This window comes from Amycolatopsis sp. QT-25, assembly GCF_029369745.1.
Classification (GTDB): Bacteria; Actinomycetota; Actinomycetes; order Mycobacteriales; family Pseudonocardiaceae; genus Amycolatopsis.
Map to the genome: position 1 here is coordinate 1367930 of NZ_CP120210.1, position 57671 is coordinate 1425600.

Annotated in this window: 43 protein-coding genes (1 of these 43 cut by a window edge); 28 read left to right on the forward strand and 15 right to left on the reverse strand. The window is 69.1% G+C overall.

Going from position 1 to position 57671, the window contains the following annotated elements; all coding sequences use genetic code 11:
* The first annotated feature begins 152 nt into the window (after window positions 1–152).
* Window positions 153–716, forward strand: coding sequence for a TetR/AcrR family transcriptional regulator (locus tag P3102_RS06665; protein ID WP_276367409.1), 564 nt, complete (start codon window positions 153–155; stop codon window positions 714–716).
* A gap of 20 nt (window positions 717–736) precedes the next feature.
* On the forward strand, window positions 737–1933 hold the full coding sequence (locus tag P3102_RS06670; RefSeq protein ID WP_276367410.1) for an FAD-dependent monooxygenase: 1197 nt from the start codon (window positions 737–739) through the stop codon (window positions 1931–1933).
* 286 nt (window positions 1934–2219) lie between these two features.
* Here the strand turns inward: P3102_RS06670 and P3102_RS06675 are convergent, their stop codons facing one another.
* The 3 genes from P3102_RS06675 to P3102_RS06685 form a co-directional block, all read right to left on the reverse strand.
* Entirely contained in the window at window positions 2220–3293 is a 1074-nt protein-coding gene (locus P3102_RS06675) for an IS30 family transposase (protein ID WP_276371022.1), read from the reverse strand.
* 538 nt (window positions 3294–3831) lie between these two features.
* Complete coding sequence (locus P3102_RS06680; protein ID WP_276367411.1) at window positions 3832–4581, reverse strand: SDR family NAD(P)-dependent oxidoreductase; 750 nt, start codon at window positions 4579–4581, stop codon at window positions 3832–3834.
* Window positions 4569–5744, reverse strand: a complete 1176-nt coding sequence (locus P3102_RS06685) for a glycosyltransferase 87 family protein (RefSeq protein ID WP_276367412.1) — start codon at window positions 5742–5744, stop codon at window positions 4569–4571. The genes P3102_RS06680 and P3102_RS06685 overlap by 13 nt, the downstream gene beginning before the upstream one ends.
* A gap of 135 nt (window positions 5745–5879) precedes the next feature.
* On the opposite strand from P3102_RS06685, the gene P3102_RS06690 reads away from it, so the two are divergent.
* The 4 genes from P3102_RS06690 (at window position 5880) to P3102_RS06705 (ending at window position 10318) form a co-directional block, all read left to right on the forward strand.
* Complete coding sequence (locus P3102_RS06690; RefSeq protein ID WP_276367413.1) at window positions 5880–6785, forward strand: AraC family transcriptional regulator; 906 nt, start codon at window positions 5880–5882, stop codon at window positions 6783–6785.
* Between the two features lie 77 nt (window positions 6786–6862).
* On the forward strand, window positions 6863–7708 hold the full coding sequence (locus P3102_RS06695) for a carbohydrate-binding protein (protein WP_276367414.1): 846 nt from the start codon (window positions 6863–6865) through the stop codon (window positions 7706–7708).
* Window positions 7709–7902: 194 nt separating this feature from the next.
* On the forward strand, window positions 7903–9240 hold the full coding sequence (locus tag P3102_RS06700; protein ID WP_276367415.1) for an erythromycin esterase family protein: 1338 nt from the start codon (window positions 7903–7905) through the stop codon (window positions 9238–9240).
* Between the two features lie 121 nt (window positions 9241–9361).
* Window positions 9362–10318, forward strand: coding sequence for a sporulation protein (locus P3102_RS06705; RefSeq protein ID WP_276367416.1), 957 nt, complete (start codon window positions 9362–9364; stop codon window positions 10316–10318).
* A 541-nt stretch (window positions 10319–10859) separates the two neighbouring features.
* On the opposite strand, the gene P3102_RS06710 is transcribed toward P3102_RS06705, so the two are convergent.
* A complete protein-coding gene (locus tag P3102_RS06710; protein WP_276367417.1) occupies window positions 10860–12065 on the reverse strand; it encodes an acyl-CoA dehydrogenase family protein in 1206 nt (401 codons plus the stop codon).
* Window positions 12066–12250: 185 nt separating this feature from the next.
* Between P3102_RS06710 and P3102_RS06715 the strand changes: the two genes are divergently transcribed.
* Both P3102_RS06715 and P3102_RS06720 read left to right on the forward strand, forming a co-directional pair.
* Window positions 12251–12745, forward strand: coding sequence for a MarR family transcriptional regulator (locus P3102_RS06715; protein ID WP_276367418.1), 495 nt, complete (start codon window positions 12251–12253; stop codon window positions 12743–12745).
* 176 nt (window positions 12746–12921) lie between these two features.
* Complete coding sequence (locus P3102_RS06720; protein WP_276367419.1) at window positions 12922–14094, forward strand: MFS transporter; 1173 nt, start codon at window positions 12922–12924, stop codon at window positions 14092–14094.
* Here P3102_RS06720 and P3102_RS06725 read toward each other — a convergent pair whose 3' ends face one another.
* Window positions 14095–14559: a sterol carrier protein domain-containing protein gene (locus P3102_RS06725; protein WP_276367420.1), complete on the reverse strand. Its 465-nt coding sequence runs from the start codon at window positions 14557–14559 to the stop codon at window positions 14095–14097.
* 230 nt (window positions 14560–14789) lie between these two features.
* On the opposite strand from P3102_RS06725, the gene P3102_RS06730 reads away from it, so the two are divergent.
* On the forward strand, window positions 14790–15503 hold the full coding sequence (locus tag P3102_RS06730) for a trypsin-like serine protease (protein ID WP_276367421.1): 714 nt from the start codon (window positions 14790–14792) through the stop codon (window positions 15501–15503).
* A gap of 98 nt (window positions 15504–15601) precedes the next feature.
* Window positions 15602–15811 (forward strand): hypothetical protein, encoded by a 210-nt coding sequence (locus P3102_RS06735; protein ID WP_276367422.1) that lies wholly within the window; start codon window positions 15602–15604, stop codon window positions 15809–15811.
* Between the two features lie 627 nt (window positions 15812–16438).
* On the opposite strand, the gene P3102_RS06740 is transcribed toward P3102_RS06735, so the two are convergent.
* Both P3102_RS06740 and P3102_RS06745 read right to left on the reverse strand, forming a co-directional pair.
* Window positions 16439–16654, reverse strand: coding sequence for a hypothetical protein (locus P3102_RS06740; RefSeq protein WP_276367423.1), 216 nt, complete (start codon window positions 16652–16654; stop codon window positions 16439–16441).
* A gap of 60 nt (window positions 16655–16714) precedes the next feature.
* Window positions 16715–17428 carry a Crp/Fnr family transcriptional regulator gene (locus P3102_RS06745; RefSeq protein WP_276367426.1) on the reverse strand — a complete coding sequence of 238 codons (714 nt, stop codon included), beginning with the start codon at window positions 17426–17428 and terminating at the stop codon, window positions 16715–16717.
* 215 nt (window positions 17429–17643) lie between these two features.
* Here P3102_RS06745 and P3102_RS06750 point away from each other — a divergent pair, with 215 nt between their 5' ends.
* Complete coding sequence (locus P3102_RS06750; protein WP_276367429.1) at window positions 17644–18057, forward strand: hypothetical protein; 414 nt, start codon at window positions 17644–17646, stop codon at window positions 18055–18057.
* 195 nt (window positions 18058–18252) lie between these two features.
* On the opposite strand, the gene P3102_RS06755 is transcribed toward P3102_RS06750, so the two are convergent.
* A complete protein-coding gene (locus tag P3102_RS06755; RefSeq protein WP_276367433.1) occupies window positions 18253–18759 on the reverse strand; it encodes a MarR family transcriptional regulator in 507 nt (168 codons plus the stop codon).
* Between the two features lie 95 nt (window positions 18760–18854).
* Between P3102_RS06755 and P3102_RS06760 the strand changes: the two genes are divergently transcribed.
* Both P3102_RS06760 and P3102_RS06765 read left to right on the forward strand, forming a co-directional pair.
* Window positions 18855–19793, forward strand: a complete 939-nt coding sequence (locus P3102_RS06760; RefSeq protein WP_276367434.1) for an EamA family transporter — start codon at window positions 18855–18857, stop codon at window positions 19791–19793.
* Window positions 19794–19926: 133 nt separating this feature from the next.
* Window positions 19927–20676, forward strand: a complete 750-nt coding sequence (locus P3102_RS06765; RefSeq protein ID WP_276367436.1) for a PE-PGRS family protein — start codon at window positions 19927–19929, stop codon at window positions 20674–20676.
* A 53-nt stretch (window positions 20677–20729) separates the two neighbouring features.
* Here the strand turns inward: P3102_RS06765 and P3102_RS06770 are convergent, their stop codons facing one another.
* Window positions 20730–21947: a cytochrome P450 gene (locus tag P3102_RS06770; protein ID WP_276367437.1), complete on the reverse strand. Its 1218-nt coding sequence runs from the start codon at window positions 21945–21947 to the stop codon at window positions 20730–20732.
* Window positions 21948–22080: 133 nt separating this feature from the next.
* Here P3102_RS06770 and P3102_RS06775 point away from each other — a divergent pair, with 133 nt between their 5' ends.
* Together P3102_RS06775 and P3102_RS06780 are read left to right on the forward strand one after the other, a co-directional pair.
* Window positions 22081–23013: an ATP-binding cassette domain-containing protein gene (locus P3102_RS06775; RefSeq protein WP_276367439.1), complete on the forward strand. Its 933-nt coding sequence runs from the start codon at window positions 22081–22083 to the stop codon at window positions 23011–23013.
* Window positions 23010–23753, forward strand: a complete 744-nt coding sequence (locus P3102_RS06780; RefSeq protein ID WP_276367440.1) for an ABC transporter permease — start codon at window positions 23010–23012, stop codon at window positions 23751–23753. The genes P3102_RS06775 and P3102_RS06780 overlap by 4 nt, the downstream gene beginning before the upstream one ends.
* Here P3102_RS06780 and P3102_RS06785 read toward each other — a convergent pair.
* The 3 genes from P3102_RS06785 to P3102_RS06795 form a co-directional block, all read right to left on the reverse strand.
* Complete coding sequence (locus tag P3102_RS06785; RefSeq protein WP_276367441.1) at window positions 23737–26862, reverse strand: BTAD domain-containing putative transcriptional regulator; 3126 nt, start codon at window positions 26860–26862, stop codon at window positions 23737–23739. The two genes, P3102_RS06780 and P3102_RS06785, sit on opposite strands and share 17 nt — an antisense overlap.
* 32 nt (window positions 26863–26894) lie before the next feature.
* On the reverse strand, window positions 26895–27485 hold the full coding sequence (locus P3102_RS06790) for a YbhB/YbcL family Raf kinase inhibitor-like protein (RefSeq protein ID WP_276367442.1): 591 nt from the start codon (window positions 27483–27485) through the stop codon (window positions 26895–26897).
* 294 nt (window positions 27486–27779) lie between these two features.
* Window positions 27780–28001: a hypothetical protein gene (locus tag P3102_RS06795; RefSeq protein ID WP_276367443.1), complete on the reverse strand. Its 222-nt coding sequence runs from the start codon at window positions 27999–28001 to the stop codon at window positions 27780–27782.
* Window positions 28002–28425: 424 nt separating this feature from the next.
* On the opposite strand from P3102_RS06795, the gene P3102_RS06800 reads away from it, so the two are divergent.
* Both P3102_RS06800 and P3102_RS06805 read left to right on the forward strand, forming a co-directional pair.
* Window positions 28426–29121 (forward strand): alpha/beta hydrolase fold domain-containing protein, encoded by a 696-nt coding sequence (locus P3102_RS06800; protein ID WP_276367447.1) that lies wholly within the window; start codon window positions 28426–28428, stop codon window positions 29119–29121.
* A 103-nt stretch (window positions 29122–29224) separates the two neighbouring features.
* A complete protein-coding gene (locus tag P3102_RS06805; RefSeq protein WP_276367448.1) occupies window positions 29225–29527 on the forward strand; it encodes a DUF1540 domain-containing protein in 303 nt (100 codons plus the stop codon).
* A gap of 270 nt (window positions 29528–29797) precedes the next feature.
* Here P3102_RS06805 and P3102_RS06810 read toward each other — a convergent pair whose 3' ends face one another.
* On the reverse strand, window positions 29798–30487 hold the full coding sequence (locus tag P3102_RS06810) for a VCBS repeat-containing protein (protein ID WP_276367450.1): 690 nt from the start codon (window positions 30485–30487) through the stop codon (window positions 29798–29800).
* Window positions 30488–30638: 151 nt separating this feature from the next.
* A complete protein-coding gene (locus P3102_RS06815; RefSeq protein ID WP_276367451.1) occupies window positions 30639–30764 on the reverse strand; it encodes a hypothetical protein in 126 nt (41 codons plus the stop codon).
* A 266-nt stretch (window positions 30765–31030) separates the two neighbouring features.
* On the opposite strand from P3102_RS06815, the gene P3102_RS06820 reads away from it, so the two are divergent.
* Window positions 31031–32383 (forward strand): hypothetical protein, encoded by a 1353-nt coding sequence (locus P3102_RS06820; protein ID WP_276367453.1) that lies wholly within the window; start codon window positions 31031–31033, stop codon window positions 32381–32383.
* A 150-nt stretch (window positions 32384–32533) separates the two neighbouring features.
* Here P3102_RS06820 and P3102_RS06825 read toward each other — a convergent pair whose 3' ends face one another.
* Window positions 32534–33175 carry a TetR/AcrR family transcriptional regulator gene (locus tag P3102_RS06825; RefSeq protein ID WP_276367454.1) on the reverse strand — a complete coding sequence of 214 codons (642 nt, stop codon included), beginning with the start codon at window positions 33173–33175 and terminating at the stop codon, window positions 32534–32536.
* Window positions 33176–33248: 73 nt separating this feature from the next.
* Between P3102_RS06825 and P3102_RS06830 the strand changes: the two genes are divergently transcribed.
* The 10 genes from P3102_RS06830 to P3102_RS06875 form a co-directional block, all read left to right on the forward strand.
* A complete protein-coding gene (locus P3102_RS06830) occupies window positions 33249–33986 on the forward strand; it encodes an alpha/beta hydrolase (RefSeq protein WP_276367456.1) in 738 nt (245 codons plus the stop codon).
* 121 nt (window positions 33987–34107) lie between these two features.
* Window positions 34108–35139, forward strand: a complete 1032-nt coding sequence (gene vanH, locus P3102_RS06835) for a VanH-AOV family D-lactate dehydrogenase (RefSeq protein ID WP_346660161.1) — start codon at window positions 34108–34110, stop codon at window positions 35137–35139.
* 1 nt (window position 35140) lies between these two features.
* A complete protein-coding gene (gene vanA-Ao2 / locus P3102_RS06840) occupies window positions 35141–36181 on the forward strand; it encodes a D-alanine--(R)-lactate ligase VanA-Ao2 (RefSeq protein WP_276367457.1) in 1041 nt (346 codons plus the stop codon).
* A complete protein-coding gene (gene vanX, locus P3102_RS06845; protein ID WP_276367459.1) occupies window positions 36178–36786 on the forward strand; it encodes a D-Ala-D-Ala dipeptidase VanX in 609 nt (202 codons plus the stop codon). Before vanA-Ao2 ends, vanX begins: the two co-directional genes overlap by 4 nt.
* A gap of 1666 nt (window positions 36787–38452) precedes the next feature.
* Window positions 38453–39250, forward strand: coding sequence for a helix-turn-helix domain-containing protein (locus P3102_RS06850; protein ID WP_346660162.1), 798 nt, complete (start codon window positions 38453–38455; stop codon window positions 39248–39250).
* A 58-nt stretch (window positions 39251–39308) separates the two neighbouring features.
* Window positions 39309–40385, forward strand: coding sequence for a prephenate dehydrogenase (locus P3102_RS06855; RefSeq protein ID WP_276367462.1), 1077 nt, complete (start codon window positions 39309–39311; stop codon window positions 40383–40385).
* Window positions 40386–40570: 185 nt separating this feature from the next.
* Entirely contained in the window at window positions 40571–42511 is a 1941-nt protein-coding gene (locus P3102_RS06860) for an ABC transporter ATP-binding protein (protein WP_276367464.1), read from the forward strand.
* Window positions 42508–48780, forward strand: a complete 6273-nt coding sequence (locus tag P3102_RS06865; RefSeq protein WP_276367466.1) for a non-ribosomal peptide synthetase — start codon at window positions 42508–42510, stop codon at window positions 48778–48780. Before P3102_RS06860 ends, P3102_RS06865 begins: the two co-directional genes overlap by 4 nt.
* A complete protein-coding gene (locus tag P3102_RS06870; protein ID WP_276367467.1) occupies window positions 48777–51962 on the forward strand; it encodes an amino acid adenylation domain-containing protein in 3186 nt (1061 codons plus the stop codon). The genes P3102_RS06865 and P3102_RS06870 overlap by 4 nt, the downstream gene beginning before the upstream one ends.
* A gap of 239 nt (window positions 51963–52201) precedes the next feature.
* Window positions 52202–57671: the start of a non-ribosomal peptide synthetase gene (locus tag P3102_RS06875; RefSeq protein ID WP_276367469.1), read on the forward strand. 6740 nt of this gene lie beyond the right edge of the window; 5470 of the gene's 12210 nt are visible here — the first part of the coding sequence; it begins with the start codon at window positions 52202–52204; its stop codon lies off the right edge, out of view.

The following is a 57671-nucleotide window of genomic DNA, read 5'->3' on the forward strand; positions in this document are numbered from 1 at the left end:
CTCTGCCACGGACGCGCCGCGCGTCGCGACGATGGCTCGATGACCGCGTGGTGGAGCCGCCGAACGTGGCGTGACCACCGAGTTTGCGCCGTGGACAAATCCGGGCATACGATCAGGGCAGTCGTACAGGACGAATGCCCTAGGAGGCGAAGGTGGCAGGATTCCCGGCGGCGGAACGTGGTCAGGCCGTGCGGCGGCGGTTGCTCGAGGCGGCCGTCGCGCTGGTGCCCGAACTCGGCTGGTCCGCGGTCAGCACGCGAATCCTGGCCGACCGCGCCGGTGTCGCGCCGAGTGTCGTGCACTACCACTTCCCCTCCTTGCCGGCTTTGGTGATCGAGGCCGTGCTGGGGGCGATGCGAGAGGTCGCCGTCGCCTTCGAACCGGCGCTGGAAACGGCCGAGACACCTGCCGACGCGGTGGACGCGCTGCTGACGTCCGTCGGCGAGTATTCCGGCGCCGACCCGACGTCGTTGCTGTTCGCCGAGGCCTACCTCGCCGCGACCCGTGATGACACCTTGCGTGAGGGCATCCGCGAAATCCTCGCCGGTATGCGCACCCGATTCGGTGGCTGGTTGGCGCACCGTGGCGTGGCCGAAGCCGAAGACACGGCCGCGGTGCTTTTCGCGGCGGTGGACGGGCTTCTGCTGCACCGGGCGCTCGGCCCGGAGTCCGGCCGCGATGTCTCCCCGGCCGTCCTGCGCAGGCTGGTCGGCTGAACCGAGAGGGAGGAAACCCGATGAAGGTGGCGATCTGCGGTGCCGGGATCACCGGACTGGCGCTGGCGCACCGGCTCGCGGCGTCGGACGTCGAAGTCGTCGTGCTGGAACGCGCCACGGGGCCGCGGGAGCAGGGCTACATGATCGACTTCTTCGGCCCCGGCTTCGACGCGGTCGAGGAGATGGGCTTGCGGCCCCAGGTCGAAGACGTGGCACATCAAGTGAACGAAGCGACTTTGCTGGACGAACGTGGCCGCCGCCGGGCGGCGATCGACTACGTCCGGTTCGCCAAGTCGTTGCGGGGCAGGCTCCGCAGCATCATGCGGCCCGATCTGGAACGCGTCCTGCGCACCGGACTTCCGTCCACGGTGGACGTCCGGTTCGGCGCAGGCGTCACGGGTGTCGAGGACCTCGGTGACCGCGTGCGGATCACGCCGGCGAACGGCGAGACACTCGATGCCGACGTGCTGGTCGGGGCCGATGGAATCCACTCGACCGTGCGAAGGCTGGTCTTCGGTGACGAGAGCCGGTATTTCCGCTACCTCGGTTTCCACACGGCGGCCTTCGTCTTCGAGGACGAAGAGATCCGTGCGCAAGTGGGGGAGCGGTTCTGCCTGACCGACACCATCGGGAGGCAGATGGGTTTCTACGGTCTCCGCGACGGCAAGCTCGCGGCGTTCGCCGTACACCGTACGACCGAGCCGGCCCTGCCTGACGACGCGCGAGCGGCACTGCGCGCGAAGTACGGTTCGCTCGGTTGGGCGGTCCCCCAAGCCCTCGATCTCTGCCCGCCCTCCCGCGAGGTGTACTACGACCAGGTCGCGCAGATCGAGATGCCGTCCTGGAGCCGCGGTCGCGTCGTCCTCGTCGGCGATTCCTGTTACGCCGTCTCGCTTCTCGCCGGCCAAGGCGCTTCGATCGGAATCGCGGGCGCGTTCGTCCTGGCCGAACAGCTCACCCGATCGGCCTCGATCGAGGCCGCGTTCGCGGCGTACGAAAAGCTGGTCCGCCCGGTGGTGACCGAGAAGCAACAGGTCGCCCGCCGGGGTGCGCGATGGTTCCTGCCCGCCAACCGGCTCCTGCTCCAGGCACGCCGCGGTTTCCTTCGGATGGCACGGCTTCCGGGTCTCGAACGACCACTCGCGGCCGCCGTCACGGGAAAGTCGTCGGCGCTGGTGACGAAGCTGGGGCGAGGGGCCGAGATCCGAAGCCGGTGATGGCGCTGTCGGGGTCGATTCCGGCAGCTGCACGCTCTAGGATCTCGGCGTCGTTGGGTCGCGCGGGTGGCTGAGGTCTTGCGGCTCGTTGGCGCGCTCGACGCGACCTGGGCGGCGTGCCTTCGCTGGGTGCCCCGTGGCGGCGCAGCATGACTGATGTGACTGCCGTTCTGGGCTGTTGCACTGCGTTGTCGAGAGGAAAGTCGACCTGTCGTGTAAGGCGTGTGGTCTTGAAGTCCGTGAAGGCCTCCTTGAGGGACCCAGGGTCCCTCAAGGAGGGGCGGATTCACATGGTGGTTGCAACACGCATTGTTTGTTGGTTGGAGAGTAGTGCTTCGAGGGCTTCGGCGGGTGTGTGCCAGTCGAGGGTTTCGCGGGGGCGGCCGTTGAGTTCGGCGGCGACTCGTGCGAGGTCTGCGGCGGTGTGCTGGGACAGGTCGGTGCTTGTGGGGAAGTATTGGCGGAGTAGGCCGTTGGTGTTCTCGTTGGTTCCGCGTTGCCAGGGTGCGTGTGGGTCGCAGAAGTAGATGTCGATCCCGGTGGCCAGGGTGATCTTTTTGTGGTGGGCCATTTCCTTGCCCTGGTCCCAGGTCAAGGATTTCAGCAGCAGCGGCGGCAGCGTCTGGATGGTCTCGGTCATGGCGTGAGCGACGGTGGCGGCGTCGCGTCCGTGGGGCAGGTGCAGCAGCATCACGAACCGGGTCGATCGTTCGACCAGGGTCCCGATCGCGGATTTGTTGTTCTTGCCCAGGATCAGGTCGCCTTCCCAATGCCCGGGGACGGCGCGGTCGGCGGCCTCGGCGGGCCGTTCGGAGATGTTGACCATGTCGGGGATCCTGCCCGCGGGCCGGGCCCGGCGGGCCTGGGCCTGCCGGCGGGGCATCCGCAGTGCCCGCCCGGTCCGCAACGCCTGGGTGAGTTCGCGGCGCAGCGCGCCTTTTCCCTGGACATACAGTGCTTGGTAGATCGTTTCGTGGGACACCCGCATCTCCGGCTGGTCGGGGAACTCCAGCACCAGTCTCCGCGCGATCTGACGCGGGGACCATTTACGGTTCAGCCTGTCCTGCACCACGTCCCGCAACACGGTGTCCGCGGCCAGTTTCGCGGCCTTCGGGCGTTTCGCACGGTTCTCGGCCGTGTGCTGCGCGCTGACAGCCCGATAGCGGCCGGAGGAACCGGTGTTGCGGGCCAGCTCGCGGGACACGGTCGAGGCCGGCCGGGCGATCGCCCGCCCGATCGCCCGGGGCCCCTGGCCCGCGGCTTTCAGGCAGGCGATCTCTTCCCGCTCGGCCAGGCTCAACCGGAGGGGACCAGGCCGAGCAGGTGCGTTACCGATCACCCCGCCAGCCTGCCGGAACAACCGCACCCCCGTCGTCGGGGACAGCCCCACCGCCCGGGCCGCCGGCTTCGCCGCCAGCCCGGCCCGGACCCGCTCCCAAAACTCCACCCGCACCGACCGCGGCAACCACCGATGAACCCGCACCACAACCCCACCCCCCATCAGACGGTGTTGCAACAACCCCATGACTCCGAGAGGCCTTCACGGACTTGCCACCCATACGGGCACGTTTGCCCTACCCTTTTGCCATCGAGACCTCCGCCGCGAAAACTCGCGAATAGTGAATCCGTCCTGCAAGTATCCTCTGTGGACAGTGTTGGAGATGCTGGAACTCTTCGGCGAGTTCGCTCTCGTGTCCAGAGCACCACCTTCGTTTCGCGTCTCGGTTCCCCAGTCGGGTCGAGGGCGGTGAAAGCAGGTGCCCGTCTTGGGCTTCATGGACTTTGCTCCCGGCGGGCACAGGCGAGTGCCCGTGCTCAAGCCGGTGAACACGCGAGTCGCGGCCAAGAAGAACCTGCCTGTGGGGGCGGGTTCTGCGTCAGTCGACACAGAGTCCCGGTCACCACGTGGGACGGGCCGACACGCCCCCGTCCACGGTCAGGTCGTGCCCCGTGATCCAGGCCGCGAGCGGCGAGGCGAGGAACAGGCAAGCGTTCGCGACGTCGTCGGGTGTGCCGAGTCTGCCCAGGGGCGCGGCCTGCTGCCAGCGTCGGACGCCCTCGGGCCAGGCGGCGCCGAGGCCGGGGCGGTCGATCAGGCCGGGGGAGACGGCGTTGACGCGGATGCCCCGCGAGCCGTACTCGAGTGCGGCGGCGCGGGCGTGCATGACCAAAGCGGCCTTCGCGCTGCTGTAGTGCGCGTGGCCTGGCGCGGGCTGGGCCGCTTCGATCGAGGCGATGTGGACGACACTGCCGCCGGTCATCGACTCGGCCGCGGCTTGCGTGCACGAGAACGCGCTGGTGAGGTTCGCGTCGAGGACGGCGCGCCAGCTTTCGGCCGACATCCCCGGCAGGGGTTCGACAGGCTGCACGCCGGCGTTGTTGACCAGGGTGTCCAGTCGCCCGGTCCAGGCCGCCGCGGCGGCCACGAGCCGTCGGCATTCGCCGTCGTCGGTGAGGTCGGCGCCGAACGCCTTGGCGGTGCCGCCCGCCTCCTGAATTCGCTCGACGACGGCGAGCGCCGAGGCCTCGTCGCGGTGGTAGTGCACGGCGACGGCGCTGCCGGCTTCCGCGAAACGCCGGGCGATGCCGCGGCCGATACCGCCGCCGGCCCCGGTGACGAGCGTGGTGGTGCCGGTCAGGTCGAGCATCGAGATCCTTCCCGTAGCGCGAACACGGCCGCGACGACGACGAACACCAGGCCCGCGAGGACGTAGCAGTTTCCCAGCCATTGCTGGGCGGTCGTCCACGTCTGGCCGGGTCGGTCGAAGGCGGGGAAGTACCGGAAAGGCGCGGCGACGAAGATCGTGGCGACGACGCCGGTGAGGGCGAGCCAAGCCACCTTCCGGCGCCCGAGCACCACATAGGCGGCAGTGGTGAACAGCGCCGGAGCGATCCACACCCAGTGATGCGACCACGACGTCGGCGAGATGAGCAGGGCGAACGTCGCGTTCAGCAGCAGCGCGGGCACGATCGCCGAGCGGTACATGGTCAGCGTCACCAAAACCAGGAGCACGCAGGTGAGAACGATCCACAGCGGCTTCGCGGGGTCGGCACCGAACCGGGCCAGCACGGCCTGCAGGGTCTGGTTGGTGTGGAACGAGGTGCCGCTGATGCCGGACGCCCCGGCGAGCCCGCCGAACCAGTACCGCGCGGAGGCCTCCGGCGCGACCGCGAACGCGACGGCCGAGGCGGCCACGAACGTGCCCATCGCGGTCAGCGCGCCGCGGAAGTCCTTGCGTACCAGAAAGAACAGCAGGAACGCCATCGGCGTCAGCTTGACGGCGGCGGCGAGGCCGACGCCGATGCCCCGGTAGCGGCCCCGTGCCAGCAGGCAGTCGGCCGCGACGAGGCCCATCAGCGGCAGGTTGATCTGGCCGAAGCCGAGCGTTTGGCGGACCGGTTCGAGGAACAGCGCCGGAGTGATCGCCAGCGCCGCGACGAGCATCGCCTTCCGCCGGTCCCCGGACGGCCACAGCGTGCGGGTGATCGCGTAGAACGTGATCCCCAGCGCCCCCAGGCCGAGTGCGAACAGCAGGAGCACCGCGCCGGTCCAAGGCATCAGCGCCAGCGGTGTGAGCACCAGCGCGGCGAACGGCGGATAGATGAACAGCAGCGGGATACCGGCATCGGAAAGCGGCAGGGCGCCGTAGAGGTCGCCACCGGCCCAGAGGGTGTCGACGCCGAACCGGTAGATCTCGAGGTCGCTGTGGGAATCGCCCGCCGTCGCCCACACCACGGCGGCCGCCGGCACCAAGGCGGCGAACGCGCCGAGCGACCACCGGGCCCGACCGCGCGACTGGGCAGGAGACATCGCGTGGTGACCCTTCGGACGTGCGTCGATGATCGCGACTGTACCGCTCGGGTGAGAAGCGACTTCCGTCGGCAGTCAGCACACCACATATTGGTCTAGACTTTTCCTTCCCAGTGTGGTGAAAGGGACCGGACCATGCGCGGAACGACGGTGTTGCCCAGGACGCCCTGCCTGAAACCGAAGGCGGGGGAATTGCCCTTGCATCGGCTGGAGGTCCGGGCGCCGGACGCCCTGCCGTTCACGGTCGGGACCTTCGACACGATCGGGCCGATGTCGCGGGCGGCGTTCCCGCATCGGCACACGTTCTACGAAATCGTCCATGTCACCGGCGGCACCGGTGACCACGTCATCGATTTCACGCGCTGGGAATTGGGGCCACCGCAGCTCGCGGTCATAACGCCGGGGCAGGTGCATCATTGGGATGCCCGCGATCTCAACGGATTCGTCGTGTTGTTCACCGACGATTTCCTGCTCGAACATCCGGCCGACCGCGAAACCCTCCGGCGGCTGAGTCAGCAGCCGTGGCGGCTCGACGAACGCGCGGCCGAGGAGACGGCCCGGCTGGTCGCGGAATTGGACGAGGAATTCCGTTGTGGCGGGCAGGGGACCGATTCGGTGCTGCGAGCCCTGATGCACGTGTTGATCGTGCGCGCGGGACGGCTTCCGGGGCTGGCGGATCCACGTCCGCCTGCCAGGGCTCAGGCGGTGGGAACGGAGTTCGCCCGGCTGCTCGGGCGGCCCGACCTGGGACTCTGGTCGGTCGGCGCGCTCGCGGAACGCATCGGCGTCACACCGGGATATCTGACCGACGCGGTGAAAACGGCGACCGGCCGGACGGCGGCACAACTGATGCGCGAAGCGAGGACACGGGAGGCGAAACGGTTTCTGCTCGGCACGGATCTCACCGTCCGGCAGGTCGCCAGCCGGGTCGGTTTCTCGGATCCCGCCTATTTCTGCCGGTTCTTCCGACGAGAAACGGGACTGAGCCCCGGCGATTATCGCCGGACCGGTGACGCGGCCCCGGAGATTCACCACGACTGACCAAGTCAGTCCATCGTCCGGAGCTGATCTTCTCCATACCGTCGAGGGTGATTCCCGAAGCCCCACGAGGAGCAGGTATGGACGAAGAGAACAAGCTCAGCCGAAAGACTGTGCTGAAGGCGGCACTGGCCGCCGGGGTCGCCGCACCGGTCGCGTTGATCGGCGGCCCCGCGCTCGCGCGCACCACCGTCGCGAGCGGCCAGGCACCCGAGCTGACCCCGGCCTGTGACGACGGAGACGACCCGACCCCGCCGCAGACCGAAGGTCCTTACTTCAAGCCGAACTCTCCGCAGCGCACCTCGCTGGTCACGTCGGGTACACCGGGCACGAGGCTCACCGTGTCCGGCTACGTGTTCGGGCTCGGCTGCCTGCCGATCTCGCGAGTGCTGCTGGACTTCTGGCAGGCCGACGTCAACGGCGCCTATGACAACGTGGGGTACACCTTCCGCGGTCACCAGTTCACCAACGACCAGGGCGCGTTCTCGCTGAGCACCATCGTGCCCGGCCTCTACCCCGGTCGTACGCGGCACATCCACGTCAAGGTCCAGGCCCCCGGCAGGCCGGTGCTGACCACGCAGCTCTACTTCCCCAACGAGCCGCGCAACAACACCGACTCGATCTTCGACCCGCGGTTGCTGATGACCGTGCGGGACTCGGGTTCGGACAAGCAGGCGGCGTTCGACTTCGTGCTGAACGTGCCGCAGACGTCGACCACCCGGCCGACCAGTACGACACCGACGACGCCGACGACACCGACTTCGACCTCCAACCCGCCCGGCGGGACGACCTGGGCCGTGGGAACCGGCTATTCCTCGGGTACCCGGGTCACCTACAGCGGTCGCGGTTATGTGTGCTTGCAGGCGCACACGGCCCAGCCCGGCTGGGAGCCGCCGTCCACACCCGCGTTGTGGCGCGCGGAGTGACGGACAACCGCTGCGGAGGGAGATAAACGCGGGTGGACTCCCGCCGCCGGGACCCACACCCCCGGCGGCGGGGTCCACCCGCTTTTTCACGGGGTGGGGTTTTCCTCACCCCGAATGGGAGCTTTACTACAGCGCGCCCGCCCCGGTCCGTGGACGAGGATCGTCCTCGACATCGGAGTGAAGGGGCGAACAAGATGAAAGAGCACCGGAAACGGCTCGGAAGACGGGCTTTGACGGCCGCCGTGGTGGTGACGACGAGTGCGGTGCTCGCTCCCGTGGCGAGTCCCGCTTTCGCGGCCGAGACAACCTGGCGGGACCCGGTGCGGTCGCTGCAACGGGCGGCGTATCCGTTGCGCTCGACGGAGCCCGGCCGGAACACGGCCGATCTGCGGGCCTTGGGCGGGATGATCGGTGGCGCGAAGGTGGTCGGCCTCGGCGAGGCCACGCACGGCTCCCACGAGTTCTTCACCATGAAGGAGCGGGTGTTCCGCTACCTCGTCGAAGAGAAGGGGTTCCGGGCGTTCGCGTTGGAGCTGAGCTGGTCCGCCGGCCTGGAGATCGACGAATACGTCCAGACCGGCAAGGGCGACGTCCGGGAGCTCGCGAAGCGGACGCTGGCCGGTTCCCCCTGGGATCGCGAGGAGTTCGTCGACCTGATCCGGTGGATGCGCGACCACAACCGCGCGCACCCCGGCCGCACCGTGCACTTCGTCGGTGACGATCTCGGCGCGCCTTCGGTGAACGACGCGTTCTTCGCGAGGATCACCGGCTATGTGCGGCAGCATCATCCCGCGCACTCCTCGCGGCTGGACGGGCTCTACACCGGTTTACGCCCGATCGACGACGCGTTCGCCTACCTCCGCAAACCCCTCGACGAACGGCAGCGGCTCGCCACCCGTGCGGAGCAGGCCTACGAGCTGGTCAAGCGCCTGACCGGTGCGCCCGCACACGACTGGGCCGAGCAGCACGCCCGGTTCGTCGCGCAGACCGCCCGGTTCCTCGCCGTCGACCTCGCGGACCCGGCCTCCCTGCCCACCGCGCAGATCCTGCGCGACCGGGCGATGGCGGAGAACGTCGCCTGGTGGCACCGGAAGACCGGGCACAAGATCCTGCTCTCCGCGCACAACGGCCACGTCTCCTACGTCACCGACAACCCGAAGCTGTATCCGAAGACCCAAGGCGCGTTCCTGCGCGAAACGCTGGGCCGGGCCTACCTGCCGATCGGGTTCAGCTTCGACCGGGGATCGTTCCTGTCCAAGGACACCGCGGTCGGCGGTGAGTGGAAGCGGTTCTCCGTCCCCGCCGCGCCGTCCGGATCGAACGAACACGCCCTCGACCAGGTCCGGTTCGAGGACTTCTACCTCGACGTGCGCACCGCTCAGCCGCCCGCGCGTGCCTGGCTGGACGCCGCCCGGCCCACCCGTACCATCGGCACCCAGTTCCCCGTCGATCCGGCCGACATCTCGCTCAGGCGTTCCTACGACGTCGTCATCCACCTGCACGACGTCCGTCAGGCCGAGCTGAGAAGATAGTGACGCCGCGCCCGTTCAGGGGTTTTCAAGCCGGTTCACCTGGCGCGCGACGGCGGATCTCGGTAGTAGTCGAAGTGTTCCGGCACTCCTGTTCCAGTTACCCAGCGGAGGAAAATCCCCGATGTTCAAACGGATGCTCAGCGCCTTCGGGGTCGGCGGCCCGTCCGTCGACACCGTGCTCGACTCACCGCACGCCGTGCCCGGCGAGGTGCTCACCGGCCAGGTCCGCATCCAGGGCGGTTCGAGCGACGCCCAGATCGAGGAGATCCTCCTTTCGCTGGTCACCAGGGTCGAGGTGGAGCGAGGCGACCACGAGCGTGCCGGGACCGCGGAGTTCCTGCGGGTCAGCGCGGGCCGCAAGGTGAAGGTGACGGCGGGACAGCTGACCACCGTTCCGTTCCGGATCGCTCTGCCGTGGGAGACGCCGATCAGCGCCGTCGGCGGACGTGAGCTGCCGGGCATGGTCGTCGGCGTGCGGACCGAGCTCGTCATCGCCGGCGCGCCGGACAAGGGCGACCTCGACCCGGTGCTGGTCGGCCCGCTGGAATCGCAGGATCGGGTGCTGGAGGCGTTCGGCGAGCTGGGCTTTTCCTTCCGCAGCGCCGACGTCGAAGCCGGCCAGCTGCACGGCGTCCGGCAGGAGCTCGGGTTCTTCCAGGAGATCGAGTTCTTCCCGCCGTCGCGCTACGCCGGCCGCGTCAGCCAGGTGGAGCTGACCTTCGTCGCCGGCCCCGACGACCTCGTCGTGGTGCTGGAAGCCGACCGGCGAGGCGGCATGTTCCGCTCCGGCGGGGATTCCTTCGGCCGCTTCCACGTCTCGCACGAGGAGGCCTTGCGCACCGACTGGACCGCGGCCATCGACGGCTGGCTGGCCAAGGTCGCCGAGTCCGGTGGCGGGCACGCCCTGTTCGGCGGGCACCAGGAGCACTACGGCCACGACTACCACGGTCACCACGGCAGGCGTGGTCCCGGCATGGGCGGCATGGTCGCCGGTGCCGCGGCCGGGGTGGTCGGCGGCATGATCCTCGGCGAGGTGATGGAGGACGCCTTCGACGGCGGCGAAGGCTTCGAGGAATGATCCGTCGTGAGCGGCGAGGAGCGTTATAACGCTCCTCGCCACGTCGCTTGAGTTGATCGACCCGCTGACCTGCGCACTTCAGCTCATGGTTTCCATAGGGACTGTTGCCGGTGTGGCGTCAAGGGGCATCGGTACGGGGATCGTGAGTGGCGCTTCGGGTTCTATTGCAGGGCAGGGCAAAGGTGTCGTGTGAGTGGCAAGTCCGTGAAGGCCTCCTTGAGGGACCCAGGGTCCCTCAAGGAGGCCTTCACGGACTTCAAGACCCGCGCTGGTGTCACAGCCGTCCCACTGTCACCAGGGAGCACATCCGAAGGTAGCGAAAGCCTCGACTGAAGCTATGTGGCAAGGGGTGCTGACGCTCCTTGCCCCTCACGACCTCGTACGGAACCGTGCATATAGCCCTCAGCCTGGAATCCAAGGGCAGAAATCGTCCCTTGTGGACACTTACGAGCGCGATCGGCCTCGTCGGCTGCCCCTGAGGCACGCCATCTTCGACTTACCTCTCGATGGAACACGAATCGCCACTCACGACCGGCAGGGCTCAGGTGTACCAGGTGGGTTCCGGAAGCTCGTTCAGCAGCGCGTAAGCACCGACTTCGCGGCGTTTGTAGGCCACAGGGTCGTGGAGCGAGTGGGTGCGCAGATTCCGCCAGAAGCGGTCCAGGCCGAACTTCGTGGTACTCGCGCGGGCGCCGGTCAGTTCGAAGACCTTCGTACCGACCTCCAGTCCGGTGTCGATCACGCGTTGTTTGGCGGCGGCGACGAGCACCGCGATCTCGCCTCGTGCCTCGGCGGTCAGCTCTTCACGCGGCGCGTGCAACAGGTCCGAAATCGCTGCTCCGGCCTTGTCCACCAACGCTTCGGCCGCCCACAGCTTCGACTGGAGATCGCCGTAGCCTTCGAGGATGTACCACTCCTCGCCGGCGGAGCCCTTGTTGTCGCCGCCGTACGGCCACGCGCGGGTGTGCTCGCGCGTGTACGCCAGCGCGGTCTCCAGCGCTCCCTGCGCGATGCCGAGGTAGAAGTTCGCGAACACGAGCTGGATCGCCGGGACGTTGAGCGTGTTGTAGGTCAGGGGCCGGAACGTCTTGTGGACGTAGCCCGCCGCGCTGGCCCACGGGACGCGCACGCCGGTGATGGTCACGCTGCCCGATTCGGTGAGCCGCTGGCCGATGTTGTCCCAGTCGTCGTGGAAGACGATACCGTCCTGTTCGGACGGAACGATGGCGAAAATGTGGTCTTCGGTGCCCTCGAGGACGCCTTCGAGAACAGTCAGGTCGGAGACCTTGCTGCCGGTGGAGAACGACTTGCGTCCGTTGTAGACGATGTCGTCGCCGTCCTCGCTGATCTTCAGATCGGAGTCACGGGGGTTGACCGCGCCGCCGAAGAAGAAGTTGTTCCGCGTGTACAGCTCTTCCACCGCGGCGATCTGTTCGTCGGTCGCCACCAGCCGGGCGGCCCACGCCCAGAGGTAGTGATAGCCGAGCAGCTGGCCGATGGAGCCGTCGCCGCGCGCGATCTCGCGGGTCACGCGATAGGCGGTCTCCCAGCGTTGTCCGCCACCGCCGTGCTCGGCCGGGCCGAGCAACGTCACCAAGCCGGATTCTTTGAGCAGCCGGACTTCCGCGTACGGTGTCTCGTTCTTCCGGTCGCGCTCGGCCGCGTTCACCGCGAGCTCGTCGGCGACGTCTTTCGCGGTCGTCAGCCATTCACCGGCCGATCGGATCCGGTTCTCGGTCGTGGTCATACTGGATTCCGTTCTGTGCGAGGGCGAACGGGAATTCCGGACAGGGCGGAGCGTCCGGAATTCCCGGATGTTCTCGAAGGTAGCGACACCGATTCAGGCCGTACAGAGCATGCGCCCGAGTAGAGCAGCGGTGCTACGGGGTGTCAACGAACGTCCGCGCGCTGAGACCGGGGTAATCTCCGGGTGTGCCGGATCACGTTGATCACATTCTGCGTCAGTGGGCCGAAGCCCGTCCCGACCTGGACGTCTCCCCGATGGGTGTCATCGGGCGGCTGACCAGGCTGACCCGGGTGCTGGAAGGCGAGCTGCGCAAGACGTTCGCCCGGCACGACCTCGACCGGTCGTCGTTCGACGTCCTGGCGACCCTGCGCCGCGCCGGTACGCTGACCCCCGCCGACCTGATGCGTTCGGCGATGGTCACCTCCGGCGCGGTCACCCAGCGGCTCGACCGGCTCGAAGAACGCGGCCTGGTGGTCCGCGCGCCCGACGAGACGAACGGCCGCCGGGTGCTGGTCGACCTCACGGAGAAGGGGCGTGAGCTCATCGACCGCGCGCTGCCCGATCACGTCGACACCGAGCATCGGCTCTTGAGCACGGTCAGCCCCGAGGACCGGGACGAACTGGCCACGTTGCTGCGAAACCTGTTGCAGTCGCTGGGAGATGTCGCCCTCGACGACTGACGCCCGTGCCCCCGGTGAACCGTTTGACTTAGCGCTAAGCATCGAATAGCTTAGCGCTAAGAGGTACGCGGGTCGTTCCGTGTGCCGTCGATCCTTCTGGAGCGGAGTACCCCAGGGGCGGATTCGCCGTGCCCGCAGGGGTTTCTTCGTCATGCTCGTGAATCGAGAGAGAAGAAATGGTCACCCGAACCGAAAACGCGCACTCGACCCGGAAGGGCTGGGCAGGGGTCGCCGCCATCACCACCAGCCTGTTCGTCTTCCTCACCACCGAACTGATGCCCGTCGGCCTGCTCACACCGGTGAGTTCCAGCCTGGACATCTCGGTGGGCGCCGCCGGCCTGATGGTCACGCTCTACGGCGTGTCGGCCGGGCTCGGCGTGCCGTTCGTCGTCGCGTGGACGCGGCGGATCGACCGGCGCGTCCTGCTCTCCACGTTGCTCGCGATCCTGACCCTCGGCAACCTGATCATCGCGCTGGCACCGAGTTATCCGCTGGTGCTGGCGACCAGGCTCGTCATGGGCTTCGCCAACGGCGCGTTCTGGGCCATCGGCGTGGGGATGGCGATGCGGATCGTCCCGGAGCGCCACGCGAACCGGGCGGCGGCGGTCGTGATGTCCGGGATCTCCGTCGCCACGGTGCTGGGTATGCCGCTGGGCACCATCCTGGAGCGCCTTGTCGGCTGGCAGAGCACGTTCCTGATCTGGAGCGGGCTCAGTGTCCTGGTGTTCCTCGCCGTCGTCGTCCTCGTCCCCTCCCTGCCGTCGGCGAACGCGGTATCGGTTCGCGAGGTCTTCGGCCTGCCGCGCCTGAACGCACGGTTGCGGTCGGTCCTGATCACCGTGGTCCTGTTCGTACTCGGGCACTTCGGCGTCTACACCTTCATCCGTCCCTTCCTGGAAGGCACTACCTCGGCGTCGCCTGCCTTCGTCACGGTGTGCCTGATCGTCTTCGGCGTCGGGGGAGCGGCAGGGAACTTCGTCGCCGGCCATTTCGTGGCGAAGAACGTGCTCGCGAGTTTCACGGTCGGAGCTGCCGGACTCGTGGCGTCACTGCTGTTGCTGCTCTTCGTCGGCCACGGTCAAGCGGGAGCGATGATCGCGCTGGTGCTGTGGGGGCTGTCCTACGGTGTCGTGCAACTGAGCCAGCTCACCATGACGCAGCGGTCCGCGCCCGACACGTTCGAGGCCGCCATGTCCCTCAACACCCTGGCGTACAACACTTCCATCGCCCTCGGCGCGTTGTTCGCGGGACTGCTCGCGGACCACGCCGGGATCACCAGCGTGGTGTGGTTCGGCGTGGTGCTGACCGCGGCGTCGCTGCTGTTCACGGCCGGCACCCGCCGGACCTGATCAGAACCAGTGCAGGCAGTGCGGGGCACGCTCGGTGCGGAAGAGCGCGTCGGCGAGGGCCGCCGCCTCCGGGTGGTGCGCCCGGATGCGCCCGGCCCGCACGAGCGTGCTCGGGACCGTGCCGCCGAGGTAGCTCGAGCCCAGGTCGCTCACGTCCAGGGACAGGCCGGGCTCGGCGTCGGTCGGGACGCAGTCCGTCTCGCCGCCCCGGACGGCGAGCAGGTAGCGGCCGTGCTCGCCGAGTGCCGGGTCCCCGACGTCGAGGACGAGTTCCCCGTCCGCCGTCTCGGCGAGCAGGCCGCGGTCCATCTCGAGAGCGGACCAGGTCTCGGCCGAGGTGTCCGGGAACCGGGCGAACGCGGTGAACATGGTGTCGACGAAGACGTCGCGGTCCGCGGCGGTCGTGGAGCGGATCTTCAAGGACCCGATCTTCAAGGGCCCGACCTTCATGGGCCCGATCTTCATGGGCACAGTGCATTGCCGTTCCCCGGGTGACGTCAAGCGCTTTGCCGTGCCGCGCGGACTACCTAATGATCTTCGACGCATACTCAAAGATCGGCTCCGGCCGTCATGGAAATAGATAGGTAGCCCGCGCGAACTTTCGTCGGTTCCCGGCTTCCCTTGACGCGACACAGAATCAGCGCGTTCGTCCCCACTGACGCGGCCGGGATCCGGCCGCAGAAACGAGTCGGAACATGCGACTGCGCTCCCTCGTCCTGCTGGCAAGCACCGCCTTCATGGCCCTGCTCGGCTCGACCCCCGCCGCGACCGCCGCCGAACCCTCGGGTGTGCAGCCGATGATCATCGGCGGCCAGTACGCGCAGAGCGGCCCCTGGGCGGCCCGGCTGTTCGTGAACGGCCAGCAGAACTGCAGTGCGACGATCATCGCGCCGCAGTACATCCTCACCGCCAAGCACTGTGTCGCCGGCAGCGGCAGCTACACTTTCCGGATCGGCAGCCTCGACCAGCAGAGCGGCGGCACCATGGCCACCGCGGCGAGCATCACCCGTCACTCGGGCGCGGACCTCGCCATCGTCCGGCTGACCAGCTCGGTGAACGCCACCTACGCGCCGCTCGGCACCACGAGCAACGTCGCGGTCGGCCAGAACGTCCAGGTCTACGGCTGGGGCGCGACCAGCCAGTGCGGTTCGGAGATCAACTGCCAGTCCCGTTACCTGAAGGTCGCCACCGTCCGGGTCAACTCGGTCAACTGCGGTGACTACAACGGTGGTGTCGCGGTCTGCGCGAACCGTGTCGACGGCATCACCGCCGGCGGCGACTCGGGCGGTCCGATGTTCTCCGGCGGCCGCCAGGTCGGCGTCGCCTCGACCAGCGACCGGTCGAACAACACCGCCTACACCAACATCACCCGGTACCGCAGCTGGATCCAGCAGGTCGCCGGCGTCTGACCGAGTCTCGTGAGTGGTGAGGACGGTTCCGGCCGTCCTCACCATTCGTGAGCCGAACACCCTCCCGTTCCTCGCGCTTTGTCACTTGACACGTGCGGATGCGCAACGCGCCCTCCGAACGCGGAGAAATCCCGGAACTTCCCGAGCGGGAACCGTCACGGATCACCGACGTCCCGGTGCCGGACGAGGACGTCGCCCCCTTGGCCGGGATCGAGGCCGTACCCGGTGCGCTGCCCGAACCCGCGGTGGACGGCACGGGCCCGGCGGAGTCTTGGTCCTCGAATCATTGGCGTACTTCCGCGCGCTGAGAACCCTGAAACGGGAGAAGGCCTCGCGGCGACACGACAATGTGGTCCTGGACGAAGTGGCGACCGCCGTCCGGGCCGCCGAGACCGGACGGTGGTGGCCGGTCACCCGGTCGAGGCGAGAACGCTGGCTGGATCTGACCCTCGTCCTCGACAACGGTCCGTCGATGGCGTTGTGGCGGCCGCAGGTATCCGCCTTTGTCGAAGTACTCCGGCAAGTGGGTGCTTTCCGTACCATTCAGGTCCGTCTGTTGGAAACCGCGAAAGACAACGAAGAGGATTTCGTTCTTCGTGGTGGCACGCCGGGCGCACCCGCCAGAGACCCGAACGAGATTCTGGATTCGTCGGGACGGCGAGCGGTATTGCTGCTGACCGATGGGGTCGGGGACGCCTGGCAGAAGAAAGACGCCCTGCACCCGATCTTGGCGCGGTGGGGCCGGACGATGCCGGTGAGCGTCGTGCATCTGCTCCCGCGGTGGTTGTGGGGCCGATGCGGGATGAACCCCCGCAAGGCCAGGTTGCGCGTCCCGAACACCTTGGCGTCCTCGTCGCCGTCCAGGCGCGCGAATGCGTCGAAGTCTCGCCAGGACAAGCGGTGGAACGCGAGGCCAGACCCTGCCGATGGCGGCATCAGTCGATCCGCTCGCCGCCCGCACTACCGGCGCTTCTGTAGCGGGCGCGGACATGGGTCGTGCGTTCGACGACATGACGCGCTGATCGGCGGAAGGCTTCACCGTCCAGCTCTCGTAACGCGGTGAAAGAGACCGCGTCGAGATCGATCAACGCCGATTCGATGTCCGGTTCGGTGTTTGCCGAGAAAGAACTCATCGTGCCGATTCCCTCCACCCCGTGAAACGGTTGCGAGAGTTGAACCTCGGCCAAGGATAGCCGAGATTTCGGGTTCGCTCAGGCTCCGTCCGCAGGTGGTGGCCGCCCGGCGGCCAATTCGCGGAGTGCGCGAGGGCGGGTGATGGTGACGCGCTGGCGTGCGGTGCGTACCACCCCCAGCCGCCGGAGTTCTTCGAGACCCCGGATCAGGGTGCTGCGGGAGACCCGCGCGAAACCCGCCAATTCCCCTTGGTTGAAGCGAAGATCGACCTGTTTCCCGTCCGCCCAGTCGGCGGAGTGCTGCAATGCCAGCTCCAGGAGGACCGCGGCGAGGCGTTGCGGGAAGTCCGGCCCGCCGGACTCGAGACGAAGCCTGTCGGACTGGTGCAGCCGGATCGCCGCGTTACGGAACATCTCCTCCGCGATCCGCGGCCGCGCGCGCAGCACGGCGAGGAATTTCTCCCTCGGCACGACGAGCGTGTGCACCTCGTCCATCGCCGACATCGTGGCGGATCGGGGAAGTCCGCTGATCGGGGCCAGTTCGCCGACGATTTCCGCCGGTCCGCGGGCGGCGAGCGGGGCGTCCTCCCCGCGATAGTTGGTGGCGCTGATCTTCACCCAGCCGTGCAGGACGACGAACATACTGGTGGGCGGGCTGCCCTGGAGGGCGAGGATCTGGCCCGGCCGCCACACCTTCAGGTGGCCCGCGCGCCGGAGAGCGGACCGCTCCGCCGGGGTCAGCCGATGCCAGGTGCCGAGACCCTCGTGCTCATCCGCGGCGGCACCGGTCATCCCGGCCCTCCGGTTCCCCGGGAGCCGGACTCGCGCCGTGTTCTTTCACGCGGTGTTCTTTCGCGCTGTGTTCCATTTGACGCATCAACCGCTCCCCCGACTCGCCAACATGGTCAGTGGGCAGAAAAACCCGGAAGTTTCGCACCGCAACCGGTAATTGTGCCAGGCAAGGGGTCTGTTCACCAGGCCTCGGGCCGGCGACGGGGGAGGACGACATGCGCAGTGCCGAAAGTGTCATGGGACGGCCGAAGGATCACCGCCACGTGCCTGCCGAGGAGAATCCGCGGACGCCCAAGGCGTTCGGCCGAAGACCGGTCTTCTTCGCACCGCACCCGCCGTTGCTGTCCGGTGGGTGGTATCAGGGCGCCGAGCACGAGGTACTCGGGCCGGGGCGGTGTCCGGTCCGCCGTCCGGCGGCCAAATCGGTGAAGGCGGCGTTGTGGTGGGTTCTCTTCTTGGGGCCGTTGGGGTTCTGTTACGTGTCGCCCGTCGGCGGGCTGATCGCGACGGCGGTTTCGGTCACGGCGATCACTTTCGGGGGCGCCCCGTCGGTGGCCGTGATCTGGCCGGTCGTCATGGTGCTTTCGCTGGTGACCTTGTCGCGATGGCCGGGTGACGACCCGAGATGACGTCCGGCCGGATCCGGCCGGGTGAACCGGGTGGGGGCCACTCAAGGGGGGTGGCCCCCACCACGGGTCGTTCGCGAGTGGGCGGTTCCGCCGGAGGTACCTGAAGGTCCCCTTCCTTGCGCCTAGGTACAGGAAGGGGACCTTCAGGTACTTGAGCACGTACTTGAGCCGGCGAGCCGCGTAGCGGCCGGCGAATCACTCCAGTGACGTGTCGCCGAAGTGCTCGAGCAGCAGCCGCAGGCCGCCGATCAGTTCGGCCCACCGCGCCGGTTCCAGTTCGGGTAGCAGGCGGGCTTCGTTCTCCAGGTGAAGCTCGAAAACCTCGTCCACGACCTGACGGCCCTTGCCGGTCAGCCGGATCTTGACCGAGCGGCGGTCTTCGCTGTCGCGTATCCGCTCGACCAGGCCCTTGGTCTCCATGCGATCGATGCGGTTCGTGATCGCTCCTGAGGTGACCATCGCGGCTTTGAGCAGGGCGCCCGGCGTCAGGCCCTCGGCGTCCCCGGAGCGGCGCAGCGTGGTGAGCACGTCGAACTCCCACGACTCCAGGTCGTGTTCGGCGTTGAACTCCTTGAGCTTCCGGTCGAGGATCCGGGAAAGCCGCTGGACGCGCCCGATCACCTCGGCAGGCCAGAGCTTGTCCTCGAGGTCCGGCCGCTCGTGTCGCCAAAGCCCGATCACCGCGTCCACCGCGTCGGCCATCCTGCGCCCTCCAGTCGTCTCAACATTAAGATACTTGACATTGACAGAACTCACTGGTGTTATCTCAACGTTGAGATTATCAGTGAGGAGACATCATGGTGAACACCCTGGAGCGACCCGGGACGGCTACCGCGGAACCGACGCTCCGTGACGTCGGGCTCGCCGCGCTGGCACCGGCCAGCTGGGGCACCGTCTACGTCGTCACCGCGACCCTGCTGCCCCCGGATCGGCCGCTGCTGGCCGCCGCGCTGCGGGCGCTCCCGGCGGGGCTGCTCCTCCTCGCCCTGACCAGACGGCTCCCGCACGGGTCGTGGTGGTGGAAGACGGCGGTGCTCGGGATGCTCAACTTCGGCGCCTTCCTGCCGTTGATGTTCCTCGCCGCGTACCGTCTTCCCGGCGGTGTCGCCGCGACCCTCGGTGCCCTGCAACCGCTGCTGGTGGCGTTGCTCGCGCTGCCGATGCTCCGGGTCCGGACATCGGCGCCGACCCTGCTCGCCGCGATCGTCGGCGCCGGTGGTGTCGCCCTGCTGACTCTTTCGGCGGAAGCCCGCCTCGACCCGCTCGGGCTGGCCGCCATGCTCGCCGGCGTCGCGCTGATGGCCGTTTCCCTGATCCTGACCAAGAAGTGGGGCCGTCCCGGGCATCCGCTGGCGATGACCGGCTGGCAACTGACCTTGGGCGGCGTCGTCCTCGCCCCGGTGACGCTGCTGTTCGAGGGCCTTCCGGACTCGGTGACGACCGCGAACCTGCTCGGCTACGGCTACATCGGCATCGTCACCACCGCGGTGGCCTACCCGCTGTGGTTCCGCGGCATCGGCCTGCTCGCCCCGGCGCCGGTCTCCCTGCTGACGTTGACCAACCCTCTCGTCGCCACGGCCGCCGGATTCCTGGTGCTCGGCCAGACCCTCACCGGCTGGCAGCTCACCGGATTCGCCGTCGCCCTCACCGCTCTGACGCTCAGTCAGACCGTCGTCCGTCCCAAGAAACCCAGGGAGGAACCGGCCACGGCCGCCGGTCCTTACCCGAAGGTATAACGACGCTGCTCCTCGCTGGTACAAACCGGCGCGGACGCGAACGCAGCGAAGTCTTTTCGTGCCCGATCGTGCACTATCGGCCGACGAATCACCCATTCCAGACTGGGAGTCCGGCGGGAATCCAGGAGGAATCATGACCGAGACCGTGACCGCGCACAGCTTCGAAGCCGTTGAAGGAGAACAGGAACTCCGAGTTCCGGCGGATGCGAAGCGCGGCCGTTTCAAGGTGCGGGGAGGGCAAGGAGGCCACGGCAACGCGGATTCCGGCGGCCCCGGTCACGGGGCCGAAGTCGAGGCGACGGTGCCGGTCAAGGGTGGCGAAACCCTCTTGGTCCATGTCGGCAAACAGGCCGGGAGATCCGGCGGTTCGGGATTCACCACCGGCGGGAGAGGCGGCTCCGGGGAGACCGAGTCGGGCCGCAACGGCGGAGGCGGAGGCGGATCCAGTGCGGTGTGCCGCGGCGCCGTGCCCTTGATCGTGGCGGGCGGCGGAGGCGGGGCCGGTGGTGGATCGCTGGTGGCCCGCGGTGGCGACGGCGGCGCGGGTGACGCGAAGCCGCACAACGGCGGCAAAGGCGAACGCGGGACGCTCGGCGTGGGCGGCGACGGTGGAAGCGGCGGCACCGCGAAGACGGCCAAGGGAGACAACGGCCAGGGAGCGCCCGGAGCGTCGACGGCCGGTGGCGGCGGTGGCGGCGGCGCCGGATACGCGGTGAAGGGCGGCGGTGGAGGCGGCGGCAAGTCGGGCACCAACGATTCGGCCGGGGGCGGTGGTGGAGCCGGCGCTTCCTACTACGTCGAGGGTTCGGTCAACGCGTCGATCCGCAAGACCGGTGCGAAGGGGCACGGGAAGGTCGAACTGGTGGAGTGGCTCAAGAACTGACGAGGACGGCCCTCCCCACCCGGTAGGGGAGGGCCGTCATCCGGCCAGGCGGCCTAGTCCGTCCAGGTGACCGGCAGTTCGTGGACACCGTAGATGTTCATGTCGGTCTTGAGCCTGACCTCGTCGGCGGGGACGGCGAGCGCGAGGTTCGGGAAGCGGCGCAGCAATCCCTCGAAACCCGCGTGCATCTCGATCCGCGCCAGCTGCTGGCCGAGGCACTGGTGGATACCGTGCCCGAAGGACACCAGGCCGCGGGCGTTGCGGCGCACGTCCAAGGCGTCGGGATGTTCGAACCGCCGCGGATCACGGTTGGCGGCCAGCAGCGAGATGATGACGGTCGACCCCGCGCGGATCGTTTCGCCGCCGAGTTCCAGGTCTTCCGTGGCGTAGCGGAAGAAGATGTCGGCGACGGACAGGTAGCGAAGCAGCTCCTCCACGGCGCCGGGCAGCAGCTCCGCGTCGGCACGCAGCTCGGCGAGCTGTTCGGGGTGCTCCAGCAGCGCGAAAGTGCCCAGCGACAGCATGTTCGCGGTGGTCTCGTGGCCGGCGAGCAGCAGCAGGAAGGCGGCTCCCGCCAGTTCCTCGATGGTGAGGTCCTCGTGACGGCCCAGCTCGGACAGGATGTCGTCGCCGGGCGTCTCGCGTTTGCGGGTGACGAGTTCGGTGAGGAAGGTGTTCATCCCGATGAACGCGGCCGTCTTCTCCTCCAGCGTCTGGTCCCTGACCATGAGCTGGGCGGAGTCGGCCTGGAAGTTCTCCCGGTCCTCATACGGGACGCCGAGCAGCTCGCAGATCACCAGCGACGGCACCGGCAGCGCGAACTCCTCGACCAGGTCGACCGGCGGGACCAGCGCGGCCATCGCGTCCAGTCGCCGTTCGGTGATCTCGGCGATGTGGTCTTCGAGCTGCTTCATCCGTTTGACGGTGAAAGCGCCGGTGAGCCGCTTGCGCAACCGGCCGTGGTCCGGCGGGTCCATGGCGACGAACATTCCCGGCATCGGCGGGGAGGGTTCGGTCGGGGTGGGCATGCCCGGGGTCTCGTACGGCGCGTGGAGGATGCCGATGTCCTGGCGCGAGCTGAACCGGGTGTCGGCCAGCAGCTGCCGGGCCTCGTCGTAGCCGGTGACGAGCCAGCCCTCGTGGCCGTCGGGGAAGATCATGGGACTCACCGGGCGGGCCTCGCGCAGCCGGGTGATCTCGCGGGGCGGGTCGAAGGGACCCGCGTCGCGCTGCATGGGGAGGCCCTGCGGGACGGGAACCGGCTGAGTCATCTCGTCGCCTTTCGTGGTGGTTGTGCCGGCCACTTTCTTCGCGCGGCCTGACATCGGGCTGACACGGCGCTGACACCACCGGTGTCAGCGCCGTGGCGGGGGCGTGTCAGCGCGGCCGCCCACAGTGGTGACCATGAATGACACAGCGATCGCGGTCTCCGGACTGCGGAAGACCTTCGGCGACAAGGTCGTGCTCGACGGGATAGACCTGGAAGTCCCTTCCGGCACCATTTTCTCCCTGCTCGGGCCGAACGGGGCCGGCAAGACGACGACGGTGAACCTGCTGACCACCCTGATGAAGGCCGACGGCGGGACGGCCGAGGTGGCAGGCCACGACCTCGTCACCGAAGCCAAGGCGGTGCGCGCGGCGATCGGGGTCACCGGCCAGTTCGCCGCGGTGGACGAACTGCTGACGGGCCAGGAGAACCTCCAGCTGATGGTGGACCTGACCCGGGGCCGCGACGGCGACCGCGTCGTGGCCGATCTGCTGGAACGCTTCGAACTGGTGGAATCGGCACGGAAACCGGCGTCGACCTACTCCGGCGGCATGCGCCGGAAACTGGATCTGGCGATGACGCTCGTCGGCGATCCGCGGATCATCTTCCTCGACGAGCCCACCACGGGGCTCGACCCGCGCAGCCGTCGCACGATGTGGTCGATCATCCGCGAACTGGTGGCGGGCGGCGTGACCGTCTTCCTGACCACCCAGTACCTCGAAGAAGCCGATCAGCTCGCCGACCGGATCGCGGTTCTCGACCAGGGCCGCCTGGTCGCCGACGGCACTCCCGACGAACTCAAACGGCGGATGCCCGGCACGCACGTCCGGCTCCGGTTCACCACCGCCGCCGAACTCGACGCGGCGGCGCGGATCTTTCCCGGGGCCACCCGGGACGACGAGGCGCTCGCGCTGCGGGTCCCCAGCGACGGCGGAACGAAGTCCCTGCGCTCGCTGCTGGACCGGCTCGACGAATACGCGGTCGGCGCCGAAGAGTTCTCCGTCCACACCCCTGATCTCGATGACGTTTTCCTCGCCCTGACGGGCCACCACACGGAGGCAGTGCAGTGAACTCCCCCTCGACGGTGATGTTGCGCCGTAACTTCAAGCACCTCGTCCGGAACCCGACCTCGGTGTTCAACGCGATCCTGATGCCGGTCGTGATGATGCTGATGTTCGTGTACGTGTTCGGTGACGCGTTCAGTGTCGGCGTCGATTACGTCGACTACGCGACGCCGGGATTGATGCTGCTGGCCGTCTGCTACGGGCTCGGCGCGACGGCGACGGCGGTGAACTCCGACATGACCAAGGGCATCATCAACCGGTTCAAGGTCATGGACGTCTCCCGCGGCGCGGTGCTGACCGGGCATGTCGTCACCAGCGTGCTGACCAACCTGCTCGCCATCGTGGCGCTCACCGGGGTCGCCTTCCTGCTGGGCTTCTCCCCGGCGGCGGGGTTCCTCGACTGGCTGGGGGTGGCCGGGATCGTCGTGCTGCTCGGCTTCGCGGCGGCTTGGCTCACGGTCGCGCTGGGCCTGGCGGCGAAATCCCCGGAAACCGCGGGGATGGCTTCGGTGCCGCTGGTCATGCTGCCGTTCTTCAGCAGCGCGATCGTGCCCGCCGAAAAGATGGGGCCCGGCCTCCGGGAGTTCGCGGAGTACCAGCCGTTCACGCCGATCATCGAGACACTGCGCGGGCTTCTCGACGGGGCGCCGGCCGCGAGCGACGTGTACCCCGCCCTCGGCTGGTGTGCCGGGATCGCGCTCGCCGGATACCTGTGGGCGTCCTCGACGTTCAAGAAGCGAGCGTGACCTCGACCAGCCGCTTCCAGTCCGCCTTGGTGCCTTCTCGCGCCGCCTTCGCGAAGTTCGCTTCGCCGAGGCGGCGCAGCACCGTCCGCTCGAGCCGGGTCACGTCCGGACGGGACCGATCCGGCAGGCCGCGCAGTTCGTCGGCCGCTCCGAGCAGCCGCGCGGCCTGTTCGGGATCGTCCTGGCGCAGGGCCAGCTCCGCGATGCCGACGAGCATGTGGGCGATCAGGGGCACGTGCCGCACCTCGGCCGCCGCCTGCCAGGCCGCCTCCCGGTGCGCACGGGATTCCTCGAGATCTCCCGTGAAGTAGCCCTGAAGGTCGTGGCTGATGGCGCGAACGTGGCCCAAGCCCGCCTCGTCGCCCATCACGGTCATCGCGAAGGCGAGTTGCTTCGCCGCTTCCTCGGTTTCGCCGCGCCAGTGGAAGAGTTCCGCCTGCGAAAGGGCGAGCATGCCCAGCGCACCCGGCCAGGTGACCTGTGCCGAATACCGCTGCGCTTCGGCCACGGCGGCCGCGCAGGCCTCCTCGTCGTCCATCAGCCAGTACAGCTGCGCCTGCCGCGCCCGCAGCCGGATGAGGTCCTCGACCGAACCGACCTCGGTCACCACCGTGACCGCCTCTTCGTAGTACTCACAAGCGGTGGCGAACTCCCCGCGCGTGGCGATGCGGTCCGCCAATTCGGTCAGGGCGAAGGAGATCCCGAACCGTTCGCCGAGGGCGCGGAACTCTTCGAGCGCCTGCTCCAGATACTCGTCCGCCTGCCGGCCGGGATGGCCGAGCGTGATCCGCATCTTGCCGAGGTGCAGCCTGCCCAGCGCGCGGACCCACGCGTTTTCGTCCTCCAGCACCGGTTCCCACGCGGACAACGCTTCGTCCCCGTTCAGCATGCGTTCCAGCGGGACGACGAGCCCGAGCAGAGGGTGCTTGTGCTCACTGCGCGTGCCCAGCCGGTACGACTCGTGGATCCACTTCGCCGCGGTGTTCTCGTCGGCGAAGCCGGAACTCACGAACAGCGAGACGAGCCCGTACACCACGGCCGCCACGTCGTCGGACACCTCACCCGGTGTCCTGACGGCCGCGCTGATCAGTTCCATGCCTTCCGTGCGGTGCCCGCTCAGCCACCAGTACCAGCCGCAGGCCGCCGCGAGCCGCATCGCCTCCGGTGCCTCACCCGCGGCGAGCGCGCCGCGCATCGCGGACGTGATGTTGTCGTGCTCCGCCTTGAGTTCGGCGAGCCATTCCAGCTGCTCGGCGCGGCGGAGCATCGGCTCGGCGGCCTCGGCGAGTTCGGTGAAACAGGCGAGGTGCGCGTGGCGTGCCACCGTCGTTTCGCCTGCCTCGGCGAGCCGTTGCGCGGCGTACTCCTTGATCGTGCCGAGCATCCGGTACCGCGGCGCATCGTCGCCCGCGGCGACCAGCAACGACTTCTCGGTCAGCGCGGTGAGCAATTCGAGGACTTCGTACTGCTCGACGGCCTCGCTGACGCAGACCTGTTCGGCCGCCTCCAGGCTCGCGCCGCCCGCGAACACCGAAAGACGGCACAGGACGGTCCGTTCGGCGTCGCTCAGCAGCTCCCAGCTCCAGTCGACCATGGCGCGCAACGTCCGGTGCCGCGGCAGCGCGGTCCGGCTGCCGCCGGTCAGCAGGCGGAACCGGTCGTCGAGGCGGTTCGCGAGCTGGTCGACGGACATGGTGCGCAGCCTGGCGGCGGCCAGTTCGATCGCCAGCGGCATCCCGTCCAGTACCCGGCACACCCGCGCCATCGTGGCCGAAGTGGCCTCGTCGGCCACGAAATCCTTGCGCACGGCACTCGCCCTGTCCCGCAGCAACCGGACGGCGGGGGAGGCTTCGATCTCGCCGGGGCCGGCGTGCCGGTCCGGCACGGCCAGCGGCACGACGTGCCACAACGTCTCACCGGTGATGCCGAGCGGCTCCCGGCTCGTGGCCAGTATCCGCAGACGGCGGCATTCCCCGAGCAACCGATGGGCGAAGGCCGCGGCCGCCTCGATGACGTGCTCGCAGTTGTCGAGGATCAGCAGGACTTCGCGCTCGCGGATCGAGACGACGACCCGTTCGACGGGTTCGGCGTTCGTCGAGTCGCCGAGCAGCGCGTCCCGAAGGCCGAGTGCGGCGAGCGTCGCTTGAGCGATGTCCCCGCCGGGGTCGATGGCCGCGAGTTCCACCAGCCACGCCCCGTCCGGCAGATCGCCGAGCAGGGTACGCGCGGTTTCCGTGGCCAGCCTGGTCTTTCCCGAACCGCCGGGCCCGATCAGCGTGGTGAGCCGGTGCCCGGCGACGAGATCGCGGACCTTGGCGACATCGGTGTCCTTGCCGACGAAACTGGTCAGCTCGGCACGTACGTTGGTCTTGCGGTCGTCTTCCCGCCGCCCCAGCTCACCGCGCAGCAGCGCGACATGCACCGCCGACAGCTCAGGGGAGGGATCGACGCCCAGCGCGTCGGCCAAGGCTTCCCGGGTGCGCTGGTACACGAGCAGGGCTTCGGTGTCGCGGCCCGTCGCCGCGAGTGCCCGCATCAGCGCGGCGACGAGCCGCTCACGCAGCGGATGCGCGGCCACCAGATCCGTCAGCTCGGTGACCGGTTTCGTACCGTGGCCCGAGTCGAGTTCCGCGTCGAACCGATCCTCCAGCGCCGTCAGGCGAAGCCCTTCGAGGCGGGTGACCGCGGCGTCGAAAGCGCCGCTGTCCCGCAGACCGACGTCCTGCATGGCCGCGCCGCGCCACAGGCCGAGTGCCTCGCGCAGCCGCTTCGGCTCCTCGTCGCCGCGGGCGCCCTCGACGAGACGCTCGAACCGCACGGCGTCGACGTCGTCGGGCGTCACCTTCAGCCGATAGCCGTCCGGCCGTCCGTCGACGACCCCTTCCGGCAGCACCTTCCGCAGCCGGGAAACCAAGCGCTGCAAGGCGTTCGTCGCGTCGGCAGGCGGCTGCTCGCCCCAGATCCAGTCGACGAGCGACGCTTTCGAGACCACCCGCCCCGGTTCGAGCGCGAGGGCGATCAGCAACCCGCGCAGCCGGGCGCCCGGCACGTCGGCGAGGCCGCCGTCGTCCGTGCGTACCTCGAAGGGGCCCAGCATCCCGATCCGCATTGGGCCGATTTTGCCACGGCTGATCAGGGGTCTTACGACTCGCCGGTGATCCTCGCCGAGCCGATCGAGGCCGCGGTGATCGCCCTGGCGGCGGTCTGCGTCGACGAACCGGAATTCAGGCCGGTGAGCGAAGCCCGGTCGAGAGCGTGCACGACGAACTCGTAGGTGTTCACGGTGGAGGGCGAACACGGTCCCTGGTAGCCGTAGAGGCTGGCGCTCCCGCGGTAGTAGACCTGCCTGGAGCCGGCGGGAACCGGCGGGCGGTGGACGTGCTGGACGTTCTGGGGGAGCGAAGCCGTGCTCGCCGGGATGTCGTAGATGACCCAGTGGATGAGGTCGGCGTTGTCGAGGTCGCGCATGACGATCGCGTAGCTCTTGGCCGCGGCGGGCGCCCCCGACCAAGCCAACGGCGGTGACTCGTTCCGCTTGGCCGGATCCTGCCCGCCACCGCTGGTGCACTCGTGGACCTTCGGCATGAGGCCGCCGTCGGCGAACGCGCTACTGGTCAGGGTGAACGCGTGCGGTGCCATCGGTGCTGTCGACGCTGTCGACGCCTTCGACGGCGAAAGGACGGTGGCGCCGAGGGCGAACAAGGCGCAGAACACGATTCTCGTTGCTCTCATCGGAGACTCCCGAGGCGTTGATGGTTCCCGTGCGCCCGCTTCAGCGTAGGCAGCCGGGAAACCGGCGGCTAGCGCACTTTCCCCGTCGATCGCGGTGTTTTCGCGGGCTGCGGGTACCGGACGGGTGCCTCGTGTACTCGGGTTTCGCGTGCTCCAGCACGGAACTCGCGTGCTCCAGGACGGAACTCGCGTGCTTGGGGACGTAACTTGCGTGCTTGGGGACGTAACTTGCGTGCTTGGGGACGTAACTCGCGAGTTACGTCCCCAAGCACGCGGGGAAAGCGACGAAGCGGCTCAGCCGTTCGGCTGGTTCTCGACGACCCTCCGGCGGCGCGTGCGGGCGACGCCGATCCACAGCAGCACCGAAACGACGGCTCCCGGTGCCGCCGTCAGGTACACCGGCCACGCGCGGAACCCCGACACCCACAGCATCGCGATCAGGCCAACGGTGATCAACGTCCAGATGAGGGCGAGACCGCCCCCCTTTCGCCGCCACCGGGCGGCGACGCCACGCATCCTGTTCCTCACTCGGCTCACACCGGTGGGTACCCACTTCTCGCCTGGTCAACCCCGGAAAATCACGAGCCTAGGTAGCCGGTGGTCATCGCCGCGAGTTCGTTCTCGAGCCGGGTGGTGCCGATGGAGCCGGCCGCTAGGCTCGCGCGGATCGTGGAACCCGCATACGATCCCGAGCTCGCCGCCCTGCTGCCCGCCTTCGCGGGCAAGGTGCCGGTCGGCATGACGGCGGACCGGCTGGCGCATTTTCCGGGCACTGCGCTTCCCGACGATCGAGGAGCAGATCGGCGGCCGTCCCGTCACCTGGACCGATCACACGATCCCCGGTCACGGCGGCGCGGAGATCACGGTCTCCGTCCTCGCGCGCGAGGACCACCGTGGGGGCGGGCCGGGCATCGACCACGTCCACGGCGGTGGAATGGTCTTGGGTGACCGGTTCGCGTCGGTGCACCCCCTCGTCGAGTGGACACTGAAGTACGACGCCGTCGCGGTCACCGTCGAGTTCCGCCGGGCGCCCGAACATCCGCATCCGGTGCCGGTGGAGGACTGCTACGCGGGACTGGAGTGGATGGCCGCACACGCGGAGGAGCTGGGGTTCGACCCGGGCGAGCTGGTCATCTTCGGCGGCAGCGGGGGTGGGGGCTTCGCCGCCGGGGTCACGCTGCTGGCGCGGGACCGCGGCGGGCCGGTGCTGTCCGGTCAGCTGCTCCAGTGCCCCATGCTCGACGATCGGAACGAGACGGTTTCCGCTCGCCGGTACGACGGCGTCGGCGTCTGGGACCGGACCAGCAATCCGACGGCCTGGACGATGGTCCTCGGAGAGCGACGAGGCACCGCCGAGGTATCGCCGTATGCCGCCCCGGCCCGGGCGACGGAACTCGGCGGATTGCCGCCGACGTTCATCGACGTCGCCGCCGTCGAAGTGTTCCGGGACGAGGCCGTGGCGTACGCGAGTGCGATCTGGGCCGCCGGGGGAGAAGCGGAACTGCATGTCTGGGGCGGTGCTTTTGACGGCTTTTACGATCTCGCGCCGGAAACGGCCGTCGCCCGATCGTGCGTCGCCGCCCGGGAATCCTGGCTGGAACGGCTGCTCGCCCGGCCCGAGCCCGGACGTGAATGAATTTCCCGGGTGGTCATGGCCGCTCCGAATTGCCGCAAGGACGAGGCGGTGCAACCCTGGTCATACCGAACGACACCACCACCACGAAGTATGAGGAGTCGTTATGACCACCACCGAAATGCCCGCTGTCCACGAATGCACGGTCAGCGGCTGTTCGTACAACCACGACGGCTGTCACGCTTTCGCCATCACGGTTGGCGGCGGGAACGGATCGGCCGATTGCGGAACGTTCGTCCCGCTCAACACCAAAGGTGGACTCGATCGAGTGACCGCCCAGGTGGGTGCCTGCTCCCGATCCGATTGCCGGCACAACTCCGCGCTGGAATGCACCGCATCGAGTGTCCGAGTGGGACCGGGCGAGGGTGACCACGCCGCGAACTGCCTGACCTACGCTCCTCAGCGGTGATCGCCCGTGAAGGCCCCTTTCCCCAGGCGCAGCCGGGGGAAAGGGGCCTTCACGCGTTCGGAGCCTCAGTTCCGACGCGCAATTCGGTGCCGCCGTTGTAGCGCGGCGCCTGCCGCGAAGGCGGCGATTCCGAAACCGGTGACGGGCCTACGCATCGAGTACAAGTACATGAAGGCCCCCTTTCCGTACCTAGGCGCAAGGAAGGGGGCCTTCATGTACTTCTGATCCTCAGCAGGAGACGCCGGTCCGCCCGCGCACCGGGTCTGCCGATCAGCTCCCGGTCTGGGCGCAGCTCGCGGCGTCGGTGCCGAGCACCGGGTCGGTCACCGGACGGGCGGTGATCGGAATGGTCTTCCGGGTGGTCGACGCGCCGTCGTGCAGGGTGTGCACGGTGCGCGTGCCCGAGTAGGTGATCGGGTCGGCGCCGACGTCGTCGGCTTCGGCGGCGACGGTCTCGAAGGTGCGGCCGCCGCCGTCGAGCGGGGTGCACCGGTAGCCCAGGTGGGCGGCGACGCCGCCGCCTTCGGCGAACGACAGCGGCTTGCTGTCGTCGACGACGACCTGGCCGCGGTTGCGGCCGTCGTAGTGCAGGGCGGTGAAGAAGGTGGTGTTGGCGCCGACGGACTGGGTGACGATCAGTTCGGCACGGCCGTCCCCGTTGAGGTCGGCGACGCGCGGGGCATCGAGCGGGACGGTGCTGCCGGCGCCGAGGTGGATCGAGGTGAAGGTGCCGTGCACGGTGGCGGAGACGACCTGGTCGTTCTCGCCGGTGAGCTGGGCGGTGACGGTCTCGATCTCGCCGTCGCCGTCGAGATCGGCGACCGTGGTGACCGGGTCGGTGGATCGCGCGGCAGGCGGGTCGCTCAGCGGGGAGGCCAACGCCGGGACGACGGCGGCCAAGCCCAACGCCGCGGCGACGCCGGTGATGGTGGCGGTGCGAATGATGCCGGTGTGGTTCATGGTGCTCTCCCTCCGACGGTTTCGGTGAACTCTTCACCGAAAGTGCTCTCATCGAGGGAGACGGTCGCGGACCGCGGACGTGCAGTCAGAGTGTGATGGGCCACACGAACGCAACCCGGGCGCCCGCCCCCGAGAGAACGGGCCACCCAGGTCAGCCGATCTTCCACGACTGAAGCGCGGGGCCCGTGTCGGCGCGTTGGGTGACGGCGGCACCGTCCGAAGTGGACGCCGTCGTCAGCGGCAGACCGGAGCGGACACTGGATGAGTGAACAGCCATTTCCGGGTGGCGCCCTGGCGCCTGATGCCCGACCACGGGAACGAGCCACAGCAAGGCGGACGGTGCGAAGTACCGCATCCAGGTCCGGTGACCCTCCCGCGTCCCTGCGGCAAGGTGCCCACCGAATTCGTAACCCCCGGCCGCGATTTCCGCAGATTCCTCGGTCATCGTTCCGGTGCCCGCGCGGTGGGCGGAAGTTCCGGTATACGTGGAAGGGACAGCACCGACGGGGAGTCGGCATGGTGCTTCACGCAAGGGGGAAATGAATGTTCGACACACGTATCGTCGCCGATCAAGTCAGTCCGGTCGCCAAGCCGAAGATCAGAATCCTGTTCTACACGGATCTGGTCGGATTCACCGGGAACGGCGGCTTCTCACTGGGTATCGTCCGCGACCTGATCTTGGCGAACCAGCCTTTCTTCGCCGAGATCGAGATCGATTTGATCAATCGGCACGAAGGCGGGCACGCCGCCAGGAAACTCACTTCCGAAGTTCTCGGCGGATACGAGCAGGTGTGGTTTTTCGGCATTTTGCAGTCCACTATGCCCGGGGAGCCGGAAAACGAACTCGTGGACGCGGAGGTCGCGGCGCTGCGGGCCTGGATGGACGCCGGTGGTGGCGTGCTCATCTCCGGTGACCACTCGAATCCGCGTCCGCCGGGAGCGGATCCGTCGTTGCCCGACTACCTGAACCTGGGGCGGGCTCTGGGGCATCGGGTCCCGCGCGCGGGTGAGCTGCGGGTGTGGAACGACCGGCCGGACGCGAGTATCGAGTTCAGCCACAACACCCACCAGCCGGACCCGTGGGGCAGCGACATCGACAATCCGATCCCGAACGATCTCGATCCGTATCCGCAGGAACTGATCCTGCGGAAGCGGTTCGGCAGGCCGCATCCGTTGTTCCAGGGCAGACGGGGTCCGATCACCATCTTCCCCGACCACATGCACGAAGGGCAGCTGCTCATTCCCGAGCGGTTCCCGGCGGACGTGTGGCCGTCGGGGCCGATGGGCCAGCCGAAGCCCGAGATCGTCGCGCACGGCACCGACAAACGCAACGGGCAGGTCTACGGCGTGTCCAGTGTGTACGACGGTGCGGCCGCCGGGGTCGGGCGAATCGTCGCCGACGCCACGTGGCATCACTACTTCGACATCAACCTGTGGGGGTTCCAGAAAGGCGGTGAGGTGCTCGACCGCCTCACCGAGTACTACGTGAACCTCACGCTGTGGTTGACGCCGAAGCCGGTCAAGATGGAGGTGAACGCGCAGCTGCTGCACTGGCTTTCGCACAACCTGAGCGTTCGCGCGGTGCTGCCGGAGGGGCTCCGGGTGCCGGGGATCACCGCGGCGGGCCTGATTCGCGAGGTCGGCGGGCAGGGTGTGCTCGACGATCTCGTCTGGCCGCTGGAAGGAACGCCGGTGGTGCCGGCGGAGCTGTTGCTGGGGGCCGTCGTCAAGGAATCCGTCGCCGCGTTGAGCGGCGGGGACGTCGAGGCGTTCGACACCGTGGGCGTGATCGAACGGGGTCTGCGTGCCGGGGCCGAAGAGTACGCCGCCGAACTGCGAGCAGCGCTCGGCGACGTCGAAGGTGTCGGCGAGCTGATTTCGCAGGGGCTCCGCTGATTAGTGGATCGTGAAGTACAGGAAGGACCCCTTCATCGCGCTTAGCGCCGTGAAGGGGTCCTTCCTGTACTGGGGAAGGGGTGCGGTGGACGGCACAAGCCCGGCCGCGCCACGGTTGAATCGTCCTATGTGGACGCTCAAGGTTTTGTCTCATTCTTCGAGTAAGCCGAATCGCCATTCACGACCTTGCCGACTGCTCCTGGGAAGGTCGAGGGCGAGGTGGAGCTGGCGTGCCCACCAGCGCACCTGGGCGGCCGAATCGTCCGCCGCGGCGCCGGAGATCCCGGCGCTGCGCCGGAAATCGCTCCCGTACAGGGTCTCCGTGGCCATCGCCTGATGGAGGGCGGCGACGGCGAGGCGGGTGTCGTCGAGTGAGCTGCCAGGTGGCCGAAGCCGGTGTAGGGCCTCGACGACGGGATCGAGCATCCCGCTGCCCGGGTCGCGCCATCCCGCCGCGTGCAGCGCCACCGCCAGCTCGCCGTAGCCGCGTCGGTACAGAGCGTGGAGGGCCTCGACGAACGCGAGCAGGTCGGCGTCGTGGTCCAGCCAGCTCGCGAGGAGCTCGCGAAGCGCGTCTCGAAGGCGGCGGCCGCCGTGCCGGAGAAGCTCGGCGAGCAGCTTCTCGCGATTGCCGAAGTGGTGGGCGACGCCGGCGTCGGTCATGCCGACCCGTGCGGCCACGGCCCGCATCCGGACGGCGGCCACGCCGGACTCGCTGAGCAGCGAAGCCGCGGCGTCGAGGATCAGCCGCCGGGCCTCCTCCGGAGACCGTCTTGCCCGGGAGGTCGTCACGGTCGGCATCTTACCTTGATAGGCCAAGGTAGATCCGTTACCTTGAGAAGCCAAGGTAATCGGGGAGGCCGCCATGACTCGTTTCGTGACCACCGAAATCCGTCTCGACCTGGGTGAAGTGACTCTGCGGGGTACGGAGACCGGCGTCGGTCCGACGGTCCTGTTGCTCCACGCGGGCGGCGAGCGTCGCGAGGTCTGGGTGCCGGTCGCCGCGGTGCTGGCCCGGCGCGGCCTGCGGTCGGTGGCCTTCGACCTGCGTGGTCACGGGGACAGTTCCGGTCAGGCGACCACGCTCCGTGCCCTGGCCGGCGACGTCGCCGAGATGGTCCGCCGCCGGCCCGGGCCCATCGTCCTGGTGGGCGCTTCGGTCGGCGGGCTGGCCGCCATCGCCGCCCTCGCGGACCCCGCCGTCGCGAACCGGGCGGGCGGACTCGTGCTCGTCGATGTCGTGCCCGGCCTCGCGCCGGCCCGGGTGCGCTCGTGGCTCGATTTCCACGGGCTCGCCGGCCGCTGCACCCGGCTCGTGGAGGACGTCCTCGGATCGGGTTCCGCCCTGCTCGCCACGGCCGGGGCCTTGGCCCTGCCCATCCTGGTGGTGCACGGCGGACAGGGATCGCCACTGGCCGAAACCGATGTGCGCAGACTGCGCGCGGCCAATCCCCGGGTCACCGTCGCCCCTGTTCCGGCCGCGGGTCACCTCGTCGCGAGAGACGCTCCGGAACAGCTCGCGGACGTCGTCTCGGAGTGGTTGTGTGGCATCGGTCACGGGGCGGTTTCGGCACCTGTGCCGGGCAGGCAAGATCTGCGCTAGAGAGGTCGCGGCGCAGGTGAACGACAAGGCGTGCACGCGGCGCTACCAGTTGGTAACTTATTGTCGGGGCATCGAAAACCCCATAAGAGACGGCCGCATCGCGCTGCCTACAATGTCGGGCATGACCTACAGCGAACCAGCGCGATCAGCTGCCCCCCGCACCGGATCGCCGGCGTCCGCCTCCTCCTCGGCCGTGTTGGCGAGAGGAATCACCATTTATGGCTGCGGACAGGACGAGGCCGCCCTGTTCCGGCAGATGGCACCTCGTTTCGGCATAATGCCGACCATTGTCCGGGAGCCGGTGTCCGAGGCCAATATCGGGCTGGTCTCCGGAAACAGGTGCATCAGCATCGGCCACAAGACCAAGGTCACGAATTCCCTTCTTCTCGCGCTCGCCGAAGCGGGCGTGAAATACATTTCCACGCGGAGCATCGGCTTCAACCACATCGACGTGGAATACGCGGCGAGTGTCGGTATCACCGTCGGCAACGTCGCCTACTCGCCCGACAGCGTCGCCGACTTCACGCTGATGCTGATGCTGATGGCCGTGCGGAACGCCAAGTCCATCGTCCTCCGCACCGAGGTCCACGACTACCGGTTGGACGCGGTGCGCGGGAAAGAGCTGCGCGATCTCACCGTCGGGGTGGTCGGTACCGGGCGTATCGGTGTCGCGGTCCTCGATCGGCTGCGTGGTTTCGGGTGCCGGGTGCTGGCCTACGACACGGTCCTCACCGCCTCGGCCGAGTACGTCCCGCTCGACGAATTGCTCGAGCAGAGCGACATCGTGACACTCCATGTGCCGCTCAACACCGATACCCATCATCTTCTCGACCGGAAGAACATCGGTCGGCTGAAGGACGGCGCGTACGTCATCAACACCGGACGCGGTCCGCTCATCGAAACCGAAGCCCTCATTTCGGCTTTGGAAAGCGGCAAACTGGGCGGCGCGGCGCTGGATGTCCTCGAAGGCGAGGAAGGAATCTTCTACGCCGACTGCCGGAACAAGCCGCTAGAGAGCAAGACGTTGCTGCGGTTGGAAAAACTGTCGAACGTGCTCATCAGCCCGCATACCGCCTACTACACGGACCACGCGCTGAGTGACACTGTCGAAAACTCCATCATCAATTGTCTCCAATTCGAAAGCGGGAAGTAGTATGGATAGGTTGAAAATCGGAATTCTGTTCGGCGGGCTTTCCGAAGAACATCCTATCTCCATCAAATCTGCGCGCGAGGTCCAGAAGAATCTCGACCTCGAGAAGTACGAGCCGTACTACATCGGGATCACCCAGAGCGGTTCCTGGATGCTCTGCGACGGCCCCGCCGAGGACTGGGAGAGCGGGAACGTCCGCCCGGCCGTGCTGTCGCCGGACCGCGGGGTGCACGGCCTGCTCGTCCTGGACGAGGGCAAGTACGAGACGATCGCCCTCGACGTGGTGCTGCCGGTCCTGCACGGCAAGTTCGGCGAAGACGGTGCGATGCAGGGGCTGCTGGAGATCTCCGGCATCCCCTACGTCGGCTGCGACCTCCCGAGCTCGGTCATGTGCATCGACAAGGCCCTCACCTATTCCGTCGTCCGCGGCGCGGGGATCGCGACGCCGAACTTCCACATCGTCACACCGGACAACGACGTCGACCCGGATCGGCTGAGCTACCCGGTCTTCGTGAAGCCCGCCCGCTCCGGCTCGTCGTTCGGCGTCAGCAAGGTCTCCGCGAAGGAAGAGCTGCCCGCCGCGCTGGCGGAGGCGCGCCAGTACGACGCGAAGATCCTGATCGAAGAGGCCGTCGTCGGCAGCGAGATCGGCTGCTCGATCCTGGGCAACGACGAGGACCTGTTCGCGGGCGAGGTCGACCGGGTCGCGCTGACCCACGGCTTCTTCAAGATCCACCAGGAGAAGAGTCCCGAGACCGGCTCCGAGAACTCGAGCTTCATCGTCCCGGCCGACATCCCGGACGAGTCGCGTGACCTCGTCCAGAAGACCGCGAAGGTCATCTACCGCGCGCTGGGCTGCCGCGGCCTCGCGCGAGTGGACCTGTTCCTCAAGGAGGACGGGAGCGTGGTGCTCAACGAGGTCAACACCCTGCCCGGCCTGACCTCGTACAGCCGTTACCCGCGGATGATGGCCGCCGCCGGCCTCTCGCTCGGCGACGTGATCGACCGGCTGGTGAAGCTGACCCTCGCGGGCCGTGCCGGATGAAGGATGATTTCGTCTTCGTGGACGAGGTCGTCTCCGGGATCCGCTGGGACGCCAAGTACGCCACGTGGGACAACTTCACCGGCAAACCGGTGGACGGGTACCTGGTGAACCGCGTCGCCGGCACGCGTGCGTTCTGCGCGGCGCTGGAGAAGGCGCGGGACAAGGCCGAAGAACTCGGCTTCGGCCTGCTCCTGTGGGACGGCTACCGCCCGCAGCGCGCCGTGGACCGCTTCCTGCGCTGGGCGGAAGAGCCCGAAGACGGCCGGAAGAAAGCCAGGCACTACCCGAACATCGAGCGGCCCCAGATGTTCGAACAGGGCTACGTGGCCACCAAGTCGGGTCACAGCCGGGGCAGCACGGTGGACCTGACGCTGTACCACCTGGACACCGGTGAGCTCGCCGAGATGGGTGGCGACCACGACCTGATGGACGTCGTCTCGCATCACGGGGCAGCGGGGGTCCCGGAGGAAGCGACGAAGAACCGTGCACACCTCCGCGCTGTCATGGAGGGTTCGGGCTTCACCCCGTACGAGTGCGAGTGGTGGCACTACAGCCTGAAGGACGAGCCTTACCCGGACACGTATTTCGATTTCCCGATCGCGTAGGCGAGCCGGCCTGCCACACCGATGCCGCGGGTGCCCCGAGGGGTGCCCGCGGCATTTTTCCGTCCGTCGCGGCGGGGCACGGGGTGCGCGGTCGGTTCTCGTCGGCCGGTGAGGCGGCCGGTCTCCGTAAGCGACTGTCCAAGTATGCGGTTGGACGCGGCCTCCGGACGCCGTTTTCCTTCGCCTTTCCCAGTACATGATGGCCCCCTTCCTGGCGCTGGCGCGAGGAAGGGGGCCATCGTGTACTTCAGGTGGAGGACGGTACGGCTTCCGTGCCGGGAAGCCCGGCGCGGCACGTGAGACGAAGGTGCCCCGACTCGAGGACACGCCACGTCAACCCTGCCGATTAGAACGTCGGATGATTGGGTGACTGAACCGGCGACGGATCCGGTGGGCGAGTCATTCCGTCGTGCCATCCCGAAATTGTCGACGCCGCCAGGTGGTATCGCCTTTCTGTACCGCGAATGGCCGTCCGGTGCACTGCGCGAGGCTCGGGCTTGGACAGTTTTCGTCATTTGGCTGAACGGGTGAGGTCGTCCGCGTTCACCTGAACGTTCGGCGGCTCGCTCACCTGGGTGGTTTTCCCGGCGTGCTTCTTCCTGGCGGGTCGGCGTTGGTTCTGTTCTCGTGATGGGTCCACGACGCCGGTCTCATTCCGCTCTCGGCGTCCGCCGATGCCGGTGCTGCCACGGAAAGCTCGGCGGCCGACCGAACAATGAGATCCGGGATCGGCCGTTCGTGTGAATAAATGTCGAGGGGTGGCACGAGCCCGGCGCCGGCCGTGCTCGCTTCGATAGAAGAACAAGGCCCTACGAATGGCCTAACAAGACCTGCGAACAGCCTAGCGGCATCCGCCCGGGCAAACGTGTACGCGGCCGCTTTACTTATCTTCGGCAGGCGCGTCAATACCGGCGGCGAAGTTTCGGATATTGATCTTGGCGGCCGTCTCGTCTACGAAAATCACACTGTTCGTCAATTGCCGACATGGATTGTTCATGCCATGCTGCGTTGGTGCGGGCCAACTGGGGCTGACATGGTGCGCGCTTACTGGGAGGCTTCCATAGATTTCACCCACTGAACCGCTGAGCTGAGGCGGTACGGAGACATAGGATCGAAAACGTCCGAGACCTCGCATCGCGGCGGGTGCCGACTTCGTCAGGCTGCACGGATGTCGGCCTGGCCGACCTGGTCGGATCGAGTCGCTGAGCGATCGTCTCGCCTGATCGTCCTCGGGGCGATGGGAGGCGGCCCTTGCGGCTTCGGTAGTTCGTCGGAAAGCGCACCACCGGTCGTCTGGAAGACCGTGGGGCGGCCCGCACAGGCGCGGGTCCGCCCGGTGGTGTTCGAGGGATCCTCACCGTCGAGGACACCCCGCCCTGCGGCCGAAGCCGGCGCCGGACGGGTTCATGGTGTCCAACCACCGAAGCCGAGCACTTGGACGGTGGGTCCCTTGCCGTATCGCAAACGTCGATCAAACAAGAGATTCAATGGGGGCTAGGTGGATCCGACGAGAGTTGAACTTTCCGCTCTCCCTGTCGTCGAAATCGAGTTGTCCCGGCTGTCCACCGCGTGTTCGCCACGAACGTCTGGCGAGGATCCGGACCACGTCGAGACACTGCTGTCCGCGGAGTGGGAACTTCCGCCAATTCTCGTTCACCGACCGACGATGCGGGTGGTCGATGGTCTGCACCGGTTGAAGGCGGCGCGCGTCAGAGGCGATACGAAGATCCGGGCGAGGTTCGTCGACGGCGCCGAATCCGACGCCTTCGTCCTCGCCGTGGAAGCGAACATCCGGCATGGTCTGCCGCTTTCCCTCGCGGATCGCAAACGTGCGGCCGTCCAGATCATCGGGACGCATCCGCAGTGGTCCGATCGGCGGGTGGCGTCGGCGACCGGTATCTCCGCCGGCACGGTGGCCGACCTGCGGCGACGCGGAGGCGAAGGCGGAGGGGAGACAAGGGTCGGGCGGGACGGGCGAATCCGTCCTGTCGACGGTTCGGAACGGCGGAAACTCGCGGCCGAGCTCATCCGCAACGATCCGGGTCTTTCCCTTCGGCAGGTCGCCAAGAAGGTCGGTATCTCGCCGGAGACGGTCCGGGATGTGCGAGCCCGGCTGGAGCGTGGTGAAAGCCCGACCCCGGACGGGACCAGGAAGTTGCGGGCCAAGCCGCATCCGTTGCGATGGCCGGAACCCGACTTCGAAAGCACCGTGGACCGGGAACGCCTCGCCGTGCTGGAACGGCTCAAGGCCGATCCGGCGCTCCGGTTGAGCGAGGTGGGCAGGCTCCTCCTGCGGATGCTGTCCCTGCACTCGATCGACGGGCAGGAGTGGGAGAGAATCCTGCACGGCGTCCCGCCGCATCTGTACGGCGTGATCGCCGGCTTCGCGAAGGACCACGCCCGGGTCTGGTCGGAGTTCGCGGGCCGCTTGGAGAACCAGGCGACCGACCTCGCCGCGAGATGACTCCGTGAAGGCCTCCTCATCGAGGAGGTCTTCACGGTGCACCGCTCAAGGAGCAGAGGTGACCGTGCAAAAGGCACTCGTCGTCGGCACCGGACTGATCGGCACCTCGGTCGCGCTGGCCCTTCGTGAGAAGGGGGTGGCGATCCACCTGTCCGACGCCGACGTGCATGCCGTCCGGCTCGCGGAAGAGCTGGGCGCCGGCCGGCAATGGACCGGCGAGGAAGTGGACCTGGCGGTGATCGCCGTGCCGCCACACCTGGTGGGGGACCGGCTGGCCGAGCTCCAGAAGCAGGGCTCCGCGCGGGCTTACACCGACGTGGCCAGTGTCAAGGCCGGTCCGATCGCCGACGCGGAGCGGCTCGGCTGCGACTTGACCTCCTATGTTCCAGGGCATCCGCTCGCCGGCCGGGAACGGTCCGGCCCGGCCGCGGCCCGCGCCGATCTGTTCCTCGGCCGTCCTTGGGCGCTTTGTCCCCGTCCGGAAACGGATGCGGGCGCGGTGCGGCGGGTGCGGGAACTGGTGTCGCTGTGCGGTGCGGAGGCCGTCATCGTGGGCGCGGGTGACCACGACGCGGCGGTGGCGCTGGTGTCGCACGCCCCGCACGTGGCGGCGTCGGCGGTCGCGGCGAGGCTGGCCGGCGGTGACGACGTCGCGCTGAGCCTGGCGGGGCAGGGCCTGCGGGACGTGACGCGGATCGCCGCCGGCGATCCCGGGCTGTGGCGGAGAATCCTTTCCGGGAACGCGTTTCCGGTCGCCGAAGTGCTCGACCGGATCGCGGCGGATCTCGCCGCGACGGCCTCGGCGCTGCGGTCGGGCGATCTCGACGACGTGACGGAGCTGCTGCGGCGTGGTGTGGAGGGACACGGCCGGATCCCCGGCAAACACGGCGGGCCGGTCCGCGATTTCGCGGTGGTCCAGGTGGTGCTGCGGGACAGGCCGGGAGAACTGGCCCGGTTGTTCAACGCCGCGGAGCTGGCGGAGGTCAACATCGAGGACGTCCGGTTGGAGCACTCGACGGGGTTGCCGGTCGGGGTCGCCGAGGTTTCCGTTCGCCAGGAAGACACCGGAAGACTCGCCGAGGCTCTCCGGTTCCATGGCTGGCATGTGCCGCCCGTTCCCGGCGGATGCCGCTGATCCGACGGCGGGCGGCCGCCTGAGTGTCGCTTGTGGACAGTGAAAGCCCGCTCGACGGGGATGTTCGTCGATCCCGTGGCAGGTGAACCGAACCCTCCCAAGTGTTCGCTTCGGCCCACTCGTGGACATCGACCCGATTCAGCACGATTGAGATCGCCGACCTGTTCTTCGAGAGGGGTGCCCGCATGGACGCAGTGCTGAACTACGGGGGGGTGAGGAAGAGCGATGACGATCCCGATCCCTGGGAGACCAAGGTTCGTCCCGGGACGGTGCGCCGGGTGCTCACCTACTTCCGCCCGCACATCGGCATGGTCACGCTTTTCGTCCTCGTCGCGGCACTGGAGTCGCTCGTCATCGTCGCGACCCCGTTGCTGCTGAGGGAACTGGTCGACGTCGGCATCGTCGGAAACGATCCGGGAACCGTGCTCCTGATGTCCTGCCTGGCCGCCGTGCTCGCGGTGCTGGGCGCGGCGCTGGCACTGGTGTCGGCCTACATTTCCGGCCGGATCGGGGAAGGGGTCAGCTACGACCTCCGGGTGCAGGCGCTCGATCACGTCCGGCGGCTGCCGATCGCGTTCTTCACCCGCACCCAGACCGGGGTACTGGTCGGCCGGTTGCACACGGACCTGATCATGGCACAGCAGCATTTCGGCGGGCTGCTGATCGCGGCGACCAGTGCGCTCACCGTCATCGTGGTGCTGGCCGAACTGATCTATCTGTCGTGGCTCGTCGCCGTCGTCGTACTGGTGCTGGTGCCGCTGTTCCTCCTGCCCTGGATCCGGGTGGGCCGGGCGATCCAGCGGCGCGCCGGGCGGCTGATGGAAGCCAACGACGGCCTCGGTGGGCTTCTCCACGAGCGATTCAACGTCCAGGGCGCGATGCTCTCGAAACTCTTCGGCCGCCCGGACGAGGAGATCGCCGAGTACCGGAAGCGGGCCGGGCGGATCCGCAAGATCGGCGTGAGCCTTTCCGTCTACGGCCGGATGGCCTTCGTGATGATGTCCCTGGTGGCCTCGCTCGCCACGGCGCTCGTCTACGGGATCGGTGGCGAACTCGTACTCGCCGGGGCCTTCCAGCTCGGGACGCTGGTCGCCATCGCGACCCTGCTCTCGCGGCTGTTCGGGCCGATCACCCAGTTGTCGGGGATGCAGGAGACCGCGCAGACCGTCGTGGTGAGTTTTTCCCGGATCTTCGAGCTGCTCGACCTGAAGCCGCTGATCGAGGAACGCGAAGACGCGGTCGGGCTCGAGAAGGGCGTGGCACCGGACATCGAGTTCCGGAACGTGGCGTTCCGGTACCCCACCGCGGACGAGGTCTCGCTGGCGTCGCTGGAGCATCTGCGGGCCGACCGGGGACGCGGGGAGATACCGCCGGACGTCCTGCGCGACGTGAGCTTCCACGTGCCCGCCGGCACCCTCACCGCGCTCGTCGGTCCGTCCGGCGCGGGGAAGAGCACCATCACCCACCTGGTCTCCCGGCTGTACGACCCGACCTCCGGCAGCATTCGCGCCGGTGGACAGGATCTGCGGGATCTCACCTTCGATTCGCTGCGCGAAACGGTCGGTGTGGTCAGCCAGGACGCCTACCTCTTCCACAACACGATCCGGGAGAACCTGCTCTACGCCCGCCCGACGGCCACCGAGGACGAGCTGATCGAGGCCTGCCGGGGAGCCCAGATCTGGGAGCTCATCGACTCCCTTCCCCAGGGGCTGGACACCGTCTCGGGCGATCGCGGCTACCGCATGTCGGGCGGGGAGAAGCAACGACTGGCCATCGCCCGGCTGCTGCTGAAGGCGCCGACGGTCGTCGTACTCGACGAAGCCACCGCACATCTGGACTCCGAGTCGGAGGCCGCCGTGCAAGCGGCGCTCAAGACCGCCCTGCGCGACCGGACCTCACTGGTGATCGCCCACCGGTTGTCCACGATCCGGGAGGCCGACCAGATCCTCGTGATCGACGGCGGCGGGGTCCGGGAGCGCGGAACGCACGAGGAGTTGCTGGCCGCGGGCGGTCTTTACGCGGACCTCTATCGCACACAGTTCGCCAAGCCGGAAAGCAACGGCGTCAAACGCGGCGGCAACGGGGCGGCGCCGGCGCATCAGGTGGTTCTTGAAGGAGAACGATGAGTCCCGCAGCGCAGGCCACCACGACCGTGCCGGAGCTGTTCGCCCGCCGCGTGCACCGGACACCCGACGCGGTGGCCGTGGTCGACGGTGACCGGGTGCTGACCTATCGGCGGCTCGACGCACTCGCGGACCGGCTGGCCGGGCGGTTGACCGGCCGGGGTGTGCGCCGCGGCGGCCGGGTCGCGGTCATGCTGGACCGCTCGGCGGAGCTGCTGGTGGCGCTGCTCGCCGTCTGGAAGGCAGGGGCGGCGTACGTACCGGTGGACGCCGCCTACCCCGCGCCGCGAGTGGCCTTCATGGTGGCGGACTCGGGCGTGTCCTTGATGGTGTGCTCGGCCGCGACGCGCGACAGCGTGCCGGAGGGGATCGAGGCGATCGAGCCGGACGTCGCGACGGACGGTGACGAGCGCGGAGCGTCGGCGGTCTCGGTGGGGCCGAGGGACCTGGCGTACGTGATGTACACGTCCGGTTCGACGGGCACACCGAAAGGCGTGGCCGTCCCGCACGGCGGCGTCGCGGAGCTGGTCGGCGAGCCCGGATGGGCCGTGGAACCCGGGGACGCGATCCTCATGCACGCGCCGCATTCCTTCGACGCGTCGCTGTTCGAGATCTGGGTGCCGCTGGTGTCGGGTGCCAGGGTGGTGATCGCCGGACCGGGGGCGGTGGATGCCCGGCGCCTCCGGGAGGCGGTCGCGGCCGGGGTGACGCGGGCACATCTGACCGCGGGCAGTTTCCGTGCGGTGGCCGAGGAATCGCCGGAATCGTTCGCGGGGCTGGCCGAGGTGCTGACCGGCGGCGACCTGGTACCCGCGCACGCGGTGGAGCGGGTGCGGGAGGTGAACCCCCGGACGCGGATCCGGCATCTGTACGGCCCGACGGAGACGACGCTCTGCGCGACCTGGCATCTGCTCGCGCCGGGCGACACGCTGGGGGCGGTGCTGCCGATCGGCCGTCCGCTCACGGGCCGGCAGGTCTCCGTGCTCGACGCGGGGCTGCGTCCCGTGGCGCCGGGGGTGATCGGCGACGTGTACCTCGCCGGTTCCGGTCTGGCGGACGGTTACCTGGACCGGGCCGGGCTGACGGCGGAGCGGTTCGTGGCGGATCCGTCCGCGTCCGGGCGGAGGATGTACCGGACCGGGGACCTCGCCCAGTGGACCGCCGACGGCGAGTTGCTGTTCGCGGGCCGGGCGGACGACCAGGTGAAGATCCGCGGGTTCCGGATCGAACCCGGCGAGATCGAGGCCGCGTTGACCGCCCAGCCGGACGTCCACGAGGCCGTGGTGGTCGCGATCGACGGGAAGCTGATCGGCTACGTGGTGGCGGACGCGGAACCCGCCCTCGTCCGCGAGCGTCTCGGTGCGGTGCTGCCGGAGTACCTGGTCCCGGCCGCCGTGCTGTCCCTGGACGCGCTGCCGCTGACCGGCAACGGCAAGGTCGACCGCGCGGCGTTGCCGTCGCCCGACTTCACGGCGAAGACCGCCGCCCGCGAACCCGCCACCGAGCTGGAGCGGATCCTCTGTGGACTGTTCGCGGAGGTGCTCGGCCTCGGCCGAGCCGGTGTCGACGACGGCTTCCTCCAATCGGGCGGGGATTCGATCATCGCGATGCGCCTGGCGGCACGGGCGGCGAAAGCCGGACTGTCCTTGACACTCGCCGAAATCTTCGAGCACGAGACCCCGGCCCGGCTGGCGGTCGCCGCGGCGCGGGCGGTACCGGTCGAGCGGCCAGCCGCCCGCCCGCTGATCGTGCTCAGCGCGGAAGACGAGGCCGAGCTGGCGCTCGCCGCACCGGAGGCCGAGGAGATCTGGCCGCTGGCACCGCTCCAGGCGGGACTGCTCTTCCAGTCGACCCTGGACGACCAGGGGCCCGACAGCCGGCAGGGGCCGGACATCTATCAGGCTCAATGGATCCTGGAGCTGACCGGGCAGTTGGACGTGGCCCGGTTAAGAGCCGCATGGGAGGCGGTTTTCGCCCGGCAGTCCGCGCTTCGGCTGAGTTTTCACCGGCTCGCGTCGGGGAAGACGGTGCAGGCCGTCGCCAAGCACGTCACCTTGCCGTGGCGGGAAGTGGATCTGACGGGCGCGGACGACGCCGACGCGGCCGTCGAAGCCCTGGTGCGGCAGGAACAAGGGAAGCGGTTCGACCTCGCCAAGGCACCGTTGTTCCGGCTCGTGCTGGCCCGGCTGGCCGAGGACCGGCACCGCCTGGTGGTGGTCAGCCACCACATCCTGACCGACGGCTGGTCGGTGGCGGTCGTCCTCAACGAGGTGTCCGAGGCCTACACGGCAGGCGGGCGGCTGCCGGAGCGGACGGGTGTCGCGTCCTACCGGGACTACCTGGCCTGGCTCGACCGGCAGGACAAGGACGCGGCACGCGCGGCGTGGCGGGCCGAACTGTCCGGCATCGACGTGCCCGCGCTGATCGCCAAGACGGACTCCGGTACGGACTACGACTACCGCGTCGTCCACCTCCCGCCGGAGCTGCACTCCAGGCTGGTCGAGTTCTCGCGCGACCACGGGCTGACGCTGAACACCGTGGTACAGGGCGCCTGGGCGATGGTGCTGGCCCGGCTGGTACGGCGGACCGACGTGGTGTTCGGCACCACGGTCGCCGCCCGGCCCGCGGAACTCGCCGGGGTGGAGTCGATGCCGGGGCTCATGATGAACACGGTGCCGATCCGGGTGCCACTGGACGGTGGGCGAACGGTCTTGGACCTGCTCACCGCCCTGCAGGACCGGCAGGTGGCCCTGATGCCGCATCAGCACCTGGGGCTGCCGGAGATCCAGAAGGCGGCCGGGCCGGGTGCGTCCTTCGACACGCTGCTGGTGTTCGAGAACTACCCGAGGGATTTCGCCGACCAGTTCACCTACCTGGGCACGATCGAAGGAACCCATTACCCGCTGACCATCGGGATCATTCCCGGTGAAGGGTTCAAGATCCAGCTCGCCTACTGGCCCGCGCAAATCGATCAGGCGGTCGCCGACTCGGTGCTCGCGTGGTTCGCCGGTGCGCTGCGGGCGATGGTCGACGATCCGGGCGGACTCCTCGGCCGGGTGGAGATCGTCGGAAACCCGGTGCTGGAGTGGGAACCCGCGGTGACGGCCGGGGAACCGCTGCCCGTGCTGATCGGCAGGATGGCGGCGGAGCGACCGGACGCGGTGGCCGTCGCCGACGGTGAAGGCGAGCTGTCCTACGCGCAACTGTGGGAGCGGGCGTCGAAGCTCGCGGCCGTCCTGCGTGCCCGCGGCGTCGGGCGGGAGCGCCGCGTCGGGCTGGTCGTCGGCCGGTCCTCGTGGTGGCTGACCGGGATGCTGGGGGTGGCACTGGCGGGCGGCGTGTTCGTCCCGGTGGATCCCGCGTACCCGGCCGACCGGGTGCGGTTCATCTTCGGGAGCGCGGACCCGATGCTGGTGGTGTGCCAGAGAGGAACGCGGGAGGCGGTGCCGCCGGAGTTCGCGGACCGGCTGGTCGTGCTGGACGAGGTCGACCTGACCGCGGCCCCGGGCGCGGACCTGCCGCGCCTGGACCCGCGTGACGCGGCGTATGTGATCTACACGTCGGGTTCGACCGGTACGCCGAAGGGTGTCGTCGTCACCTACTCCGGCCTGGGCAATCTGGCGATGGCGCATATCGAACGGCTCGCCGTGTCACCGTCGTCCCGTGTCCTGCAGTTCGCGGCGCTGGGCTTCGACACCATCGTGTCCGAGGTGATGATGGCGTTGCTGGCGGGGGCGACGCTGGTGATGCCGCCGGACGAGGATCTGCCGCCGCACGCTTCGCTGATCGACGCGCTGGAACGCTGGGACATCACGCACGTGAAGGCGCCACCGTCCGTGCTGGCCACTGTGGACAGTCTGCCGGACCGGCTGGAAACCGTCACCGCGGCGGGAGAACTCTGTCCGCCGGGACTGGTGGACCGCCTGTCGCCCGGACGGCGGATGATCAACGCCTACGGGCCGACCGAGACCACGATCTGCGCGACGGTGAGCATGCCGTTGTCGCCGGAAGGCGACGTGATCCCGTTCGGGAAGCCGATCGCGGGGGTGCGCGGCTATCTGCTCGACTCGTTCCTGCGTCCGTTGCCGCACGGGATCACGGGTGAGCTGTATCTGGCGGGCGTCGGGGTGGCCCGCGGCTATCTGGGGCGTCCGGCGCTGACGGCCGAGCGGTTCGTCGCCGATCCCTTCGTCCCCGGTGAGCGGATGTACCGCACCGGTGATCTGGCGTACTGGACCGAGGACGGCGAACTGGTCTCCGCCGGACGGGCCGACGACCAGGTCAAGATCCGCGGCTTCCGGGTCGAACCCCGTGAGATCGAGTTCGCCTTGTCCGGCCGCGCCGAGGTCGCCCAGGCCACGGTGACCGTCCGCGACGGCCGCCTGGTGGCGTACGTGGCGCCGGGTGACGTCGATCCGGAAGCGCTGCGGAAGGAACTCGCGGCCCGGATGCCGGCGTACATGGTGCCCGCGGCGGTGATGGCGCTGGACGCCCTGCCGCTGACGCCGCACGGGAAGATCGACCGGAAGGCGTTGCCGGAACCGGACTTCTCCTCGAAGACGGCCGGGCGGGAGCCCGCGACCGAGGCCGAGCGGATCCTGTGCGAGGTGTTCGCCGAGGTGCTCGGGCTGGCACACGTCGGCGTCGAGGACGGTTTCTTCGAACTGGGCGGGGATTCGATCTCGTCGATGCAGGTCGCTTCCCGCGCGCGCCGCGACGGTCTTTCGCTGACCCCGCGGCAGGTGTTCGACCACCGGACCCCTGAACGGCTCGCGCAGCTCGTGGCGGAAACCGCTGTGCCGCATCAGGATCGGTCCGCGATCGCGGACGGTGTGGGTGAGGTCGCGCTGACCCCGGTGATGCGGATGTTCGGCGACGGTGTCACGAAAGCCGGGTTCGCGCAGTGGGTCGTGGTCGGTGCGCCCCCGGAACTGGGGGAGCAGACACTGGCCACCGGGCTGGCGGCGGTGCTGGACACGCACGACATGCTGCGGGCGCGGTTCGTCGACGGCGACGGCGGCGGGCGGCTGGTGGTCGGCGAGCGCGGGTCGGTGGCCGCGACGGGAATCGTCACCCGCGTGCAGGCCGAGGTCGGCTCGCTCGCCGAAGCCACCGAGGCCGCGGCGCGGGAAGCCGTCGGACGGCTGGAGCCCTTCGCGGGGGTGATGGTCCAGGCGGTGTGGGTGGACGCCGGGCCGGATCAGGCGGGCCGGGTGGTCGTGGTGGCACACCACCTCGTCGTCGACGGGGTTTCGTGGCGAATTCTGACGTCCGATCTGCGGTCGGCCTGCGAGGCGGCGGCCGCGGGACGGGAGCCGGCACTGGAGCCGGTGGGCGTGTCGTTCCGCCGGTGGACGGCGCTGCTCGAGGAGTGGGCCGTCTCTGCCGAGCGGGTCGCGGAACTGCCCGCCTGGAAGCGGATTCTCGGTCAAGCGGGGTCACCAGGGCCCGCCCCGGCCGGGGCGGTGCGTTCGCGGTCGTGGACGGTGCCGCCCGCCGAAACGCCGGTGCTGGTGGGCCGGGCTCCGGCGGTGTTCCACTGCGGCGTGCACGAGGTGCTGCTGACCGGGCTGGCGGGAGCGGTGGCCCGGTGGCGCGGTGAGGACACGGTGCTGGTGGACGTGGAGAGTCATGGCCGCCATCCCGCCGAGGGGATGGACCTGTCCCGGACGGTGGGCTGGTTCACCAGTACGCATCCGGTACGGCTGGAGGTGGCCGGGATCGATCTCGCCGAGGTGGTCGCCGGTGGTCCGGCGGCGGGCGCGTTGCTGAAGGCGGTCAAGGAGCAGTCGCGGGCGGTACCCGGCGACGGGCTCGGCCACGGGATGCTGAGGTACCTCAACGGCGAGACGGAACCGGTGCTCGCGGCACTGCCGTCGGCGCGGATCGGCTTCAACTACCTGGGCCGCTTCGTCGCCGGTGAGGCGGAGGACGTGCGGGCGTGGCACTTGGCCGGCGAGATCGGCGGTTCGCTGGATCCGGACATGCGGTTGCCGCACGGTCTCGATGTCAACGCCATCGTCCAGGATCTGCCTGCCGGTCCGGAACTGACGCTCATGGTGGAGTGGTCGGGTGACCTGTTCGAGGACGCCGAGATCGACCGGCTGGTCCGCGAACTGCTGGACACGCTGTCCGGGCTGGCCCGGCAGGCGGAGGACCCCGCCGCCGGTGGGCACACCGCCTCCGATTTCGGTCTTCTGCAGCTCGACCAGGACGAGATCGAGAACTTCGAAGCGCTAGCGGCGGAACTCAGCGAGGGGCGGACATCGTGAACGCGTCAACCACGCGGTCCGGATCGGCGCTCGCGGAGATCTGGCCGCTGTCCCCGATGCAGGAGGGGATGCTCTATCACGCCTCGCTCCTGTCCGAGGACGCTCCCGACATCCAGACGACCCAGCAGACGCAGTTCCTCGACGGACCGCTGGACGCGAAACGGTTCCGGGAATCGTGGGAGATCCTTCTCGACCGGCATGCGGCGCTTCGCGCTTGCTTCCACCGGCGGAAGTCCGGAGAGCCGGTCCAGCTCGTTTTCCGGGGTGCGAAGCTTCCCTGGGCCGAACACGATCTGTCCCACCTGGCCGAACCGGACGCGCTGGCCGAGGTGAGCTCGATCGCGGAGAAGGAGCGGGCCGGGAAATTCGACCTGGCGAAGCCTCCGCTGCTGCGGCTGACGCTGATCCGGCTCGGCCGGGACCGGCACTGCCTGGTGACGACGAGCCATCACCTGGTCATGGACGGGTGGTCGCGGGCGATCCTCGAATCGGAACTCCTCGACATCTACGCGGCGGGCGGGGCCGGCCCGCGGCTGCGGCCCGCGGGCTCCTACGGGGACTATCTGGCCTGGCTCGACCGACAGGACAAGCAGGCGGCCCGAGCGGCGTGGCACGCGGAACTGGCCGGTGCCGACGGATCGTCGCTCGGGCTCCCGGAACGGCCGGGTACGGCGCTCGGCACACCGGCCCGCGAACTGATCCGGCATTCACCGGACTTCACGTCCACGCTGGCCGACTTCGCCCGCGGGCACGGGCTGACGCTGAACACGCTGGTGCAAGGGGCGTGGGCGGTGGTGCTGGCCCGGCTGGCGCGTCGTCGTGACGTGGTGTTCGGCGCGGTGGTTTCGGGGCGCCCCGCGGAGCTGCCCGGCGTGGAACAGACCGTGGGGCTGTTCATCGGCACCGTGCCGGTGCGGGTGCGCCTGGACGGCGGGCAGTCGATCCTCGGGCTCCTGACGGAATTGCAGGAGCGGCAGTCCGCGCTGGTGCCGCATCACCATCTCGGCCTGCCGGAGATCCAGAAGCTCGGCGGGGCGGGTTTCGACACGGTCGTGGGATTCGAGAACTACGCCGATCCGGCGGCGGGCGCGGTCTCCCCGAGCGGCCTCCGCCTGTCCCTGCGGGAGTACCACCAGGCGGCGCCGTACGCGATGACCCTGGTGGTCATGCCCGGCGAGAGTCTCGAGACCGATTTGCAGTACCAGCCGGAGCTGGTCGGCGCGTCCCTGGCCGAACAGGCCCACCGCGGGCTCGTCCGGGTGCTGGAGCGGATGATCGCGGAACCGGCGGCGCCGGTGGGACGGCTCGACGTGGTCGGTGCCGCCGAACGGGAGCTGGTCGTCGAACGGTGGAACGACACCGGCGACGGGGTGCCCGCGGTGTCGGTGCCGGAGTTGTTCCGCGAGCAGGTGCGCAAGGCACCCGGCGCGACGGCGGTGATCGACGGCGACCGGGTCTGGTCCTTCGCGGAGCTCGACGAATGGGCGGGCCGGGTGGCGGGCGCCTTGACGGCGAGGGGGGTGCGCCGGGGCGACCGGGTCGGGGTCGTGCTGGAACGGTCGGCGGAGCTGGTGGCGGCCTGGCTCGGGGTCTGGAAGGCGGGAGCGGCGTTCGTGCCGGTCTCGCCGGACTACCCGGCGGACCGGGTGGCCTTCATGCTGGCGGACTCTTCGGTCGCGGCGGTGGTGTGCGCAGCGGGGACCTCGGATCTGGTGCCCGCGGGATACGCGCGGATCGTGGTGGACGAAGCCATCGAGGGCGCCCTCGCCCCGATCTCCGTCCGGGCGGAGGACCCGGCCTACGTGATCTACACGTCCGGATCGACCGGGACCCCGAAGGGCGTGGTGGTCCAGCACCGGGCCGCGGCGATCCTGGTGGGAGATCCGGGGTGGGCGGTCGGGCCCGGCGACACGGTGCTGATGCACGCTCCGCACACCTTCGACGCGTCGGTGTACGACCTGTGGGTGTCGCTCGGCGCGGGGGCGGGGGTGCTGCTCGCCGAGCCCGGCTTGGTCGACGCGGAGCGGCTCGCCGCCTACGTGACCAAGGGCGTCACCTCGGTGGTGATGATGGCGGGGCAGTTCCGGGCGCTGGCACAGGAGTCGCCGGAGGTCTTCTCGGGATTGCGCGAACTGCTGCTGAGCGGCGACGTGGTGCCGTCCGAGGTGGTGGACCGGGTCCGGCGGGCCTGCCCGCGGTTGCGGATCTGGCACGCGTACGGCCCGACCGAGGCCGCGGTGTGCGTGTCGTCGAAGGCGATCGAGCCGGGGGAGCGGCTCGCGCCGACGTTGCCGATCGGCGGGCCGCTGCCGGGCAGGCGGCTGTATGTGCTGGACCTCTTCCTGCGCCCGGTGCCGCCGGGTGTCGCGGGTGAGCTGTACATCGGCGGCGACGCGGTGGCACAGGGGTATCTGGGCCGCCCGGCGTTGACGTCGGAGCGGTTCGTCGCGGATCCGTTCGCCGCCGGCCGGAGGATGTACCGGACCGGGGACGTGGCGTACTGGACGGACGAGGGCGAGCTGGTGTTCGCCGGCCGGGCCGACGACCAGGTCAAGATCCGTGGCTTCCGGGTGGAGCCGGGTGAGATCGAGGCGGCGCTGGCGGCGCTGCCCGGGGTCGATCAGGCGGTGGTGGTGGCCCGTGACGGCCGGTTGATCGGCTACGTCGTGTCCGGCGGCGAGGTGGATCCGAGACGGCTGCGCGAGCAGGTCGCCGAGACGTTGCCGGACCATCTGGTGCCGGCGGCGGTCGTGGCGGTGGACGCCTTGCCCGTGACGGCGAACGGCAAGGTCGACCGGGCGGCGTTGCCGGATCCCGATTTCGGCGGACTGGTTTCCGGCCGGGAGCCGGTGACCGAAGCGGAGCGGGCGTTGTGCGCGCTCTTCGCCGAAGTGCTCGGTCTGGACCGGATCGGCGCGGACGACAGTTTCTTCGAATTGGGCGGGGATTCGCTCCTGTCGATGCAATTGGCGGCGCGGGCGCATCGCGACGGGATGACGTTCGGCGCGCGGGAGGTGTTCGAGTACCGGACGCCTTCGAAAATCGCGGCGATCATCGGCCGCGGAACGGCCGCCCCCGCCGGGGGAGGGCAGGCGGACGTCGCCCTGCTCGACATCGGACGCGACGAGATCGACGAATTCGAAGCCGAGTTCGACGCCGAGGGTCCCTTCCTCGGTACCTGAAGGCTTCCTTCCTCGCGCCTGGGTACAGGAAGGGCCTTCGTGTACTTCACCTTCACGCTCGACAAAAGGCACCTTGGACATGTTGTCCGGTCCGGCGTTTCAGGCGGATGATCCTTGCACAGGGGGAAAACACCCTGCCTGACGCCGCCATCCTCGACCCGGGCAAAGACGAGATCGAGGAATTCGAGGCTGAGTTCGGCGACGAACTTCAAGCCCTTCGCTGATCGAGGGAGATATTGATGGCTCAGTCGCGGATCGAGGAAATCTGGCCGCTGTCGCCGCTGCAGGCCGGGTTGCTCTTCCACGCGGTCTACGACGGTGAAGGCCCCGACGTCTACATAGGACAGTGGATCCTGGACCTCGACGGGCCGGTGGACGCCGGAAGGCTGCGCGAGGCCTGGGCGGCCGTGCTGGCCAGGCACGCCCCGCTGCGGGCCTGCTTCCGGCAGCGCAAAACGGGTGAGACGGTACAGCTCATCGCCCGGCAGGTGGAACTGCCGTGGCGGGAGGTCGACCTCTCCCACCTCGAAGACGCCGAAGAAGCCGTGCGGGAACTCTCCGAAGAGGACCGGACGAAGCGCTTCGATCTCGCGCAGGCACCGTTGCTGCGCTTGACTTTGCTCCGGCTCGGGCAGGAAACGCACCGCCTCGTGGTGACCTGTCACCACACGATCCTCGACGGCTGGTCGCTGCCGATCGTGGTCGACGAGATGTCGGAACTGTACGCGGCGGGCGGGGACAGGCCGTCGCTGCCGGAAGTGACCTCCTACGGGGCCTATCTCGCGTGGCTGAACCGGCAGGACAAGACGCGGTCGCTGTCGGCGTGGACGGCGGAGCTGAGCGGTGCCGAGGAGCCGACACTGGTGGCGCCCGCCGATTCCGGCCGGGCGCCGTCGGTACCGGAGAGCGTCGAGGTCCGGCTTCCGTCGGCTCTCCTGCGCTCGCTGGGTGAGCTGGCCCGCGGGCAGGGGTTGACGCTGAACACGGTCGTCCAGGGCGCGTGGGCGATGGTGCTGGCGCGGCTCGCCGGCCGGACCGACGTGGTGTTCGGCGCGACGGTGTCGGCGCGCCCGCCGGATCTGCCCGGCGTGGAAGGAATGGTGGGGCTGTTCCTCAACACGGTTCCCGTGCGCGTGCGGCTGCACGGCGCCACCCCGGTCACGGAACTGCTGACGGATCTGCAGAAACGGCAGTCGGCCCTCATCCCCGACCAGTACGTGGGGTTGGCGGACATCCAGCACGAGGCCGGCCCCGGTGCCGTCTTCGACACGCTGATCGTCTTCGAGAAGTTCCACCACGAGCCCGGCGACCGGGAAACCCTGGTCACCAGGATCAACCAGGGCCGGATCGCCGCCCACTACCCGCTGACACTGGTCGCCGTCCCCGGCGAGTCGCTGCTCCTCAAACTCGACTATCTGCCGGATCTGTTCGACCGGGACACCGCGCTTTCCATCCTCGAACGCTTCGGTGAGGTGCTGCGCCGCCTGACCGGCGCGGCCGACCTCACGGTGGCCGACGTTGAGGTGACGACCGGGGCCGAACGCGACCTGGTGGTGAACCACTGGGGTGCCGCGTCCGCCCCGGCGCCGGGCACGCTTCCCCTGGGGCTGTTCGACGACCAGGTCGAGAGCCGCCGTGACGAGATCGCGGTCGTCGAGGGTGACTCGGCGCTGTCCTACGGCGAACTGGCCGGGCACGCGGAGCGGATCGCCGGTTACCTGACCGGCCGGGGCGTCCGGCGCGGTGATCGCGTGGCCGTGGTGATGGACCGCTCGCGCGATCTCGTCGCGACGTTGCTCGCGGTGTGGAAAGCGGGCGCGGCGTACGTCCCGGTCGACCCCGCCTATCCGGTGGACCGCGTGAAGTTCATGCTCTCCGACGCCGATCCGGCGGCGGTGGTGTGCACGGAAACGTACCGGAGCGCGGTGCTGGACGGAGGGCTCGAACCGATCGTCCTCGACGATCCGGCGACGCGGCAGGCGGTGGCCGGGGCCACTCGCCGCCCGGCCGCCGTGAGCGCGCACGACGTCGCCTACGTGATGTACACGTCGGGTTCGACCGGCACGCCGAAGGGGGTCGCGGTGTCCCACGGCGATGTCGCGGCACTGGTCGGGGAGCCCGGCTGGCGGGTCGGCCCCGGAGACACCGTGCTGATGCACGCCTCGCACGCTTTCGACATCTCCTTGTTCGAGCTGTGGGTGCCGTTGCTCACGGGTGCCCGGCTGATGCTCGCCGGACCGGGGGCGGTGGACGGCGAAGCGCTCGCGGGTTACGTCGCCGCGGGGGTCACGGCCGCCCACCTCACCGCGGGCTCCTTCCGCGTGCTGGCGGAGGAGGCGCCGGAGTCGGTCGCCGGTCTGCGCGAGGTGCTGACCGGTGGGGACGCCGTGCCACTGGCGGCGGTGGAGCGGGTGCGAAAGGTGTGCCCGGAGGTGCGGGTGCGGCATCTCTACGGTCCGACGGAAGCCACGTTGTGTGCGACCTGGTGGGTAGTGGAACCCGGTGCCCCGACGGGATCGGTGCTGCCGATCGGCCGTCCGCTCGCGGGACGGCGGGCCTACGTCCTCGACGCGTTCCTGCGGCCCGTGCCACCGGGGTCGCCGGGGGAGCTGTACGTCGCCGGAGCCGGTGTGGCGCAGGGCTACCTGAGCCGTTCGGCGTTGACGGCCGAGCGGTTCGTCGCCGATCCGTTCGTTCCCGGCGCGCGGATGTACCGGACCGGGGATCTGGCGTCCTGGACCGGCGAGGGCACGCTGGTCTTCGCCGGACGCGCCGACGATCAGGTGAAGATCCGCGGGTACCGGGTGGAGCCCGGTGAGGTCGAGGCCGCCCTCGCCGCCCTGCCCGGTGTCGGTCAGGCGGTGGTGCTCGCCCGGCACGAGCAGCTGATCGGTTACGTGGTCGCCGAAGCCGGACAGGACGCCGACCCGGCGCGGCTGCGCGAACGGCTCGCCGGGACGCTGCCCGAATTCATGATCCCGGCCGCGCTGCTGGTGCTGGACGAGTTGCCGTTGACGGTCAACGGCAAGGTGGACCGGCAGGCGCTGCCCGAACCGGACTTCTCCTCGAAGGCGGCGGGCCGCGAGCCCTCGACCGAGGCCGAACGAGTCCTTTGTGGAGTGTTCGCCGACGTGCTCGGCCTGGAGCGGGTCGGCGTGGAGGACAGCTTCTTCGAGCTGGGCGGCGACTCGATCTCGTCGATGCAGGTCGCCGCCCGCGCGCGGCGCGAGGGCATCTCCCTGACACCGCGGCTGGTGTTCGAACACCGGACCCCCGGCAGGCTGGCGGTGCTGGCGAACGAGGCCCCGGTACGTAAGTTCACTGCGGACAGTGCGGCCACGGGTGTCGGTGAGATCCCGTGGACGCCGGTGATGCGGGCCCTCGGGAAGGACGCCTTGCGCCCCGGTTTCGCGCAGGCGCGCATCGTCGTCACTCCGGCGGGCTTCGACCCGGACGCACTCCCGAAGGCCCTGCAAGCCGTGCTGGACGTGCACGACCTTCTCCGGGTCCGCGTGGAATCCGATGGACGGCTGATGGTGGCCGCGCCGGGTGCGGTGGCCGCGGCCGGTCTGGTGACGCGGGTGGCGGCGGGCAGCGGTGATATCGGTGACAGCGGTGATGTCGATGAACTCGCCGAGCGCGAGGCCAGGACGGCGGCGGGCACGCTGGACCCGGCGGCGGGAATCGTGGCGCGGCTCGTCTGGATCGACGCCGGGAACGCCGAGCCGGGCCGGTTGGCCTTCGTGGCGCATCACCTGGCGGTGGACGCGGTCTCGTGGGGGATCCTGCTGCCGGATCTCCGGGCGGCTTACGACGAGGTCGTCGCCGGTGGAACCCCCGCACTCGAACCCGCGACGACGTCGTACCGGCAGTGGGCGCGACGGCTGACCGAGCAGGCCTCGCGTGAGGACACCGTGGCCGAACTCGACCGGTGGATCGCCGTGCTGGAGGGCGCGAAACCGGCGCTGGAACCGCACGCCGGGCAGGCGCACTCGTGGTCGGCGACCCTGTCCGGATCCGTGGCGCGCGCCTTGGTCGCCCGGGTGCCGGGAGCTTTCCACTGTGGCGTGCAAGACGTCCTGCTGGCCGGGCTCGCCGGTGCGGTGGCCGCCGACGCCGCGGTTCTGGTGGACGTGGAAGGCCACGGCCGCGACGCCGCCGACGGTGAGGACCTGGTGCGCACCGTCGGCTGGTTCACCAGCGTTCATCCGGTCCGGCTCGACGTTTCCGGTGTCGATCTCCCGGCCGCGGCGGCCGGGGGAACGGCGGCGGGGGAGTTGCTGAAGACGGTCAAGGAACAGGTCGGCGCCGTTCCCGGCGACGGGCTCGGTCATGGACTGCTGCGCCATCTCAACCCCGACACCCGGGCCAGGCTGGCCGGGCTCCCGTCCGCGCAGATCGGCTTCACCTATCTCGGCCGTTCCGGGCACGCCGCCGGGGACGGCGCGTGGCGGCTGACCGACGGGTCGCTCGGCGGTGGCCCGGAGATGGTCCTCGGCCACGCACTGGAGGCCGGCGCGGACGTGCAGGACACGCCGGCCGGACCCCGGCTGAGGCTCGTCGTGGAAGGCCGGGATCTCGACCCCGCCACGGTGGAGCGGCTCGGCGAGGCCTGGGCGGAGATGCTGACCGGTCTCGCGGCCCACGGCGCCGCTCCCGGCGCCGGTGGGCACACACCGTCCGATTTCGCTCTCGTCGCTTTGACGCAGCGGGACGTCACGGAACTCGAGGCCGCGGCGCCGGGACTGACGGACATCTGGCCGCTGTCCCCGCTGCAGGAAGGCATGCTCTTCGAACGTGCCTTCGACGAGGACGGCGTCGACGTCTACCAGAGCCAGCGGATCCTCGACCTCGACGGACCGCTCGACGCGCGACGGCTGCGCGCCGCCTGGAACCGGGTGCTCTCCCGGCACGAATCGCTCCGGGCGGGCTTCCACCAGCTCGGCTCGGGTGAAACGGTGCAGGTCATCGTCGACGCGGCCGAAATCCCTTGGCGTGAAGCCGATCTGTCGCAGCTCGACGAGGCGGACGCGGCCGTGGAGACCGCCCGCCTGCTCGCGGAGGACCAGGCGGAACGGTTCGACGTGACCCGGGCGCCGCTGCTCCGGCTCACGCTGATCCGCCTCGGCGCGGACCGGCATCGCCTCGTGGTGACGTCGCACCACGTGATCCTGGACGGCTGGTCGACACCGCTCGTCTTGGGCGAGGTGTCGACCGCCTACGCGGGCGGCCGGAACCTTCCGCCGGCACCGTCCTATCAGGACTACTTGGCGTGGCTGAATGAACAGGACGAGAAGGCGACCCGCGCGGCTTGGCGGGCCGAGCTCGCCGGCGCGGACGAACCGACCGTGGTGGACGCCGACGCGGGCAAGACGATGGTGATGCCGGACAACCACGCCGAATCGCTGTCCGAGGAGGAGACGCGGGCCCTCGCCGACTTCGCCCGTGGTCATGACCTGACGTTGAGCACGATCCTGCAGGCCGCGTGGGCCTTGGTACTGGCGCGGCTGGCGGGCCGGACCGATGTGGTGTTCGGCAACGTGGTGTCCGGGCGGCCGGCGGAGGTGCCGGACGTCGAGCGGGTGGTGGGGATGTTCATCAACACCGTCCCGGCCCGGGTGCGGTTCGACGGCGGCCGGTCGGTGCTGGAGACGCTCCGGGACCTGCAGGCGCGGCAGTCGACGCTGTCCGAGCACCAGTACCCGGGGC

Coding starts and splice junctions, on each gene's coding strand:
- P3102_RS06670 (WP_276367410.1), top strand. CDS start 737: ATGAAGGTGGCGATCTGCGGTGCCGGGATCACCGGACTGGCGCTGGCG.
- P3102_RS06680 (WP_276367411.1), bottom strand. CDS start 4,581: ATGCTCGACCTGACCGGCACCACCACGCTCGTCACCGGGGCCGGCGGC.
- P3102_RS06685 (WP_276367412.1), bottom strand. CDS start 5,744: ATGTCTCCTGCCCAGTCGCGCGGTCGGGCCCGGTGGTCGCTCGGCGCG.
- P3102_RS06690 (WP_276367413.1), top strand. CDS start 5,880: ATGCGCGGAACGACGGTGTTGCCCAGGACGCCCTGCCTGAAACCGAAG.
- P3102_RS06695 (WP_276367414.1), top strand. CDS start 6,863: ATGGACGAAGAGAACAAGCTCAGCCGAAAGACTGTGCTGAAGGCGGCA.
- P3102_RS06700 (WP_276367415.1), top strand. CDS start 7,903: ATGAAAGAGCACCGGAAACGGCTCGGAAGACGGGCTTTGACGGCCGCC.
- P3102_RS06705 (WP_276367416.1), top strand. CDS start 9,362: ATGTTCAAACGGATGCTCAGCGCCTTCGGGGTCGGCGGCCCGTCCGTC.
- P3102_RS06710 (WP_276367417.1), bottom strand. CDS start 12,065: ATGACCACGACCGAGAACCGGATCCGATCGGCCGGTGAATGGCTGACG.
- P3102_RS06720 (WP_276367419.1), top strand. CDS start 12,922: ATGGTCACCCGAACCGAAAACGCGCACTCGACCCGGAAGGGCTGGGCA.
- P3102_RS06725 (WP_276367420.1), bottom strand. CDS start 14,559: ATGAAGATCGGGCCCATGAAGGTCGGGCCCTTGAAGATCGGGTCCTTG.
- P3102_RS06730 (WP_276367421.1), top strand. CDS start 14,790: ATGCGACTGCGCTCCCTCGTCCTGCTGGCAAGCACCGCCTTCATGGCC.
- P3102_RS06735 (WP_276367422.1), top strand. CDS start 15,602: ATGCGCAACGCGCCCTCCGAACGCGGAGAAATCCCGGAACTTCCCGAG.
- P3102_RS06745 (WP_276367426.1), bottom strand. CDS start 17,428: ATGACCGGTGCCGCCGCGGATGAGCACGAGGGTCTCGGCACCTGGCAT.
- P3102_RS06750 (WP_276367429.1), top strand. CDS start 17,644: ATGCGCAGTGCCGAAAGTGTCATGGGACGGCCGAAGGATCACCGCCAC.
- P3102_RS06755 (WP_276367433.1), bottom strand. CDS start 18,759: ATGGCCGACGCGGTGGACGCGGTGATCGGGCTTTGGCGACACGAGCGG.
- P3102_RS06760 (WP_276367434.1), top strand. CDS start 18,855: ATGGTGAACACCCTGGAGCGACCCGGGACGGCTACCGCGGAACCGACG.
- P3102_RS06765 (WP_276367436.1), top strand. CDS start 19,927: ATGACCGAGACCGTGACCGCGCACAGCTTCGAAGCCGTTGAAGGAGAA.
- P3102_RS06770 (WP_276367437.1), bottom strand. CDS start 21,947: ATGACTCAGCCGGTTCCCGTCCCGCAGGGCCTCCCCATGCAGCGCGAC.
- P3102_RS06775 (WP_276367439.1), top strand. CDS start 22,081: ATGAATGACACAGCGATCGCGGTCTCCGGACTGCGGAAGACCTTCGGC.
- P3102_RS06785 (WP_276367441.1), bottom strand. CDS start 26,862: ATGCGGATCGGGATGCTGGGCCCCTTCGAGGTACGCACGGACGACGGC.
- P3102_RS06790 (WP_276367442.1), bottom strand. CDS start 27,485: ATGAGAGCAACGAGAATCGTGTTCTGCGCCTTGTTCGCCCTCGGCGCC.
- P3102_RS06795 (WP_276367443.1), bottom strand. CDS start 28,001: ATGCGTGGCGTCGCCGCCCGGTGGCGGCGAAAGGGGGGCGGTCTCGCC.
- P3102_RS06805 (WP_276367448.1), top strand. CDS start 29,225: ATGACCACCACCGAAATGCCCGCTGTCCACGAATGCACGGTCAGCGGC.
- P3102_RS06810 (WP_276367450.1), bottom strand. CDS start 30,487: ATGAACCACACCGGCATCATTCGCACCGCCACCATCACCGGCGTCGCC.
- P3102_RS06815 (WP_276367451.1), bottom strand. CDS start 30,764: ATGGCTGTTCACTCATCCAGTGTCCGCTCCGGTCTGCCGCTGACGACG.
- P3102_RS06820 (WP_276367453.1), top strand. CDS start 31,031: ATGTTCGACACACGTATCGTCGCCGATCAAGTCAGTCCGGTCGCCAAG.
- P3102_RS06830 (WP_276367456.1), top strand. CDS start 33,249: ATGACTCGTTTCGTGACCACCGAAATCCGTCTCGACCTGGGTGAAGTG.
- vanH (WP_346660161.1), top strand. CDS start 34,108: ATGACCTACAGCGAACCAGCGCGATCAGCTGCCCCCCGCACCGGATCG.
- vanA-Ao2 (WP_276367457.1), top strand. CDS start 35,141: ATGGATAGGTTGAAAATCGGAATTCTGTTCGGCGGGCTTTCCGAAGAA.
- vanX (WP_276367459.1), top strand. CDS start 36,178: ATGAAGGATGATTTCGTCTTCGTGGACGAGGTCGTCTCCGGGATCCGC.
- P3102_RS06850 (WP_346660162.1), top strand. CDS start 38,453: ATGCGGGTGGTCGATGGTCTGCACCGGTTGAAGGCGGCGCGCGTCAGA.
- P3102_RS06860 (WP_276367464.1), top strand. CDS start 40,571: ATGGACGCAGTGCTGAACTACGGGGGGGTGAGGAAGAGCGATGACGAT.
- P3102_RS06865 (WP_276367466.1), top strand. CDS start 42,508: ATGAGTCCCGCAGCGCAGGCCACCACGACCGTGCCGGAGCTGTTCGCC.